Here is a 57,671-nt window from a genome sequence, read left to right as displayed (position 1 = left end):
GCATCTGTTTGGGAGCTGGTATTTCATCGACAATCAAGCCATCTTCAATAATGCTATAAGACGCTGCCTCTCCGTCATCATGGTAGAAATAAACTCGAGAATCAGTGGTATTGATAACGTGTGAAATATCAGAGCTACAGTAGTCATACCCCTTACTAGCTGTCGCAGCACTCGAAAGTGCCTCGTTCAATTTCCCATCTATGCAGCTATTCTTATCCCAAAAATTTGAGGGAGTAAGCTCTCCAGTTTCTAAATTGATTAGAAAGCTTTCGTCTTTGGTACGTACAGCAAACCCAAAATCCTCACTGCTCCCAAAAGATTTGATATTTCTCCTTAATACTTGTTCTTTTTGATGAATAAGGTTTATAGATTCATGGGACCGAGTGATAGACACCAACCCTAATTGCGAAGAGGCGAGTAGTAACTCTCCTGAAAGTAATTCTGCAATTTTGACAATGCTCTTTATTCCCTCTGACGTTATTAGAGGCAACATAAAGTCAGGCTTAATTATTTTTCCTGCCTTTACTTCGAATAGACCGCCTGATGCGACAAATAGTCTACCTTCTTGTGTGACATGTATATCAGAGACGGGCCCAAAAGATTCTTGGGATTCAAATGGATAAAAGGATTTATTCTGAGTTGACTTATCCCAAGCATAAACCCCCTCTTTACCGCCGATATAAACAATTGAGTCGTGTGTTGAAACGGACTCAACAGAGGAGAGACGGCTTAACGAACTATTGATAGTTATTATTTCACTAACTTTTTTTTCCGAATCAACTATTATCAGCCCGTCTCTCGATGCTAAATATACTATTCCGTGATTTGAAACTGAGAGCGACAAAACGTCTTCTACATTTCCAACGCCAATATTGGATGCCCATTTCTGTAGTTGCCCCGATTCTTTATCAACAACAATAATTCCCTTTATAAGAGACACTACAACGTGTTGATCTAGAACCCCTATTTTCCAGGCGTATTTGGGCCATTTGCTTTCTCTGTGAAAACTTTCTGCTATGCCAGTTTCCACGTTCAGCTTGTAAACTCCCACTCCAAATTCAACAATCCATAGCGTAACCTCGCCATCAAAATAAAGGTCTGAAACTGTACCTCTGTCACTTAGAGATGAGCCATAGCTTACTTTTTCAGACTGCCCGCCAAGATACTTAAAAACACCATTTTCAGATGCGATATAGACTGCGTCGCCCACAACTTCAATATCCCTAATAATCCCGGCGGGAACACCTGCAAACTTGGTTTTACCATTTAGCGTAACGCCGAGAGCTTTGGCGTTATTTGAGAAAATGAGACAGAAAAATATCAATATTGCGCCAAGTACCAAAAATTCTTCATTGAATCTATTTTTTGTCTTCAACTGCAAATCCATATGTCAGTAGCCTTGTTAATCTTTCAGCGCTTTTAGGCAATATCAATCTAATTTAAAGGGAACTGACTATGATTATCGAACAAAATATAAACATGCAAGAGTTGAGCGAGGTAGAATATACTAAAGTATATGGCGGAACTGGATATTCCTATTTTAGAGAAGAGGATTTAGTGATGATCTTACCTGAAATACCAACCCCACCGTCAGGACATAAGGTCGATATCTAAACCAAAAACCACCTCATCCCAGCATTCTCGGCGGCTTGCTGGTCATAAATAAAGTCGCCTACATACAGGCAGTCTTCCGGTTGAAGCTGCCATGTGTTCGCCACCATCAATAATGCGGTTGGGTCGGGCTTGGCTGGGGCATCTTCGCGGGTAAGTACGTAATCGATAGGTATGCCGTTATTGGCTACCTTAATGGCGGTGGCTTGGCGGCAGTTGCGGGTAACTATCGCCATGGGGAGTTTGTGTGCCTGCACCTTTTCTACCATGGCTTTGCCAATGGGTAACCACTTGGCATTTTGCGCGTCGTCCAGTTCGTGCTGCAAAATAGCGCGGTGAGCATTGGCTTTGGTTTTAGCGCAGCTTAGGGCATTTACAAAGGTAAGAATGTCTTCTTGCTGTGGGCAGCCTACATCTGCGCGCATTTGTGTAAAGTTAAGGCTAGACTCTACCAAGGTGCCGTCTAAATCGAATATTACACCTTTAACGCCGGTTAAGTTCATCTGCTCAATACTCACGCTTTTTTAGCCCTTTTACTTCGCTGTTGTTACTGGATTTAGTAAGCCCCTGCTCATAATAATGCAGTGCTATTCTTACTCATTAACCTTATCGCCAACATAATGCCACGAATGCCTTTAGCCTTCAGTTACGTTTGCTTAAGGCTTCAATATATTTAATTAAAAACTACTGATGTGATTTAAGTTTACCCTGCCCACACCTTGCATTAGCATAGCCGCTCTTTTTGACAGGCTACTTATTTGCCCCAGCGTTTTTGGGCAAAGTTTTAACAGGTAATTTATGGGTGTTTTTGCTGCGCTAGGTACAGCGCTTTGTTGGGCAATTGCTGCACGTTTATTCCGTGGAACAGGTAATGCTTTTTCGCCGCTTACCATGAACTTTTGGAAGGGGCTTATTTCTATTGCCATTTTGGCAGTGGTTTTAGTGGTAGTTCAGCCTACGGGGCTTAGCACTCATGCTGTTTTTTGGTTATTGCTTAGCGGGCTTATTGGTATAGGCATTGGCGACACTTGCTTTTTTAAAGCCTTACAAAGTATTGGCGATAGCCAAGCAGTGTTGGTAGCCGAAACCCTTGCGCCTTTATTCACTGCCCTTTTTGCTATGGCGTTTATTGGCGAATGGATTACCTGGCAGCAGTGGGTTGGCGTTGCTGTGGTGCTATTCTCGGTGGATATGGTTATAAAGGTACGCAAACGCAGCACTACACACGTGTTTGCAACCAGTGGCTATTTGTATGGTGTGGGCGCGGCGTTATGTCAGGCGGTTGGTGCCGTAGTTAGCCGCGACATTTTAAGTGCCGGTGAAATTGACGCGGCCAGCGCTGCGTTCTTGCGCCTTGTGGGCGGTATGGTATTTGTGGTGCCGCTTATAGCCCTAACCAAAACACGTTACATGCCCGTTATTAACTATGAAAACGACAGCGGAAAACGGGTATGGCCCGCTTTTGTGTTAGCCACGTTACTTGGCACTACTGCTGCTATTTACCTACAAATGTTTGCGTTTGCCTATGCAAAAGCGGCCGTGGTTCAAACCCTTATTGCTACAAGCGCATTAATGTCGCTAGGGGTTGCGTGGGTACTTGGAGAACGTGCTACCAAGGCAACTATTGTATGGTCTGCGGTTGCCTTGGTTGGAGTGGCAATTTTGGTTAGTTTTGGGTCGCCTGCCCACTAGCAGGCATTGCAAATACATACACGTGCTTACCTAGCTTAACGATTAGAAAACAGTAGACGCATTAAGATACAAAAAATAGCTAACTTTTAGGTGCTCCGTGTAGTAGTTCGGGGTTCAAATCGATATTATGAAGAAAAAACAAAAACGTTATTTCTCATGGTTCAAAGGTTATCCTTAACAGTATTCTCTTTCTTGAGCGTTGCGCTAGCTTCTTTTGCTGCATTGGCAAACGACAATATCGATGCCGTTATCGAAAAGGTACGCACACCTTCTTATGACTGTCCTAACCAGTCTCTATTTCCTGAACTTGAAGACACACTCGCGCTAGAGTCGCTTACTTCGCAACAGCGTTTCGCGTTAACCGTAGCCAAAGGGCAGTTTTTAATTTGCCGGGGGAAATACGAAGAAGCTGAAACCATGCTGCTTAAAGCGATCATGCAAAATGACATTGATGAAAGCTCTTATGCGTTTGCGTCTGCTATTTATCAAATTGGCTTTTCATACGACGCCAGAGAAAATCCAGCCCGCTGTAAGTACTACCAGCAAGCCCAAGAACTCTCATCGCCAGAGCGCCACAGCGATATCTTTACCAGCTCTTCTTTAGGACTTATTAGCTATTGCTCGGAAACTACGTCTCCTGAAATAAGATTAGGCAAGATGTTTGGTGTGCTTAAGCGTTACTCCAACAATGGAAGCCCTGGCGAATTAGCACATATCCATAATTCTATTGGCTTGCTTTATGCCGGTTTGGAGCAACACGCATTAGCCGCCGAACAATATTTAAAAGCTCATGAAATGGGGCTGCAAGTATATGAAGGCAGTAATAAGGTAAGTATTCTTATTAGCGCCATTGTGTCATTGCTAAGCAGCGGCCAAACCGAGCGCGCCTACCAAAGCATTCTAGAACTAGGCTCGCTTAATAATGAAATAGACACACCACTTACTAACTTTCTCTATCAGTATGCACTGTCTATTTATTATCGAAAAACGCAAGACTACAACAAGTTAGCCTATACGCTCCCCGATTTGGAAAAGGCCTCTTCAAATATATCAAGTTCATTAGGCGAGCTACTTGTAAACTGGCATAAAGCCGAAATTTGTCTGGTCGAGAACGATCTAGCCTGTATTAAGCAATATATTTCAGGTATCGAAGCACTAAGTGACGACGCCATACCTCCAGTGTTTCATTCAAACTTAGACTACCTGAGCTTTAATGTGTCTATGTATATAGCGCTACAGGATCTAGAGAAGGCGAAAGAGGCGCACGACATTTATTCTAAAGAAGTGACTAAACGCCGTGAAGTTACTCAAGACTCGTCACTGGTTATAGGGGCCGCAAACTTATATACCCGCATTTATGACTTGGAATCGGCTATTGAACAAGCGGAAGATCAGCGTAAAAACACCCTTTATGCCGCTATCATTATTTTCTTGCTGGTAAGCGGTATTACTGGCTATGTGCTTCGCAGAAAGCACCTAGCGCGCAAAGCGATTGACCCTGTGACATTGCTACTTAATGCAGACTCAGCCATTGCTCGAATAAATAAACTTGATGCGCCGAAAAAAGGCCGAGCCATCGCCATTGCCATATTCGACATTAGTAACCTTCGTGAAATAACGCGCAAAATGGGTTCTACAAAAGGCGACTTGGTGTTGCGACAAATTGCGCAAACCCTTCAAAATGTTACTCGAGGCAACGATATTTTAGGGCGGTTTGGTACCGAGCAATTTATTTTGTGTCTGCACAATATTGAAGAACGAAGTGCAAGGCAGTTCTTCGACCGCGTACAGAATGCACTAGACAATACCTTTGAAAATGAAGCGTCTTCTGACCATATTGTGGTTGAGTCCCAAATGAGCGTATTCATTGCTAACGAAAAAATTACGGGGCTAAACGAGATACTTGATGATATTGCCATGTCGATTGATATGGGTAACCGAACCGACAGCAATTAGTGCTTACGCAATAAAAAACGCGCGGCCCGTTTATACGGTACCGCGCGTTTTTGTTTTAGCCGTAGCATTACTATTGGTTCAAATACGATTGAAAGCGGGTATACACGCCGTTGGTCCAACCGAAACCTAGCTGAACGTCGTATTCACCGCCGCCTGCTTTTATTTCTGGGTCACATACATTGTACTTTTCTAGCAACACGCCGCTTGTTGCGAAGTGGTTTTCTATGGTTTTGCAAAAACGCAACATAATGGTTTGTGCCTGCATATCAAACCCGTAATTACGCAACCCTTCGACGGCGAAAAGTTGAAGTGGTGCCCAGCCATTTGGTGCATCCCACTGTTGCGATGTAGTGTTGGAAGTGGTTACCACTCCGCCTTCTTTCAGCAAGGTATTCATTACTATTGCGCGTACCCCTTCCGCTTGTTGGTCATTGGCGATACCAACAAACAACGGCACACACATAGCCGCTGACACGACATTGGTTTGAGTCTGTGTGGGGAAGTGATAGTCAAAATAGCCTGCCTTTTCAGCGTTAAACAAATAGGTGTTTATTGCATTAATTCGCGTCGTAGCGGCTGTGTTAAAGCGAGCTTGCTCGGCTCCTTTAGTCACGCTTGCCAGGGTTTGCTCAAGCGTGACCAGTAGAGCATTTAAATCGACTGGGATAATTTCGGTAGTACGAATACTTGCCAGTGAATCTGGATTGGCAAGCCAGCGAGAGCTGAAGTCCCAACCCGACTCGCAAGCCGCGCGAACGTGCTGGTAGAACTGACTTTTATCTGCGCCAATGTGCTCTGCTGTTTCGATGTCTTCTCGATAAGACTCAGGGCGAGGCGTTGGCTCGGTATCAAAGTAACGGTTGAGTATTGCGCCACATGGCATGGTGACGGTACGAAGTTGCGCCGCACTTTTCTGTGATGCGCTCTCGCCCGCTCCATTCATCCAAAACTGGTATTCTTTCTTCAAGCCCCAAATAACGTACTCTTTTTGCTGGTCGCTTAGTGCGTCTTTAAGCAAGTTATAAAATAACGCCAAAATAGGAGGCTGACTGCGAGAATAATAATAAGCGCGATTGCCGTTAGGAATGCAGCCTACTTCATTTAAAATATCTACAAAATTCACCAACATGTTAATTGCCATGTCGGTGCGCCCCGCGTCAATTAAGCCAAGCGCGGTAAAATATGTATCCCAGTAGTAGATTTCACGAAAACGTCCGCCCGGTACTATGTAAGGGCGAGTTAGGGCTATCAAGCTATCTTTCTGCTCAGTGTCGGGAGTGCGCGTTAGCACCTGCCACATGTGCTCGATATAGTCGGCTACGTTTGCAAACTTGGTTTGCGAGGTTGCACTGATCATTTCTGGAATATCGAAATGGGTATTTACAAAAGTGGCTAAATCGACAGCTTCACCACTTTCTTGTGCCTCTAAACACGCCTTATCGTATGCACCTAATACGGTGTTAAGATCTGTTTTAACAATAGCATCAGCAAAAGTTTTGCTGTCAGGAAAAAGCTGTGCCATTTGCACTTGCTTAAACAGGTCGCTGGCGAAAAACGACAAGCTGTCTCGCCAGTTGTGTGAAGAAGAACTCATAATTACTGCGCACCTTTAGGCGATAGAGAAGAAGACGCTTTTTTAAAGAAGAATAGGGTTACTACTAATGCGCCTATCGGAATAAGAGATAGATAAAATGCTTGCTGCCCGCCCACTGCGTCGAAGATAAACCCCGTTACAATTGAGCCTGTGGTTCCACCTAATGCAGAAAATACAACAATTAGCCCTGTCATCGGTGCATGTTGATGTTGAGGCAACGCACTTAGCATTACCGAGTTTAATACAGGGTAGATAGGCGCCATCATCAAACCAATTAACGGAATGAGAAACGCAGCTATTGGGGCATCAGCCCAGCTGGCAATGGTGCTATCCGACACATTTTCGGCAAGTGGTAGGCTTAGCAGCATAACCGTAGCCATACCTGCCAAACAGATATTTAAGAAGGGATACCAATTCATTCGCGTAAGTACCGCGCCAGCGGTTAAGCGCCCAACGGCTAATGCGATAGCAAAAATACTGGTTATTTGAATGCTAACTTGAGTAGGTAAGCCTAGCACCTCTTTGTTAAAGGTTGGCAGCCACGAACCTATGCCCTGCTCTATTAACACGTACAAGAAGATAGAGAATATAAACACTAACACCAGAGGCTTGTAGGCTAGCTTTAACATACTGAAGAACTCACTTGCCAGACCGTCTGATTGTGCTTTCTCTACTGGTTTTATAGGTGCTAGTGCCACAACAATTAAGGTAAAGCCAACCAATGCGGCAAGTAAGTAGTAGACGTTTAGCCAAGATAATGAGGCGTCGTTATTGGGGTCGATAAACCCGGCGAACACCCAGTAGCCAGACAGCACGCCCAACATAAAAATACCTTCAATAGTGTTCATTAACGATGAGTGCGCTTTAGTAGTTGATGACAACTGACCAATGATGGCGTAAACCGACACTTTCACTAGCGCAAATGCGGTACCTATACAGGCAAACAACACTTTAATGAACCAAAAGCTTGCGATAGAAGGTGTAAGCGCACAGGCAACGGCTACTAATGCTAATCCAAGTAGCATTGAAAGTTTGTAGCCAACCCTTGGGATGAAACTCGCCACTAGGAACGAGACAATTGCGATAGAGAGGTCTTTAAAACCTTCTAGTGTACTCGCCTCTGGCTTACTGATGTCGAAGCTATTGATCGATTGCAGGATAACGGTGCCCACACTGTTTAGCAGTATGGCAAATACGTAATAGCTTATGGCAATGGCTGCAATGACCATGAATCGAGACATGTGTAAACACTCTGTTAACTGAATTATGCAGGAGTGTAGTCGCATGAAAATAAAAATGCAAACGTTTGCAAAGCTCCGAATAGCATTAACGAATGCTTACAATCGACCGACACTTCCCGTTAAATAATAGCGTGTGTGAGTAAAAAGCTGATAAAAAAGCAGAATATTAGTCGCTGTGCTGTGTAGAACGACGGGCTATTAATGTGGTTTCAACTACCTGACTTTCTGTCGGTTTATTTTCAAACTGATTTAAAAGCTGAGTCACCATTTCTTTTGCCGCTTGCTGGGTGTTTTGACGCACTGTTGTTAACGAAGGGTGCATGAGCTCAGCAAGTGAAATATCGTCGTACCCCACTATGCCAACATCGCTTGGAATACCAACGTAGCGCTCTTTAAGCGCTTTCAATGCGCCCAACGCTACCATGTCGCTTACGCATACGATTCCGTCGAAGTCTAAGCCATTCGCTTTTATGCGCTCGTTAATATATTGGTAAGCCGCTTTAGAGGTAATGTCTATAGCGCAAGTGCACTGCGCATCTATTGGCACGTTAGCGTCTTTATGTGCCTGCGCATACCCTTTGTGGCGCTCTTGCATTTCAGCGTGCTCAGAGTCACCTAAGAACAAGATGCGTTTAGCGCCGTGGCTTAGCAAATGCTGGGTTGCCGTGTAGCCGCCAAGATAGTTGTCGCCGCCAATGATAGGATACGGCGCTTCTGTTTTCGCATCGCCCCACACAACAATGGGAATCCCCGATTGTGCCGCTCTGTCAATCTTGGCAGTAGATTTACCTTGTCCTATAACAATAATGCCGTCGGCTCGCTGGCTGCGAATAAAATAATTCGCCCAGTCATCCGACGCCATAAAAGAATTAGACAGCAGTAGCTCATAACCTTCGGCGTTTAGTGCCTGATTTAACTCACCCACCAGCTTAAGTAAGAAAGGGTCTGTGGTGCTTTGCTCGGTGTTATCGATTAGATTTAAGATCACCGCAATTACATGCGTTTTCTGTGTTCTTAAACGGCTAGCAGCCGCGTTAATACTGAAGTTATGCTCTTTAGCAAGTGCCTGAATTCTGCTTCGGGTTTCCTGTTTGATAAGCGGATTATCTTTTAATGCCCGAGATGCCGTAGATGTTGATACACCTGCAATATCAGCCAACTTCGCTAAGGTGAGTTTTGTTTCAGAAACCAATGTGACCATTCTCTAATAATATTTTTTGTACCTTGTTATCCGCGACAGCCGCTTTGAAATAAAAGCATAAAGCAGTGGCTAAAACCGGATAAATCGTCAGCACTGTAGCCGAAAAAACAATATAGCGCGAATCGCCTTAGCGTAAAACCATGTTAACAACAATAAACAAAAAATTTGCAAACGATTGCATTTTATCCTTGCAATCGTTTGCAAACAGATCTATTTTGTTTCGCAATCGTGATGCGTATAACAATTTTTAAACCTGTTTAACGCATTCAGTTAACAACGCAATAGAACATTTTCGGGAGCACACACCATGAAAACGTTGTTTACAAAAGGAATGCTGGCGAGTGCAGTAGCGGTAGCACTAACGCAGCCTGCCATGGCACAAGAAGACGTCAAGCAAAAAGCGAAAGACAACGCAGAAGTTATTGTTGTCAGTGGTACGCCGGGCGGCGCAGGGATTAGAAAAATTGACGCAAGCTTCGCGGTAACGAATATCGATGCAAGCGACATTGAAAAACTCGCACCTAAGTCTACGGCCGATCTGTTTAAGGCTATTCCAGGTGTTTGGGTTGAAAGCTCAGGCGGTGAGTCTGGCGCGAACGTTTTTGTTCGTGGTTTCCCAGGTGGTGGCGATGCCCCGTTCTTAACTATTGCGCTTGAGAACTCTCCTATTTACCCTGCACCTACGCTGTCTTTCCTTGAGAACTCTCAGCTGTTTCGCATCGACGACACAATTGAAATGGTTGAAGGTTTACGCGGTGGTCCGAACCCTGTAGTGAGCAACGGCCAACCAGGTCTTACAACTAACTTCCGTCTTAAGCGCGGTGGTGAGTCAACAGAAGCATCAGCCAAGTACACTATTTCTGACTACGGTCTTAACCGCGTAGATGTTGTCGCAAGCGGCGCGCTAGACGACGACTTGTACTACATGGTTGGTGGTTACATTAAGAGCTCAGAAGGCATTCGTGATGCGGGCTTCAACTCTGAACAAGGCAACCAGTTCACCGTTAACATCACTAAAGTTTTCGAAAAAGGCGAGCTTAACCTTTATACCCGTCAAACTGACGATCGCGGTACTTGGTACTTACCTACACCTTTAAACGTTGAAGGTATTGATGCTAACTACACGCAAATAGGCCCATTGAATCGCCAAGGCACCATTACTTACGGCCCTAACGACACAGCTGAGTCTTTCGACTTTGGCGAAGGTCGTGGATGGGACGGACACGTTAGTGGCGGTAGCATTAAGCTTGACTTAGGCAACGACTGGCAGCTAGTTGACCGCTTTAACCTAACCAAGGGTAAAGCAAATACCTTTGGTCTTGTACCAAATGGTTCTGCAACGACCGTTGCAAGCGTTGCCGACAATGGCGAGTCAGCCACCGGCGCTGTAACTGGTACAGTGTATGACGGCGACACTCCAATTCAACAAATTGGACGCTGGGTTGTGCTAAAAGACATTGAAGCTTTCACTAACGACCTTGCTGTGTCGAAAAGCTGGGAAGACTTCGATACGTCATTTGGTATTTACAGTGCAACGACAAAAGCCGAAGACTGGTGGAGCATTGGTAACACGGCTTACCACGTATTACAGCCAGGCGGTGAATTGCTAGACGGTATCGAATGTAACACTGACGCACAAGGCTGTGATTGGAACTACGACATCAGCTCAGTAGGCGATGCAAGCACGTTCGCAATTTATGCAACCGGTACATGGTACGCCACCACAGACTTGAGCATCGACTTAGGGCTACGCCGTGAAAATCACGAAGTCAGCTACTCGGTAGATGAAGGCCTTGACGGCGAAATTACCAAGGCGCTTGAGTACGATGAAACCAAAACGTCGTGGACAGTAGGTGCAAACTACGCGCTAAATGACACTAGCGGTGTATTCGTTCGCATGAACCGAGGCTATAAAATGCCATACTTCGACGATTTCAGAGACAACTGGGGTGCTTACACTGGTGGTAACGACCTAATTAAAGAAGTTACTCAGGGTGAACTTGGTTATAAGTTCATGAATGACAGCATTCAGTTCTTTGCAACTGCATTCGCTAACGAAGTGAAAGGCGATACGTTTGTACGCCGTCCGGGTGCACCGGCTGAAATTCTTACTAACGAGGCGTACGGTTTAGAACTTGATGGTCGCTATAGCCACGATTCAGGCTTCTCATTAAGCGTTAATGCGACTATCCAAGAAACTGAAATTACTGCCAGCGCCAATAACGAAGGCAATGAATCTCAGCGCCAGCCGGGTTGGCAGGTACGTGTAACGCCCAGCTATGGCTTCGATATCGGCGATATGTATGCCACGGTATACGGTACACTATCAGCCGTTGATGATCGCTTTGGTAACAACGAAAACACGGTTGTACTAGAGGGCTACGAGAAAGTTGATGTAGGTCTAACGCTAGAGCCAACTGAGTCACTTCGCCTTCAGTTCTCTGTTGATAACCTGACTGACGAACAAGGTATTACCGAGGGTGACCCGCGTAATCCAGATTCGCCAAACGGCCGCTACATTATGCCTCGCAGCATGAAGCTAAGCGTTTCTTACTTGTTCTTCTAAGAACGAACACGCAATACCTTAAAGATAGAGCCGGCCTTAGTGCCGGCTTTTTATTATTCACGGCTCTCCGCGTATTCTTGTGGTTTAGTTTTGTAACGATCTCGTTACCCTACTTTTTAGCAACATCCTCTGCTCTTATTCTGTCAGCGTTAATTCATCGACATTAGTCGTAATGTGCTTCTGTAAAACCAATTCTGTTTTACAGTGGTATAAGCATCGAACAAGGGAAAACAAAGCATACCGTTTTCTGCTATCTACAAAAGGAAGGTGAAGTGTGACGCCAAGGGTAATTTTCTTCGACATTAATGAAACACTCTTAGACATGCAGGCCATTAAAACTGGCTTAGCAGCGGTATTAAATGGCGATGAGACTCTAGTAGACTTGTGGTTCGCTAATTTGTTGCATCACAGCTTGGTGGATACCATGTCAGCGCAGTTTCACGATTTCATTGATATCGGGGCGGCAGCACTGACTATGGTTGCGCACGGAAAAGGGATCGCGCTTGATAAAGCAAAGGCGAAAGACACAATCAAACAGCACATCACCCGGCTGCCCGCGCACGAGGATGTTATTCCTACATTAAAGACGCTTCAAAGTGCGGGCGTAACCTTGGTCGCGCTTTCAAACTCATCTAAGGCTGGATTAGACGCGCAGCTTGAATACGCCAATATACGATCGTACTTTTCCCATGTATTGAGTGTGGAAAGCATACGCACTTACAAACCCCATGCAGCTGTTTACCACTGGGCCTGCCAGCAGGCTAACGTAAAGAACAAAGACGCCATGATGGTGGCTGCACACGGATGGGATGTGAGTGGCGCTAAAGCGACAGGTATGCAAACCACATTTGTTGAGCGCCCGGGCAAAATGATGTACCCGTTGGGACTTGCACCTGATCACAGTATTGGTTCGCTTACCGAACTTATCGCAGTAATAAGTTCGCAATGAATCAGCTTGATGAAAGCATGAACGGCGGTTACTGCCGCGCCACTTTTTAAATTGCAACGTAGTAAAAGTTATTCAAGCACAAACAAAAAAGTCTTACCGTAGTAAGACTTTTCTCATGCGAAGTACAAAATGTTTAAACTTTTGCTAGCTCTGGCTGGTTTGGTTTAAAACCTTGAGTGCTACAAGAATTGCGCTTTGTTTCCAATGCACTTAATTGACGCTTAAGCCATGACTTCTGAATACCTGACTTAGCCGTATCCATTTCAGTACTTACGCGAGTGATTTCTTTTCCGACGTTAACGCATGCTTTCTTATTCGGTTCAAAACCGCCATTTGCTAAAACAGAAGAAGAAAACATTAAGGCCGATAGCGCAATAAGCGTTTGCTGTTTCATAAGAGTCCCCAACTACTCGTTATAATCCCGGGTTAGTGTCATACCGTAAGAATGAGCATATATTTGCTCTAAAATCTGTAAGAAATATAGCAGGCCTTTTATTCTAGTTAGGTACTACAAAACATACTCAGTAATAAAACTTCGCCTACCTTGCTTTTGCTAACGCACATAAGCCATTGTCTTTTATATTATTATGTCGACAATGATTTACCTTACCATTTCACTTACGTATCGATTTTTATATTTTTACGCACTAAATAGTAAGCCTATCCATAGTATCGGCTACAGCAACAGCATTCTGTAGCAGCATTACTCACTATTAAGCGTTGCTATTAAAACACCTTAGCTTTGCTGGAACAAGAAAAGTTATAACAAACCTTTTACAGGTTTTAGGACAGAAATTGCATTTTGTAAGTATTTACTCACTACACTTACAAACGACTACCAGCCGAAAGCTTCTCTACCGTTTGCATAACGCTTCTGCCCATATCATCTAAGCTTACTACGCGCTTCGCTGCCCCTTTTTCAATGGCAACTTTGGGCATACCAAAAACAATGCAGCTTGCTTCATCTTGGCAAAATGTTTCACAGCCGGCGTTAAACATTTCGTGTAGACCACTAGCGCCATCACTGCCCATACCGGTAAGCAAAACCCCCAATGCATTGCTGCCAGCACTTTTGCATATAGAATTGAATAACACGTCCACTGAAGGCTTATGTCCCGACACACGAGCACCGTCGGTCAATCTAATACGGTAGTCAGCACCGCTTCTTTCAATTTCCATGTGCTTATCACCCGGTGCCAAATACGCTTGGCCTGGTAATAAACGCTCTCCGCCCTTCGCTTCTTTAACCTGCATTTGGCACACGGCATCTAGTCGTTTAGCGTAAGTCGAGGTAAATCCTGCTGGCATGTGCTGTGTGATCACCGTAGCTGGCGCGTTCGCCGGAAAGGTGCGCAGCACCTCTTTAATAGCTTCGGTGCCGCCCGTTGACGCTCCAATCGCAATAATCTTCTCCGTACCAGAATAATTGACTTTGCTCACGGCCGAGACTTTGGAGGGCGTAGACTTTTTCACTTTTGAGCGCGCTGCCGTGCGTATCTTTTCAACAATTAACTGGTGGTAGTCTGCCATGCCCTGCGCCACGCCTATCTTAGGCTTCGCAACAAAATCGATAGCCCCTAACTCAAGTGACCTCAATGTGGCATCGGCGCCTTTTTCGGTTAGCGTAGAAATCATGACTACGGGCGTAGGCCTTGCATTCATAAGCACTTCGAGAAAACGTAACCCGTCCACTTTTGGCATTTCTATATCAAGCGTAATAACATCAGGAGACTTCTCTAAAACCAGTTTTTTTGCTACAAAGGCATCGGGAGCGGCCCCCACTAACGCCATATCTGGTTCACTTTTAATAATCTCGCTTAGAATTTGCCGAATTAGTGCCGAGTCGTCTACCACCAAAACTTTTATCGTCATTGTTAGTCCTCGAAAATATCTACGCTACCGCTGGGCGCTCGCCTTGAAAGCTCCCACCTATGCTGACTTTCTCTTTCAATAATAGTGGCGTTGTTAAGCTCGTGGATCCGCTTCATGAAGACGTTACCGTTACTAGGAAAGAAATAAACCTTGCGCGCATATACGTCACATAAATCACTTGCCAATATCGGAATGCCTTCCGTATTTAAAAAGGCTGTCACAAACTCTGCGTTGAACATGCCAACGTCGTGCTGCACAAATGAAGGTACAACTTTTCCGCCACCAAATACTTTTGCTTTTATTCTGGTTTTGTTGGCTCCCGCTTTAACTAAATCATTAATGAGAATTTCCATGGCATGCACCCCGTATTTTGCAGCCATGCCTTGTGTCTTTTCGAATTCACTGGCGGTTTTATTTACAGTGGGCAACATAAAGTGATTCATGCCGCCTATTCCCGTATCGGGGTCGTACAGGCATGCCGCCACGCAAGACCCCAGTACAGTCACCAGCATTTTATCTTGCGTGGTTACGAAATATTGACCGGGTAATAACTTTACGGCGTCGGTGGAAAACCGCTTGTCGTAATAGCTAATTGGCACTTCGAAATTACAAGATTCCACACATGCTCCTAATTAACCGGGCGATATATGGTTTTACCTACCGGTCTCACAAGATTAGTACACATATTGAAGTTTTCAGAATGCCCTGCCATATAAAGCCCTGTTGGTTTCAGCATTCCCACCATTTTTTGCAATACCTTTAATTGGGTAGGCTTGTCGAAGTAAATCATCACGTTGCGACAAAATATGACATCTAGTGGGCCTTTTACGTCCCACGTTGCATCAGTAAGGTTAAGCTTCTTAAATTGCACCATACGTCTTAGCTCATCCACTACTTTTACTTTCCCGTCGTTGGCACCTTTACCTTTGTGAAAAAACTGCTTCTGACGATGGGAGGAAATTTTCGCGATAGACGCTAAAGGGTATATACCTGCTTGAGCTTTCTGTAACACCTTACTGTCAATGTCCGACGCAATGATTTTCACCGGTGTTTTAAAGCTTCCAAACGCTTCTGCCACAACCATGGCAATAGAGTATGGCTCTTCTCCGGTTGAACTGGCTGCACACCAAATAGTGGTGACTTCAGGATGTTGCTTTAAATGGTCTGCCAGCGCAGTAAAATGATGTGGCTCACGAAAAAACGACGTAAGGTTAGTAGTTAACGCATTAATAAACTGCTCTAACTCAGGTTCAGATTTATCAACCACACCTAAATAGTCGTTAAAGCTTCTGAGATTAAGGGCTCTAATACGTCGAGCTAACCTGCTGTATACCATCGCTTCTTTCGCGTCAGACAACTTTATGCCCGCTTTTTTAAAGAGCATGTTCTGCACTTTGTGGAAGTCCGCCTTTTCAAAGGCGAACTCCCGTGTGCTATCTAATGATGAAGCAACCGTTGTCATTAGAATGACTCCCACTCAGCTTCATCAGGCATCGCAGGCTTTAGCGCTTGTGCTCGTGACGTGTGGTTTATTACTGATGCTACACGCGGTTGCTTAATATTATTGTGAGAAAGTGCAGCGATATGCTTTTGTTCCATCGACAACCCTTTTCCCACCTCGAACACCGACACACGCTCATTCAATTGCAACGACTGCTGCTTCAAGCTGTCTGCGGCGGCCGCCGCTTCTTCTACAAGCGCTGCATTTTGCTGAGTCATTTCGTCCATCTGAATGACGGCTTTGCTCACCTCTTCAATACCCGCCGCTTGCTCGGCTGACGCAGCGGCAATTTCCGACATAATGTCGTTTACTCGCTTAATTGAAGTTACGACTTCTGCCATGGTGTCACCAGACTTCACCACCAGCTCGTTGCCACTGGCAATTTTATTCACCGAATCAGAAATTAGTTCTTTAATGTCTTTCGCAGCTTCGGCTGAACGCTGAGCCAGGTTTCTTACTTCTGATGCGACGACCGCAAAGCCTCGACCCTGCTCGCCCGCGCGAGCAGCCTCTACCGCTGCGTTTAGAGCAAGGATGTTGGTTTGAAAAGCGATGCCGTCTATAACGCCGATAATGTCGGAAATCTCTTGTGCCGAGTCGTTAATCTGGGTCATGGTTTTCACCACTTCACCTATTACCTGCCCCCCTTCTGTAGCTATTTTACTTGCCTGTGCGGCTAGGCCATTAGCTTGCTCAGCATTCTCTGCGTTGAGTTTTACGGTTCCCGTTAGCTCTTCCATGCTCGATGCCGTTTCTTCAAGGCTTGAAGCCTGCTGCTCGGTGCGGCTTGATAGGTCAGCATTGCCCGTTGCAATCTCACCAGACGCCACATTTATGGTTTCTACTGCTTCGTTAATACTTGTAATGGTGCTGCGCATCTCGTTGATGAAACGATTGATAGCTTCGCCCAGCACCGCAAAGTCACCGTCTAGGGCATGTTCAATATTGACGGTTAAGTCGCCCTCAGTCAGCTTGGTCATTACGTGTTTAATTTCATCAACGGCTTGGGTTCTGCCCGTGATGTCGGTGGCAAACTTAACTACACGGAAAGGCTTACCGTTATGATCTAATATGGGGTTGTACGTGGCCTGAATAAATATCTCTTTGCCGTTTTTACCCAGTCGACGATATTCACCTGAAGAAAAAGTGCCGCTGCGTAGCGCATCCCAAAACGCCGCGTATTCAGGGCTAGCTCGGTGAGCAGGGTCGACAAACATGCTGTGGTGCTTACCTTTGATTTCATCTAAGGTGTAACCCACCGTAGTTAGAAAGTTTTCATTGGCGTGCTGAATAATGCCATCCATATTGAACTCTATGACGGCCTGGGACTTTCCTATTGCCGCTAACTGCCCTTCAAAGTAAGCGTTTTTAACTTTTTGTTCGGTGATGTTACTGGCGTATTTCACCACTTTAACCACATTGCCACTCAAGTCTAAGATAGGATTGTAGGTCGCTTGAATCCAAATATCTGAGCCGTCTTTCGCAATTCTATGAAATTCACCTGAGTAAAATTGGCCTTCTGCCAGTTTTTTCCAAAACGATTGGTACTGTTCAGATTCTCGCTCTTGTTTAGTCACAAAAATGCGGTGGTGTTTGCCTTCAATTTCGTCAAGGGAATAACCAACTGTTGCCAGAAAATTGTCGTTGGCGACGAGAATATTGCCTTTTGTATCAAACTCGATCACTGCTTGTGATTTACTTATGGCATCTATCTGCCCTGTGTTAAACGCGTTTTTTAGCTTTTGTTCGGTGACATCAGACGCGTATTTTACTACTTTAGTTGGTTGCCCGAATTCGTCGAAGATGGGGTTATAGGATGCTTGGATCCACAGCTCGCTACCGTCCTTTCTCACACGTTTAAATTCACCCGACTTGAATTCGCCTTTTTTCAAATCTCGCCAAAATGCAGCATACTCAGGGCTCATCTTGTAATTGGGTTCAACAAACATACTATGATGCTGACCTTTGATTTCATTCAGCTCATAGCCCGTTGTAGCGCAGAAATTTGCGTTGGCATTTTGAATAACGCCTTCAAGGTCGAACTCAATAACAGCAAGAGACTTGTCGATGGCGTTAATTTGGCCTTCATAGTCGGCATTTTTGCGCTTTTGCTCCGTTACATCGGTGGCAAATTTCACTACCCGAACAATATTACCGAGTTTGTCATAGATTGGATTGTAAGAGGCTTGGATCCATACTTTATCGCCGTTTTTCGCTACGCGGCAATATTCACCGCTGCTGTGCTCACCGTTTCGCAGCGATTCCCAGAATGATTTGTATTCTTCAGACACACCGTAGTCTGGCAGTACAAAAAGGCGATGATGCTTACCGACAATGTCTTCTTTCGAATAGCCGGTTACTTTTAAAAAGTTTTCGTTCGCGTCTTCCACTATCCCTTCTGGTGTAAAGGAAATAACAGCTTGGCAACGATCTAACCCTGTTAGCAAACCTGTCTTGTATTGCAGATCCTGATCGTTAAGCCACTCCACCATAGTACCGAGCTTTTCGCCTTCTACGCTTTTTATGGTAGATAGCTTAAGAGTAAAGAGCAGATTGCCCACTGGTAGCAAAAAGGCATCGCTACTTTCACAGTTTTTGTAACGCAAATTCAGGTCACTATTGTTAGCAAAGAACGCAGAGATAGTGGAGCCCGTCAGACCTTGAAAGTTGATACCTGGCAAAGCGCGCTCAAACTGAGCTTGGTGCTCGTTGGCCAATGCGTAAAATGCTTTATTGGCAAAGGTGATTGCTCCTTCAGAATCAATCAACATCAAACATGCGGTACTCTCGCTTAGCGCTTGTTCTTGAAAGCGTGAAAGACGCTGTGCCGCTATTAACTCTTCATTATGAAATATATTAAATACGCCCATAATTTCATCCACCTGATTTGCGACGCTCTGCTTTAAAAGCGCCAAACTAAATGCTGTGTAATAAAAAAGGCGAGTTCCATTTCAAGAACTCGCCTTCGTTTTTAGAATGATTCCCAATCGTCACTGTTTGGCACTTTGGGAGCCAGTTTCTTTTGCGTTTTGATTGCTGTAACCGGTGCAACGTGTTTGTTCTTATTCGACGGCGCAACGTTAGTGCGTTGCACCTCATTAACTGCTGCCTTATCACCAATGTTAAAGGCCGACACGCGCTCAGATAAACTTCCCGCTTGCTGCTGCAAACTTTCTGCGGCAGCCGCAGCCTCTTCCACTAGCGCGGCATTCTGTTGCGTCATCTCATCCATTTGCACAACCGCTTTGCTTACTTCTTCAATTCCCGAAGCTTGTTCAGAACTCGCCGCTGCTATTTCAGACATAATGTCGTTGACTCGCTTGATAGAGGTCACCACTTCTTCCATGGTGTCGCCAGATTGATTAACCAGCTTATTCCCACCGTCAATTTTGCTTACTGAATCTGAGATAAGTTCTTTGATTTCTTTCGCTGCTTCAGCAGACCGTTGAGCAAGGCTTCGTACTTCTGAGGCTACTACCGCAAAACCACGACCCTGTTCGCCTGCTCGTGCCGCCTCTACCGCAGCGTTTAAAGCAAGTATGTTGGTTTGGAATGCAATGCCGTCGATAACGCCGATGATGTCTGAGATTTCTTGTGCAGACTCGTTGATAGACGACATGGTATCGACTACCTGACGAATTAACTCTCCACCCCGCGACGCGATTTCACAGCTCTGTGAGGCTAAGCTATTGGCTTGCTCGGCATTTTCAGCGTTGAGTTTTACTGTGCCGGTAAGCTCTTCCATACTCGACGCGGTTTCTTCAAGACTAGATGCTTGTTGTTCAGTACGACTTGATAAATCTGCGTTACCTGTAGCTATTTCCGACGATGCCGTGTTAATGGTTTCTACGGCTTGATAGATTGAGCCAATAGTGCCTGACATTTCGCTAACGAATTGGTTAATAGCATCGCCAAGAACTTGGAATTCACCTTCAAATTGTTCATCAAGTTCTGCTGTCAAATCACCCGCTGATAAACGGGTCATGACATCACTGATAGAACCAATGATACGGCGCATATCTTCAATGAAGCGATTGATTGACGTGCCAAGCTCTTTGAATTCACCTTCAAACTCGTGTTCTATGCGACAATCTAAATTGCCTTGAACAAGCTCTTGCATGGCAGTTTTAATATCGCTGATGGCTTGCTTTCTGCCCGTGATATCAATGGCATATTTCACTACACGGTGGGGTCTGCCGTTTTGGTCCAAAATGGGGTTATAAGATGCTTGGATCCAAACTACTTTCCCGCCTTTGCCCACGCGCTTGAATTCGTCAGTGAACTGCACGCCTTGACGCAGCTGTTCCCAGAACTGACTGTACTCAACACTGCGTTTATATTCATCATCAACAAACATGCTGTGATGCTTGCCTTTAATTTCATCTAGGCTGTAGCCAACAGTATTTATGAAGTTTTCGTTGGCATTTAAGATTTTACCTTCAAGGTCGAATTCGATAACCGCTTGAGCTTTGTTGATTGCGTTTATTTGTCCTTCGAAATAGGCATTACGTAGCTTAGTCGCTGTAATATCAGTGGCGAATTTAACAACGCGAATAACCTTACCTTCACCGTCAAAGACTGGGTTGTAGGTGGCTTGGATCCATATTTCTTTACCCATTTTGTCGAAGCGACAAAACTCGCCATTTTTCGACATGCCGGCTTTGAGATCGCGCCAAAATTGGGCGTATTCCTCTGAGCGAATGTATTGCGCATCACAAAACATTTTATGGTGATTGCCAACAATTTCGTTCAAGCCATACCCCAATGCGTTAAGGAAGTTATCGTTGGCGTTTTGAATAACGCCTTCTGCATTAAATTCGATGACAGCCTGAGCTTTGTTTAACGCATCTAGCATGGCACTTTTAGTCAGCAACTCAGATTGGTCAACCCACTCAACCATGGTGCCTATATTGCGGTTGTCTTGGTCGAAAAATGGGGTTAGCGTTAGTTTGAAGTTCAGGTCCCCAATGCTAATCGTAGAGGTAGTTGTAGATTTCAATTCAGCAAGCATGCTGCGTTGGTGAGACGGGTTACGATGGAACTGATCGATGTTCTGCCCTTCTAAATCGTCAGCTGAAAAATTAGGGAGAACTGCCTGCAATTTCTTTTCATTCTCTTTTAGCAGCGACTTAACAGACTCATTTGCATAGATAATATTTCTGTCGGCATCGGCCATCATGATGCAGCAGGTAGTTGCGTCAAGTGCCTGTTTGTTTCTTAATGCTTGGTTAACATCCGTTGCTTTTGTAAAGTCCTCTAACCACGTCATAATTCCCATTTTCTCAGCCCTCGACCGCTTGCGCTTTTGTTTCAACTAAACCCAATTCATTACTTGTAATTAAGCTTTCTATATTGACTAAAATAACCATGTGTTCATCGACATCCGCCAGACCGTGAAGGTATTTGCTATCAAACGCCACACCGAATTCAGGTGGCGGCAGCATGTCTTCTTCGGAAAGGCGAATAACGTCAGATACACCGTCTACCACAATGCCAACGATCCTCTCGTGAACGTTAAGCATAATGACGATCGTAAAATCGTTATAAGTGGCTTCACCCACCTTGAACTTAATGCGCAAATCCACGATGGGTACGATGTCGCCTCGAAGGTTAATTACGCCTTTAATGAAGCTTGGCGCGTTGGCTATTTTGGTTACTTGCTCATAACCGCGAATTTCTTTTACCGTGGTGATATCAAGGGCATAATGCTCCTCGCCCAAGACGAAGCTTAAAAATTCGTTCTCTTTCGACGCACTAACGGCTTGCTGTAGGACTGCTTCGCTCATAGTGAAACCTCTTCATTTGGAACATGAGTACAGGTGGAAGCCACTGAGTCTGCATCCAAAATCATGGCAACCTTGCCATCCCCCATGATGGTGGCGCCTGCAATCCCTGCTACTTTTTTGTAATGTTGCTCAAGGCTCTTAATTACGACTTGTTGTTGGCCCACAAGAGAATCTACCAGCACGCCGTAGCGCTTTTTACTGCTCTCTAGTAGCACGACAATGCCTTTAGTTGGTTCGGTTATACCGCCGTCTACCTGCATAAGCTGAGTAAGCGAAACCAGTGGCCAATACTGATCCCTAATCCACAATACTTTGTCGTTGCCTAGGGTTTTCAGTTGAGATGATGTGGGCTGAAATGACTCGATGACGTTAAGCAGTGGGATGACAAAAATCTGGTCGCCAACCGAGACGCACATGCCATCAACAATTGCCAGCGTGAGTGGTAAGTGGATATAAAAGGCAGAGCCCTCACCTTGCGAGGATTCTATTTCAATACGCCCGCCAATAGACTCTATGTTTCTGCGAACCACATCCATCCCAACGCCTCGACCTGACACATCGGTAACTTCTGCGGCGGTGGAAAAGCCCGCCTGGAATATTAGCTGCCAAATTTCACTATCTGGCATGTCAGGCGATACGGGTAGCCCGTTCTGGGTCGCCTTTTCTAGAATGCGTTCTTTGTTCAAGCCAGCGCCGTCATCAATAATGCCAATGATGATGCTACTGCCCTTTTGCTCGGCACTTAAGATAACAGTACCGTTCTCGGCTTTGCCACATGCTCTGCGCTTTTCAGGGCTTTCGATACCGTGGTCGATACTATTTCTGACTAAGTGCGTAAGTGGGTCGACCAGTTTTTCGATAAGGCTCTTATCAATTTCTGTGTTGCCACCTTGAATAACCAAATCGACTTTCTTGCCTAGCTTCGAAGACAGGTCGCGTACAACACGGGGAAAGCGATTGAACGTCATGTTTACCGGTAGCATACGCATAGACATGACAGACTCTTGAATTTCACGGGTATTGCGCTGCAACTCGTCTATGGCAAGCTGTAGGCGCTCTCCTACTTGCCCTTCAACTTCTTGGCCTACGTTGGAAAGCATAGATTGTGTGATTACCAGTTCACCAACCAAATTAACCATTGCATCAATTTTGGTAATGTCTACACGAATTGACGCGGCCTCTTTCGTCGCGGCTTTCGGTTTCGTTTTAACCGGTTTAACAATAGGTTGTTTGGGTGTGGCTTGTTGTGAAGTAGACTGAGTAACTTCTGGTTTTATGGGAAGTACGTCTGGTTCGAAGAAACCAAAACCCTCATCAACTTTGCCAGCGTCAGTATCCGCTTCACGTTGAGCTTGCGTCTCTGTTGATAGCGTTTCATCTTCGAACAGTCCAAAGCCTTCGATTTCATCTGCGCTATTTTGGCTTTGAGGAGTATCTAATGTGGTTTCATGGGATTCAGCCTCGTCTTCATCAAAGAATCCAAAACCTTCAATCTCATCACCTGCGTTAGCTTCACCTTGCACGCTTTGCTCACACTCCTCCTGCGCGTTTTGTGGCATTTGACCTGACGCACTTGCCAGAGTGTCTTCAAGTACCTTAATACTAGCGTCGATTTGTTCTTGGGGAAGGTCTGTTTGTTCTTTATAAGCTGATAACGTGTCCTTCAGCACATCTAGGGTTTGCAGAAAAACATCAACGATTTCCGCCGTAACCTGAATTTCCTGGTTTCGGGCTTTGTCGAGCAAATTCTCCATTACGTGAGTCAGATTCATCAACGCATCAAAACCGAAAATCCCACTGCCGCCTTTTATGGAGTGCGCCGCTCTAAAGATACTGTTCAGCTCTTCAGGGTCTGGCGCATCCACATCCAAAGTCATGAGCAACTGCTCCATATCTTGGAGATGCTCATCACTCTCATCAAAAAACACACCGTGAAATTGGTTTACATCAATGGTCATGACTGACTCCCATTTACCCTATTCGAATCGACTCTTAACTAGCCTAAAACGCGCTTCATCACATCGAGTAGCTTGTTGGGATCAAAAGGTTTCACCATCCAACCCGTTGCTCCCGCTGCTTTGCCTTTAGCTTTCATGTCATCACCTGCTTCTGTGGTAAGCATGACAATTGGCGTAGACTTAAAGTTAGCTAAACCTCGAAGTGATTTAATGAGCGTAAGTCCGTCCATTCGAGGCATGTTTTGATCGGTAAGCACGAAGTCAAAACGTGCGCCTTGGCATTTGTCCAACGCATCTTGACCATCTTGTGCCGTTGTAACGTTATAGTTCGCCGACTTAAGGGTCATCTCTACCATCTGGCGAATAGACACAGAGTCGTCCACAATCAGTATGCTTTTGCTCATAACTCAATCACCTATAAAAATGTCAGGGTTAATCACACAAGGTTGTGTAACTATTTATTCTTGCTGTTAAAAAAGTTCTACGTCACCCGCGTCCATCGACGTCGCCGAAACAGGGTTGTGGTCGGCTTGTCCTTTCTCGGTTAGCGAAGTCTGATAGTTGGCTAGGTTTTCTTTTACTTTCGCCGCCGTATCGGGGCTGAGTTCTGAAAGCTGTAACACTATGAAATCGATGATTTCGCGGGTGTATGTGAGGTTCTGGCCGTTTATGTCACCAAACTGCAAGCCGCGAATGGCCGCCGCTGTTGCATCTGCCAACTGCTGACGAATTGCTTCAAGTTCGCTTGCGCCTTGAATATCCGCTTCGGCTTTTTTGATAATGCCTTTAAGTTGCTCGCTTATCGCATCTTTTGCATTCACCACGTGAGAAATGTCCTGTGACGCCACAACTTCTGCGGTCTCAGTCAATTTATCGATAAGCGATTTTATGTTCTCTATTTGCGTTTTGATTACGTCGCTAAACTGGGTAGAGCGAGTAGATAACGCACGTACTTCGTCGGCAACTACAGCAAAACCGCGACCCGCTTCACCGGCTCGCGCGGCTTCAATGGCTGCGTTTAGCGCCAACAGATTGGTCTGAGAAGAAATATCATCAATACCACTTAAGGCTTCGATAACAGTAGGCATAGCCTGCTGAATGGTTTGCACTTGAGTCTCTAACGCTCTTGTAGAGTTGGTCATTTCAGTTGTTGAGGCGATAAACTGCGTTAGTGTGGTATCGGTATCAGAAGCAAAAGTGCGCATTTTGTCGGCATAGGCACAATCACTATTATCGTCATCTTTTATCAGATTATTGATACTCGTTTCTTGCTGCCCCAGAAGGGTTTGGAGCGAAATAAACGAGTCGCTTAATGTGGCAACCGCGTCATTTTGTGTTGAGAATATATCCGCAAGATTTAATGAGGTAACGGTGAGTATGCTGCTGGCCTCAGACACTGCTACATCCATTGATTCATTAGCTAATGAAGCGTGGTCTGGGTATGAAACCTGTTGATTTGATTGGCTTGCACTACTACCTGCATGAGCCTGATTACCATGAGTCACTTTGAGAAGGACAAAGAGCAAAAATAGGACGCAAACAGAACTGACAGCAAGGCCGAGGTGCGCTATAGACGTAAAAGCCAGACTCCAACTCGCCAACATCATAAGAAACGCGATAATAAAAGCGTTGCTCTTGTTAGAGAAAAAATTATCCAAGTAACTTGCTGCTATGGCGACCACAATCGTACCTCAATTGTTACTACCGCGTTAACGGATGTACAAAACACGATCAAATTATGGCCAAGATTCCAGCTTCAACAATTATACTTTTGAATATTTTTGTTAACTTATTACATTGGTGACATTTGCGACACATCAATATTACTAGAGCGCTAAGATAGAACCATACAATAGTTCGGCACTTTGGTTTTTTGTATCAATGTTAAAGGCGCGAGCCCGCTCCCAGTTCTTCAAGCGTATCCAAAATTGCATCTGAAATATCTTCTAACGGCTTGATAAAACTAGCGGCTTTCATTTCTACAGCCACTTTGGGCATACCATAAACAACGCAGGTTTTCTCATCCTGACAAAAGGTAACGGAACCTTTGGTGTGCATATTCTTAAGGCCTTGCGCCCCATCGCGCCCCATACCGGTAAGCAGCACACCCACCGCGTTTGCGCCAGCATGCTCAGCCAATGAATCAAACATAACGTCAACAGAGGGCTTGTGCCCAGATACCTTGGGCCCATCATCAAGGGTTAAACGGTAATCTGCGCCACTGCGTTCTACTTTCAAATGCTTATTACCTGGCGCTAAATACGCAAAACCCGGCAACAAACGTTCACCTCCATGGGCTTCTCTAACGGTTATCTCACAAAGGCTATCGAGCCGCTTGGCATAGGTGGTGGTAAAGCCCGGCGGCATGTGTTGGGAAATAATGGTAGCTGGTGCATTGCGAGGAAAATGCATGATCACGTCTTTTATTGCTTCGGTTCCCCCAGTTGATGCGCCTATACCAATTAGTTTTTCGGTGCCGGTATAGCGCATGGAAGCATGTTTTGTGCAACGTGTTTGGGTTGGTTGGCCCAGTCTTGAGTGAGCGGCGGCCTTTATCTTTTCAACGATAACCGCTGCATATTCCGCCATGCCTTGCGCCACACCTAGCTTTGGCTTTGCCATAAAATCTACCGCGCCAAGCTCCAACGCACGCAATGTTGCATCGGCACCTCGTTCAGTCAGCGTAGATATCATTACAACTGGGGTTGGCATCGCCTTCATCATTACTTCTAAAAAACGTAGCCCGTCTACCTTCGGCATCTCTATGTCTAGAGTAATAACATCCGGCCTGAACTCTTGTACCATTCGCTTTGCAACATAGGCGTCTGGCGCCGCCCCCACCAGTGATAAGTTAGGATCACGCGTGATAATTTCTGACAGGATTTGGCGTATTAACGCAGAGTCATCAACTACGAGGACTTTTATAGGCATGTGACTGTTCCGAAAAAGAAATAACACCAGTTTTGGCTTGTTCAGAGAGTAACACCCGATGGGTTGATTCACGCTCGTAAAGCGTGGCATTGTTAAACTCACGAATTCGCTTCATGTAAACATTGCCGTCGGCCGGAAAGTAATAAATTTTGCGTGCATAGGTAGACATTAAGTCGCTACTAATTAGCGGTATATTTGCGTTATCCAGATATTCCAAAACGAATTCAGCGTTGACTCGACCAATGTCCTGCTGCACAAATCCAGGCAGTACCTTCCCCCCTCCAAACGCTTTAGCCACGAGCTTATTGCGACGAGCGCCAAGGTGAACAAGCTGATCGATTAACATGTTCATGGCATGTACACCGTACTTTGTGGCTAAGCAAGCGTCGAGGTTCGTGGTGAAGTTGAGATCGGGCAACATAAAGTGATTCATACCGCCAATCTTCTTTTCCTGGTCGAAAATACACGCAGCCACACAAGAGCCCAAGATGGTTACTAACGCTTTATCTGAAGCGGTGGCGTAATACTGTCCCGGCAAGAGTTTCACGGCCTCTTTTTGAAGGCGGTTGTCAAAATAACGAATGGGATTTTCATCCTGACTCATACTGCAAATTCCTTTTAACCGACTGGCCGATAAATGGTTTTCCCCATGGGTGCGACCAGTTCAGGATACATCGTGAAGTTTTCAGAATGTCCTGCTACATACATACCGTCACTACACATCAATTTCACCATGCGCGCTAAAATTTTACGCTGCGTAGGGCGATCGAAATAAATCATGACATTACGGCAAAAAATCACATCTACCGGCGCATCCACACACCAGTTTGGTGACATTAAATTTAGTGGTTCGAACTGCACCATTTTTCTCAGTTCATCCACTACCCTTACTCTTCCTGTTTGTGCGCCTTTCCCCCTGTAGAAAAATTGTGTTTTATAGTCATAAGACAACTGACTAATACTGTTTTGGGCGTACACACCGTCACGGGCTTTTTGTAATACTTTGCTGTCGATATCTGTGGCAAGAATATGTATATCGGGAGTAAAGGTGCCAAACACCGATGCCACTGTCATTGCAATGCTGTAAGGCTCTTCTCCTGTACTGCTTGCAGCGCACCAGATGCGCTTAGTTTGAGGCCGCTTTCTCAGGTAGTTGGCAAGTGCGTCAAAGTGATGAGGCTCTCTGAAAAACGCTGTAAGGTTTGTAGTGAGCGCATTGATAAAGTGCTCCATCTCATCTTTACAGCTGCCTACGTACGTTAGGTATTCCTTGAAGCTGTTTATCTCAAGGGTGCGCAGCCGCCTGGCAAGGCGGCTGTATACCATCGCATCTTTAGAATCAGATAAGTTAATTCCAGCTTGTTTAAACAGCAGGCTTTTTACCCGTTCAAAGTCTCTTCGGCTATATGAAAATTCCCTTTGAGCGTCCGTGCTTGGTATAGCGGTCATACACTAAAACGCCTCCCAATCTGACTCGTCGGGCGCAGCTGGATTCAGCGCTTTCATTCGCTGTTTAGGCACTTCACGTTCTTTAGGTAATGCTTTGCTGCCATTGAGCGACTGCATCTCAGCGGCTTGGCTAGGTTTACGGTTACTTCCTACCTTAAACACCGACACCCTTTGCGCTAATTCGCCCGATTGCTGTCTCATGCTATCCGCAGCCGCCGCAGCCTGTTCCACCAGCGCAGCGTTCTGCTGCGTCATTTCGTCCATCTGAACCACTGCATTACTGACTTCTTGAATTCCGGTGGCTTGCTCAGACGATGCCGCAGCAATTTCTGACATGATGTCGTTAACACGTTTAATTGCCGTGACAATGTTAGCCATGGTTTCCCCAGACTTGTTTACTAACACATTGCCATCACCAATTTTGTCCACTGAAGCAGAAATTAACGCCTTAATATCTTTTGCTGCCTCTGCAGAACGCTGCGCTAGCGTTCTCACCTCAGAGGCGACGACAGCAAATCCACGGCCTTGCTCGCCAGCTCGTGCGGCTTCAACCGCCGCGTTAAGGGCAAGTATATTGGTTTGAAAGGCAATGCCGTCTATAACACCGATAATGTCTGAAATGCGCTGAGCAGAGTCGTTAATTTCACCCATGGTGTGCACGACTTGCTCTATAACCTTACCGCCCTCCGACGCCACTTCCGAAGCTTGGCTTGCCAAACCTTTGGCTTGGTCGGCATTTTCTGCGTTTAACTTCACCGTACCGGTTAGCTCTTCCATTGCGGACGCCGTTTCTTCTAAACTTGAAGCTTGCTGTTCAGTACGACTAGACAAGTCTGCATTACCCGTAGCTATTTCATTTGAAGCGGTATCTATAGTTTCAACGGCAGTGTGTATTTGAATTATTGTGTCGCGCAACTCACCGATGAAGTTGTTGATAGATTCGCCGAGCACTTTGAAATCACCTTCCAAAGGCTCTTCTATCGTTTTCAGTAAATCGCCGTCTGTTAGGCTGGCCATAATAGACTTAATACTTTCTACTGCTAACGTTCTTCCCGTTACGTCTGTAGCGTATTTCACTACTCTAAATGGCTTGCCATTTTGGTCTAAAATTGGGTTGTAAGAGGCTTGAATGTAAACTGGTTTACCTGACTTATTGAAGCGCTTATATTCTCCGCTAGCATACACACCATGACGCAGCTGTTCCCAGAATGCGGCATACTCTGGGCTGTTTTTGAAAGCGGGGTCCACAAAAATACTGTGATGCTTACCTTTCACTTCATCAAGGGTATAACCCATCGCGGCGAGGAAGTTGCTGTTGGCGTTTAAGATCACTCCCTCAAGATCAAATTCGATGACAGCTTGAGACTTACTAATAGCGTTCAACTGGCCTTCAAAGTAAGCATTTTTCAATTTGTCTTCGGTGATATTGGTCGCGTATTTCACCACTCTAAAAGGATTGCCATTCATGTCTTCTATAGGGTTGTAAGAAGCCTGTATCCAAACGGCTTTGCCTGCTTTGCTTATACGCTTAAACTCTCCAGAGAAGAAGTTTCCTGCTTTAAGTTCAGACCAAAAGCGCTGGTACGACTCAGACTGTCTGGTTTCCTCATCTACAAATATTTGGTGATGCTTCCCTTTGATTTCATCTAGTCGATAACCCATGGTATTGAGGAAGTTATCGTTGGCGCTAATGATGGTGCCATCCACGTCAAACTCTATAACCGCCTGCGATTTACTGATTGCGTTGATTTGACCTTCGAAATACGCATTTTTCAATTTATCTTGCGTTATATCGGTGGCGAACTTCACCACTTTGAATGGCTTGCCCGAGCTGTCAATTATGGGGTTGTAAGACGCGCGGATCCATACTTCTCTTCCGCCTTTTGCAATGCGCTTATATTCACCCTCACTGTGCTCCCCTGCTTTTAAGCTTTGCCAAAAAGCTGCATATTCAGCACTTAACTTATAGCTTGGGTCGACAAACATACTATGATGCTGCCCTTTGATTTCCGATAAGCTGTAACCCATTGCAGCGAGGAAGTTTTCATTGGCATCAAGAATGTGCCCCTCAAGGTCAAACTCAATGACAGCCTGGGATTTATTAATGGCGGTAATCTGCCCTTCGTAATCTGCATTTTTCTGCTTTTGCGCAGTAATGTCAGAGGCAAATTTAATGATGTAGTCTACCTCACCGTTGTCATCAAACACTGGGTTATAGGTTGCTTGAATCCACACCTCTTCGCCTTGCTTGTTTATTCTGCAAAACTCTCCGCTGTGTACATCGCCCCTTTTAAGCTTTTGCCAAAACTGTTTGTATTCGTCGCTTTGTGCATAGTTACTGTCGACAAAAATACGATGATGCTTTCCCACCACCTCACTTTCGCTGTAACCCATAGCAGATAAAAAGTTGTCGTTGGCTGACAAGATTTCACCATCTGTAGTAAAGGAAATCACTGCTTGGCTTCGCATAATGGCATCGACCATACCTTTATTGCGTTTATTTTCAGTGTTGTCCTGCCACTCGGTGACATAAAGCTGAGTGCCGTTTTCATCTACCGTTATGACTGATGACGTGACACAAAAACCATGTTCGGCGAGAGAAACAAGTTGCTTGTGACCTCCAGAAGCATGAGCAAGCGAATAAGACACATTTTCTGATGGGTTGGATCCATTAGTAATGTCGTCTATGTGCTTGCCTGAAAGTGATGATTCACCATCACTGACGGAAAAATCCTTTGGATAGGCTTTTGCCATGCTCAAAAAAGCGGGAGTGTAAAAGTGAATAACTCCAGACTTGTCGATAACCAACAAATTTGAAGCACTGGCCTTAAGAATGCTCGACTTCAAAAGCGCGTCGTGCTTCGCTACTTTTAACTCTTCGCCGTTAAGAAAATTAAATACGCCCATAACTAATATTTCCCAATGTCAGGTGTTTCCGTTTAGTGAAGGACCTTGTTACTACGCGTCGTCTTTTACGCTTTCAGGTGCGACTAAACCCAGCTCTTCGCTGGTAATTAAGCTTTCTATGTTCACCAGAATGACCATATTTTCATCCACATCGGCCAAGCCATGTAGATACCTGCTGTCAAAAGCCACGCCAAACTCTGGTGGCGGTAGTACTTGTTCTTCAGACAAGCGAATAACATCGGATACGCCATCTACCACGATGCCAACGATGCGCTCTTGAATATTCAGCATTATCACTATTGTGAAATCGTTATACGTGGCTTCGCCTACATTAAACTTAATGCGCAAATCCACGATGGGAACAATGTCACCACGCAAATTAATCACGCCTTTTATGAAGGCGGGTGCGTTCGCAATTTTGGTAACTTGTTCATACCCTCTAATCTCCTTAACTGTAGTTATGTCCAAAGCGTAATGCTCATCGCCAAGTACAAAACTTAAGTATTCCTTGTCTTGTCCACCGGTAACCGCTTGATGCAAGGCAGTTTCACTCATGAAAGTAACTCCTCTATTTGACTGGAGGTATACGTTGTAGCGATGGAGTCTGCATCGATGATGAGTGCGACTTTACCGTCACCCATAATGGTTGCTCCCGCTATTCCAGCCACTTTTCGGTAATGCTCTTCTAAGCTCTTAATCACTACCTGTTGCTGGCCAACTAGTGCATCAACCAGAATACCGAAACGCTTCTTGCTGCTTTCAAGCAACACCACAATACCTTCTGTAGGAGAAAGTGCTGCTCCCTCTACTTCCATAAAGTCGTAAAGAGGAACCAACGGCCAGTATTGGTCACGGATGTACAGCACGGTATCGTTACCCAATGTTTTCAGTTGCTGCTTGGTGGGCTGGAAGGATTCAATAATATTTAAAAGTGGGATCACGAAGATTTGCTTACCCACCGACACACACATGCCATCAACGATGGCTAGTGTAAGCGGCAAGTGAATGAAAAAGGCTGAGCCTTCTCCAGCGCTCGACTCGATATCGATGCGCCCGCCAATTGACTCGATATTACGACGCACCACGTCCATACCAACTCCTCTTCCTGACACATCGGTAATGGCTTCAGCAGTTGAAAACCCAGGTTGGAATATAAGCTGCCATACTTCTGAATCAGGCATATCATCAGATACGGCAAGCCCGTTACTTCGCGCTTTATCAAGAATTTTGTCGCGGTGTAAACCGCCGCCATCATCAATAATGCTAATAATAATGCTGCCGCCTTTCTGCTCGGCACTTAGAATAACCGTGCCCTTCTCTGGCTTGCCGGCAGCAGCGCGTTTTTCAGGTGTTTCAATTCCGTGATCAATACTGTTGCGCACCAAGTGAGTAAGGGGGTCGACAATTTTTTCAATCAAGCTTTTATCAATCTCGGTACTTCCACCCTGAAGCACCAGCTCAACCTGTTTGCCCAACTTGCCTGCCAAGTCTCTTACTAAACGAGGGAAGCGATTAAAGGTTGCGGTTAGTGGAAGCATGCGCATCGACATGACCGATTCTTGAATTTCCCGCGTGTTTCGCTGCAGTTCATCGATAGCAAGCTGAAGTCGCTCGCCAACTTGCCCTTCAACGTCTTGCCCTATCATGGAAAGCATTGACTGGGTGATAACCAGTTCGCCAACTAAATTGACCATGGCATCAATTTTAGTGGTGTCTACCCGGATAGAGGCCGATTCACGGGCGGTGCTTTTTTTCGCTGGCGGCTTTGATGGCGTTTTGGCTTGTGTTGACGTGGGGGCAGCGCCACTTGTTGGTGCTTTAATACTGCTAGATGTTGTCGCTGTATTCGATGGAGTATTGGCGCTTTGTGCGTTGTTACCACTCGCAGATTCTAGAGAAGTATTAATATTGCTAGCTGAAGGTGCGTCTTCAAAAAAGCCAAAACCCTGATGTTCTTCGGCCTTTGTAGTGCCCGCCACAGGAGAACCAGACTTATCCGTTTGGGACATGTCGGTAGTATTTAGTGTCTCCTCATCATCGAAGAACCCAAAACCCTCATCCTCTTTTACTGACTTTTGAGTAGACGTCTCTTGAGTGAGGTTGCTCTCATCCAGTGCGTCGTCAAAGAAACCGAAGCCTTCATCGTCTTCACTATTGCTTTGGATTGTTTCCTCTTGGCTAACTTCGTTAAGCGGCTCGTCGTCGAAAAAGCCGAAACTATCGTCAGAGTCTGAAGCAGGATCACCGGGCTCATCATCGAAAAATCCGAAGCTATCATCTTGTAGACTTTCGTTTTGCGTATTCTCACTTTGGACAGATGGAGCACCACTAGAGTCAGAGGCAGTATCAGTGGTTTGCCCGTTAATTACCTCATTAAGTATTTTGATTCGCTGCGCAATGCTGTCTTCTGGAACCGGCGTTTCATCGCGATAAGCATTGAGCGTGTCTTTCAACACATCGAGGGTTTCTAAAAGCACGTTTACAATATCAGCGGTAATGCTGAGTTCATTGTTACGCGCTTTATCTAGCAAATTCTCCATCACATGCGTTAAGTTCATCAACGCATCAAAGCCGAAAATGCCACTGCCACCTTTAATAGAATGGGCAGCACGGAAAATGCTATTTAGCTCCTCAGGATCAGGTGACTCAATATCTAAGCTCATCAATAGCTGTTCCATATCGTCGAGATGCTCGTCGCTCTCGTCGAAAAACACGCCATGAAACTGTTCTATATCGATGCTCATTCCGAATCCTTCCAGATTTTAGGAGTGGGAGGGCGACTTAGCCTAACACGCGCTTCGTTACATCAAGAAGCTTGTTGGGATCGAAAGGTTTTACCATCCAGCCTGTAGCGCCTGCGGCTTTTCCCTTCGCTTTCATATCGTCGCCTGCTTCAGTGGTAAGCATTACGACTGGCGTTCTGCTGTAAGCCCCAAGGTCTCGCAAATTTTTGATAAGCGTAAGGCCGTCCATTCGAGGCATATTTTGGTCGGTTAATACGAAATTGAATTGCTGACTTTTACATTTATCTAACGCTTCCTGACCATCTTGGGCCGTCGTTACGGTATAGCCCGCCCCTTTGAGGGTCATCTCTACCATCTGACGAATAGATACTGAATCGTCTACCACTAAAATGTGTTTGCTCATATGCTCACTTCTCCAAAGTATGTCATTACTGACGGTGCTTCCTATTCCTTTCTTAGCTTAGAACAATTCCACTTCCCCTGCGTCCATTGACGTTGCAGACACTGGGTTGTGATCATTTTTTCCTTTCGCAGCGAGCCCTTTTTGGTACTCGTTTAATGCGCTTATAAAATTCTCGATATTGTTGGCATCTAACGTGGCCAACTGCTCTAAAATGAACTTGATCATTTCTTGGGTGTACTGAATGTGTTGGCCGTTAATGTCACCGAATTGCATACCCCGAATGGCCGCGTTTATCGACTCATCAAGTTGCAAACCTATGTCTTCAATTTGCTTTGTAGTTACAAGGTCAGCCTCTGCCTTTTTGATAATTTCTGAAAGCTGCTCGCTGATATGTGACTTCGCATTTACCACCTGAGATATATCTTGCGACGCAACAAACTCTGCAGTATCGGTAAGCTTATCTACCAAGCTTCTTATATTTTCGACCTGAGTTTTGATGACATCGCTGAACTGAGTAGATCGAGTCGATAGCGCTCTCACTTCATCTGCGACTACAGCAAAGCCTCGGCCTGCCTCTCCTGCTCGCGCCGCCTCTATAGCTGCGTTCAAGGCAAGTAAATTTGTTTGAGCTGCAATGTCATCAATACCACTTAGGGCTTCAATTACCGTTGGCATGGCTTGCTGAATGGTTTGAACTTGCTCCATTAAATGCTTCGTCGATGACGACATTTGCTCTGTGGATTCTATAAATTGCGTTAGCGTTCCATCGGTTTCGCGAGCGAAGTTGCGCATTCGATCCGAATACGACTGCGTATGCGCTTCATCCACGCTAAGTAAGTCTTCAATGCACTCAGTTTGCTGAGAAACTAGACCTTTTAAGCTACTAAAAGCGTGGGAAAGTGTTTCTACTGCATCATCCTGCGTCGATTTAATATCCGATAAATTGCCGTCGCAGGTGCTCAGCGATATGCTTAGCCCCTGACTAACGGCCTCCAAATCTGCGCTGCCTTTTCCAGCTCCATCTTCCGCGCCGTCGTCTGCCGGATATATCTCTTCACTTTCACTGTTACTTTTTGCATGAATAAGTGCACAAACAACAATGGCGCCGGTTAGGACGGCTAGGGCAGCAAGTGCCGAGACTAAAAAATACAGCGCCCAGGAAGCGATAACCCCAATGCCAGAAATAGCGAAAATGCTTTTCACAGCGCTTTGCTGATTTGAAGATGTGTTGTTAGCTGACAAAAAACTCTCCTTGAGAATTACACACGGCTAAGCACCACCTCAAATGTCACGCTACCCAAAATCAACGAGGGCAACGAATGAAGCAACACGCTTCTCGCCATTATTAGCCACCGGAAAACTTCACTGAATTCCGCGCCAAAGGTGATAGGCCGAAAACTATCTCTTACAAACACAATGTCACAACGCGTTCTCCTTCAAAGAGTAACAACGTTATATTTCGCTGTGTTTTTACATATGAAGTAAGCGTAGTACCCATTTTGAAAAGTAGGCAAGAACATGCATAAGTTTTTTATTAAAAAAGCGTTTTTGGGCTTTAATTGCGCCTAAAAAGCGCTAACTTGAACTTATCGCGCTTATTTTCAGAGTATTTGGCGTAATTCAACTATGCGACAAGTACGCGACTATGCAGGTTGCTCTTTCTGAAATCGAAACATTCATGTGCGACTATGGTGCACATCACTCCCTAGTAATTTATCCACACATGCCATTAATTATTTTTGATTTCGACAACTGCTTAGCACCGGGCAATAGTGTAGGTGAAGACATATTGCTACCTCTATTCGATGTCATCGAGTCAGATAAGAGTAACGATTTAACTCCCTCTATGAGACAAGAAATGCGTCTGGATTTTTGGCGTAAACCTTTGGACTATATTGTTGAAAAATATAAGTTATCTGAGCATTCAAAATCTGCGAGTTATGCGTACTTTTCGCAGTTGAGTATTGCGCACCCTATTGAAGGCTATAAAGACACTCATTTAGTTAATGCATTTGAAGGGGTGAAGCTACTTGTAACTTCTGGATTCCAAAAATTTCAACATTCGAAAATTCGCCAATTGGGCGTTGAAGGTGCTTTTGAACACATTTACTACGATGACCCAGGTAACCCGCCTAGAAAAGGCAAAGCATTCTACTTCGACATCATAGTCAAAAAATATAATACAGCTCCGAGTGAGGTATGGGTTATTGGAGACAGTGAGGAGTCAGAAATTAGTGCGGGTAATAGTTTAGGTATGAAAACGGTTCAGATACTTCGACCGGGCGTTAAAAAGTCAACAAAGGCACAATTCCATGTGTCTTCGCTTCAAGAGTTTTTAAGTTTGGTACAGATGTCTTAGCGCTTGTGTGTTCGTCATCATCAATGACTTGAGGTGTTAATTGGCCTTTCAGCCCCGCTTCATGCTGCTTAATATTGGAAGCTATCTGTTCATTTCGATTTCATCGATAAGCCCCACTAGGGGGCATTATCATGCCCAAATTCATCTATATCGTGAATCCATTTATTTGAGGCCGGTCAATTACGGATCCAAACTATCAGCATCAGGCAAAGGGGTGTATTTGTATCCAGTCAATACCCAAACTCCATTCAAATAAGTGTAAGTCCACTCCCTGGTTCCATCAGCTCTAGTCTGTTTGACTGTTTGCTTATCACCTTCTTTCGGTGCTGGATCAGGATTTGGGACACTGTTAAAGGTTTCAAAAGCACTTTCGGCTCCTTTATTGGACTTTCCGACACCCGTACAGAAATGTTTCTTACTTATCAAAGTATAAGGTTCGTTAAGGTCGAAAGTGTTAGTGCTAATTGCTTCATACATTGCATCAATCAGTTCAGAACTGAGAGTAGGGTTGCCTTTTTCCTCTACTACTTCAGTACTACAAACCGTTTTTGCTAAGGTAGAACCGGAAAATACAATAGATGAAACCACGAAGAATGTTAAATAAGCACCTAATTTAAATACAATTGGCGACTTCACACGTACTCGATGGCTTTTATTCGATAACAGAAAACTATGAATATACTTAAGCATTGTAATTAAACTCCCTTTTAATTTAAATTGTGAATGTCCACAACTAAAGCCTAGTCGTACCCCATGCAAAACGCAAAACGCAAAACGCAAAACGCAAAACGCATTAAATCAAACCTCGACGATTAAGTGCATGAAATTACTTAGATTAAAAGTCAATAAGTGCACCGCTCGCTAAATTAAGTACCCTTTCGTATGCATTAACGCAGAATTTGGCATAACTGGATGGTTAGAGCACTAAAGAAAGAACTTTTATCAGAATAGTTTTTGGAAAAACCGGATTTGATTGAAAATTTGGGACTGGTTGGCCGAGATCAAAAAAGCCCTCGCATTTCTGCAAGGGCTTAAATGATGGTGCCTCGACCCGGGATTGTAACGCGCGGCGCAGCCGCAGGGGCACGTTAGCGTGTGCCTGTGTTTTTCAACCGCCGAGATCAAAAAAGCCCTCGCATTTCTGCAAGGGCTTAAATGATGGTGCCTCGACCCGGGATCGAACCAGGGACACGCGGATTTTCAATCCCTACAAGCCTTGTAGCAATGATGCCACCTATTGATTTTAGCGGCCTGTAGCGCCGCTTCCCTGTGACAAAATGCTGTAACAAAGCGAAAAATCGTCACACCTATTCTTAGTCGGATAGTGCAAAAATCCTTGTTAACTATGAGCTTTGACTGTTAAGCCAAAGCATAACAGAAATGTAATTTCCAAAGTTCAGTAAGATGCAATAACTCATATCTAGGCTACAGTTGAAAAAAGCAAGTTGAAGTAAAGTTACGTCTGGCACACTATTGTCAATTCCAGCCATACTAAAGCTAATATAGACGAATGGCTGCGCTCTCTCCTCATTCTCTAATTTAAATCAACGGAATGATAACCGCTATGGGATATGAGTTTGACCTAAAGTATGTAAAACTGTTTTTTATAAAAGGACATAGAAGCAAAACCTGCTCCCCTACAATGAGCAACTTAAGTGACAATATGTCAAAAAGTTTAAGGAAAAATGGCATTGTGTGACAAGAATGCTATGAAGGTTTTGATTAAGGTGAAGCTTTGAGTAAAAGAAAAAAATCAGCTAACTCAGGTATAGATGCTTTATTGGGATTCGAGTTTCAGCGCAATTGTGCGTTGTACTTGCTCCTAGACCAATATCATCGATTCAGTGGGAGAGAGTTCTTTCTGAGTATAGAGCATCATGACGATTTCCTATTTTGCTATAGAACAGATTGTCGCAGCAATATTGAAGAAGTGCATTCCTATCAAGCCAAAAAACTCTCCGGCAAGGTATGGGCTATAGATAAACGTTTCTCTGAGATAATAGCTAAGATGCTAGAAGTTGGAAACGATCTGCGAAACGACCCAGCACCTAAATGCCAAAACTATACTCATGAGCTTACGTTTATATCCAATTCCGACATTGAACTTAAATTCACGCCTAATCAGCAAGAAAAAGATGACGGAAAAAAGGAAATAACAATCCTGCTTAACGAGCAAAACTGTAAGCGTAAATACGACTCTTTCCCTCACGAAATTAAGGAAAAAATTACCAAGAAAGTAAACGGTTTATGCGACAAGGAAGAAATTACTTTTCATAAACATGAACTCGACAACCTGCATATTCAGTGGGTAGATTTTCCACGAACAAAGAGGGCACAAAAAGATTGCCTGGTCGGGCTAATGAGGAGGAAATTTCCACATGTATCAGATTCTTTTGCGGCCGTTGAATTACTTCTTAGTCTGTTTAGGGAAGTTGAAGCCATTTACAACCAAGGCAAAGTTATTACTTTACTTGACAGTTCAAAGAGGGTTGAGGGCGATGAAATCAGGAAAGCGATTGATGTTATTGAAACGGAACAAAAGACATTCAAGCTGTGGAGAGATCACTCAACAGAACTAGCGCGTAGGTTTCGAGTTCCTATAGGTATCCAAAATAATTACGAAAACTATATTAAGAACACATTTGAACTTCTCAAGGACATGATGAATAACGAACATCAGATAATAAAAAGCTTTGTTAGGGACAATGACTACTCTATGAGTTATTACAGCCATGAGGAAATGTTTGAAGCGTACGTTTCGGATATTAAAAGTAAAAATAGCATCAATCTAAACGATATTGATATTTTCTTCTCTACTTTATGCGCATTTGTAGAGCACCACGGAAAGGCCTTGTAATGAACCATACAATTACGTTTAAAAAATTATTTGTAAGCTCGAAATCGCATAATTGTTGCTTCAGTAATGAATTTTCACCTGGTGTAAATATAATCAGTGGACGCAACACATCAGGTAAAAGCTCTTTGATCCTGAGTCTTATGTTCACGTTTGGAGTTAATGACGTCAGAGAAAGTTTAGAAGAAATTCTGTTATATGAACCGACGTTCAGAGTAGATTTTACGAAGAAAGTAGGTGATATTGAGGAATATTACGCTATTGTCAGGGACTCAAAATCCATCTATGTCAAAGAGCCAAGCGGAAAGGTAGTTTCTTTCCATGGAATAGATGCAGATAACAGTGTTGAGCACATCAGACTGAAGGATTACATAAGAAAATTGGTTGGATTTTCGCTTATTCTTGAGCAAAAAGGAGAGCTAAAATCGGCTCCGCTTGAAAGCATGTTTTTACCATATTATATTTCTCAATCTGTAGGCTGGGTATATTTGCGTGAGTCATTCTCTAATCTCCAATATTACAAGGGATTTAAAGACGACTATTTAGATTATTACCTAGGTATAAGTAATAGATTTGATCGCTTGGAGCATAGAAGGTTAACGAAGGAAAAAGATCGACTAACTGCTGAATTAAATAATCTCAAACGATACACTAAGAAAGCAGAATTTCAGTTTTCTAATTTGGTTGACGAAGCGTTTGGCGAGCAAGCAGAAGCCTATATTGAAAACTACGTTTTAAAGGCAAATTTATTAGAGGAAGAAAGGAACAAGTACATAAAGCTTTGTAATGAATTTTCTCTATTACAAAATCATCATAGAATTCTGAAAAGAACTAAAAGTAATATCAAAAAACAGAGTTACAACGATGTTGATCGTTGCCCAGCCTGCACGCAGGTTCTGTCATACTCACTTGAAGGCTTGTACAGCTACTATCAAAAATATAATGACACTTTAGAACTTGAGTCGCACATTACAGATAAGCTAATAGATAAAAAGTCTAAGATAAATTCGTCTAAGAAAAAAGCGACGGCAATCGAGAACGAAATTTTTAATGATTATGGCGTACTTCTGGACAAAAACGTCGAAGGAGTAACGTTTCAACAGTGGGTAGAAAATAAAGCAAATATTACACTATATAAAAGGATGCAAGCCGATATTGAGCAATTAGAAAGAGATTTAGAAGACGTTAAACTTTCTCTTGGCTCTATGGTTACTGAACAAGAAACCATGTTTTCACGAAGAAGTAAGGAAAAGGCATTCAAGAAGATATTCACAGAGTATACATCACAGTTAAACCTTAGGCCTTTGACTGATTCTCGATATTTAGATTTGTACAAAATACATTCTTTCCCACGTCAAGGTGTTGAACTTCACAAAACCGTTATGGCTTATCATTTTGCTTTAAATGCCATGATAGCGAAATCGAAAACAGCCCATAGACTACCATTCTTGCTTGACGCCATTCTCAAGGAGGATATAGATGAGACTAACTTGGAGACTATTCTGTCATTTATTGCGAATAATCTGCCAAGTGATACTCAGACGTTTCTGTCTATATCTGAGCATGTTAAAGAGCCTAGTGATGAAGAAAGTGAAGAAATAAAACCTATCGAAAAAGTCAGAGTTAAAGACGTTCAAAACGCTTACTTTCCGACTAATTCAAAGCTGTTTTACGTAGGAGCAGGAAAATTTGAGCGTAGCTTTTTATCTCAACCATTAGAAAATTATCAAGAACTTTATGAAGAAACCATTGATATAACTATAATCTAAATGAAGAACTGAAGTGTACTAGCTCAGACCTGAGCTGACAGTTGCCATTTTTTAGTGCCCATGTCAGATTAGATTTGAGCTAAGTTTTTCCCATCTGTCCACATAAATAACAAAAACTAACCGCCAGCCTTCATATACTTCTCTACTAACCTTTCAAAAGAAGGTGTTAGCCAGATAGCCAAAGCCGCTAGCATCAATAACACTAGTAAGGCTAATTGAAATACAGTCATCTACCAGTCTCCGTCAAATCCTGACAGGTCATTAATTCCAAAATCGTCAAAACCATTATCAATAGACGTTGTGTCTGTCATCCAGTCGGTGTCAGAATGGATATCACATCCGACTAACACATCAGTATCTATAAAACTAATATCGAGAGTGGTATCCACACCTAGGTAGTCTGACATATCAGTGCCGCGTGGATTTCCTTCTACGTCGATAACACCAGGACAACCTTTTACTCCACTAGGTAAAAGCGGTAACCCTGTTGCCTCATTGATTCCAGGTGCGTCACACCCGCTCTCATCGAGAGCTGAAGAATTAGCCTCTTCACTACTATATGAGCAGTGTTCGAATAATTGATAACTTAGTAATGACATTGTGCTGTCCTCTTGTTTATTAATCAGCACAAAATTACGTTAATGAAAAATAACCCTAATGCAAACCCTTTCCTTTTAACGTCCATCAGCATAGCTGTGGTATAGCAATTCATTGGTAAATTAAAGATGTCGAGTCTTCGTTCTAAGAGCGTTAGTCGCTACGCAAAACTAGTCAGCTCTCAGTTGCTGAAACCCTGGTACATTTTTAATTCATATCACTTGCCTATTCATTTTTTTACTGATTAAAGTTTGCGGCTTCTACTTAAGAAGTCGGACTCGACATGAATATTCTCACTCAAAAAAGTTTTTTAAATAAAATCTGATTATGCTTGGAAAGCATGAATTACTAGCTGCAAAGCAAAGTGATAGCACCAAACTAAAAGTTTGTGTGCAAAAAAGCAGTTGTGAAACAACTCAATAGCTCGCGCAGAAAGACAATTGCGAAGCACATTTTCTTTTGAAGCTGGCGCATGTTCGCAGTTGCGAACTACCCCCTATTTTGTTTTGCCCTAGCAAAATTTGATGAATAGGGCGAAAGCGCTATGAATCAAACCCCTTGCCGCAAGCAACGCTAGCGCAACGAATAGCCGTGTATGAAATACATAGATATGAGAGGAAAAATGGGGGGTAGTGCGCAGCACGGGAACATGCGCCTCAAGCGTTGGTGCTAGACGCGAATGCGTCGTAGAGTCGCTGCGTTGACGAACGTCAACATCAGCAGCGGCGGGCACTATAAGCGCTTCTCTCACAACGAACGTTGTGAGCTTCTCTTTTTCTGGTGGGTTGAAAACAAGGAACAGCGGTGGGTGTTTGAGAGTTTAAGAAACTCCCAGTTAAAAACCCGAAAAAGATCCTTAAACACTTAAACTTTGCGTTTGCTGTTCCTTTGTAGTTTCTCAATTAATAAATAAGGAACACAATGATGAATACTAATACACCTTCCCTAGACACCGAACACCAAAAATACTTCAACCTTGATATGAGATTTCACAAAAGTACGAATCCCGTTCTTAGAGGACGGCAAAAAAAGTATTTAGCGTTACTGCTCGCCGCTAGGCATAGTTTTGTATCTGCCATTACATGTGAAGCAATATGGCAGATTAAGCGGCACAAAGTTTTGGAGTCTCTAAATAGAATAGTGAAAGAAGGATTTCTATCAATTGCAGAAACAGACAGGGCAGCAGATGGGCGCATATATGTACTAACTCATTCAGGTGCTAGGTTTGCGTCAGACTTGATGCGGATAGACATCCCTTTCCGCTCTGCACAAGAACCCATCACCCAAGTGAATCAAAATGCAATTATGCACGACTCTATTATGAGTTTTGTACTAAGCCTAGGATTGCAAAATCAAACAAAGGATGGCACCCCAAAACCTCTTTGGGATGGCTATTTAACTGAACTTGAATTTAAGCGTATTCACAGTTTATCAAACATAAAAAATGTCGATGCGCTGGTACAGCTAGCCAATGGCGAGGTGGCGGCTGTTGAACTAGAAGCGTCATTTAAGCGGAAGCAGCAACACGAAAAAACGTTACTGAAATTGCGTGATGCAATGCTAGGTGAAAATAGACTTTACGATAAAGTCTTCATTATTCCCTGCTCTCAAAAGATTAATAACGACACACAACGCTTTCACAAACAACTGTTTGAGGAGATGCCTCATCGTTATGATCGTAAAACGAAACAGCCTCTACTAAGTGAAACTGATGCCAATAAACTCCAAGAAAAAATCATCTATAGAACAAAATTTATTGACCCAATAGAACAGACATTTTATCGATAATCTATTGTCGGAAAAAAAAGAGCACCTAGCGGTGCTCTCAATATTTTTTTAATGATACTTTTTACGAAGCCGTACCTCTTGAAGGTATATCGCGAGAGCGAACAGATATATTAGAAATATATATAGCGCTCCATCAATACCCACGAACGGGTAAGAGCTATGCGCTTCAAACCCAGTGATTATTTGAACTATCCAAATTACAAAAATTACGTCCCCTATACTCATCAAAAATTTAGTCATCATGTCTAATACCATGACGACGATTTGTTGCTTAGTCATTTGTCCTCCTAAGTTGCTTATGACCCGCATAAATAACTAAGAACGACTCATGGTAACTTTCGTGGAACGAGAAAACGGGCATAGAATGCCCGTTAGTAAAAAGTCGCTTTAATCGTCTGCCATAAACCGCAGTACAATAACTGCTGACAGTGAGAAAAATAACGACGCAGCAATACACACCCAGTTGTAGTAAAAATACTCATTTAACTCAAAATCTGCTTCAGCAGCAGGCTTCCAATCTAGTAATACAGCGACTATCTCATGCCAAAAAGGAAACAGTGCAAACGCGAGGAATATATATCCTAGCGACATGCTATTTTTTGAGAATTTAATAAGTGTGTTAAAAGCTATTTCTTTCGTGATCTTCATGTTGATACCCTTAGTTAGTCCTAAAGATATCTAGGCTCGTAAGGGGGAAATTTTTTGCACAAAAGAAAAAAGCAGGCATTAAAACGCCTGCTTTCTATTTTTTAGCTCTGCTAGTATCAACCATGATTATAGGCAGCGCATTCGTGACTATAACCAAACCAGAGTGCCTAGCGCTGGCTCTTCTACACAGTTAATCTCACGTTAAGTGATTTACAGCAACTGCTGGATTTCCTAATGTGGGCTTCCAATCATTGTTCCAGCCGCTAGGACGGCTAGTGATAGCATTTAGCGAAGTGGTCGTGAGCATTCCTCGTCAGTATAATTTAGGCTTCAGTATTCAATAGCGTCTAGCCAAGGAAAATATAAAAGTTCGTTTTTCAGAACCATTGCCATTGACTAAAATGGTTACAAATACCATACTATGCAGTAAGTGGATTGAGCATTCTCGGTCGGCGTCAAAACCTCGGTGGATTCATCGGGGTTTTTCGCTTTTTGGGCTAGGGTAAATTCTCATCCCAACGCCCTCAAAAGCAGTTCCTAAGCTGTCCCTTCCTCCTTCGCAGTAAAACTTTTCTCGAAGAATATCGAAAGCTCTGTTGTTCTGTTCAGGACGAAGTGTATGAAGCCCTATAGGTCGCGCAACCAGGTCTGCTAGTTGTAACCCTGACGACATAACTTTTTTGTCAGAGAAGATTATTTCATAGGGAAGTTGCAGATTTTGTTTATTGTTGCCATCACAGATACGACGAAATTCTAGCTCTAAGTCTCGATCCTCTTTATCACCTCTGCATTCAACAACGATGTGTGTTTTCTTTTCGCTCTGGCCTTTCTCCGCAAGAAAACCATTTAGCGCTTCCATACACATACCCAGAGCTATGTGGTAAGCATTATCGTCAGGGTTCGAGCGCAACTCTCGTTTATCAATGGTGGCGCTTATCAAGATGAAATTACCGACCTCGATTATTTCAGTCAGCTCGTTCAAAAAGTGCTGATGGTGCTCTTTACCTTTAAATATATTGAATGCGCCCTTTCGTCGCCTAATTTCGTTTTCGTGAAGCACCACTTGGTCATGGCCGAAGTGGTTGAACTTAAATTTCTCTAACGCAGGAACAATCACTTCACTGTAGTGGCGTTTGTGAAATACACAAAATGCTAGAACGAAGATGGGATAGTTTTCATCAATACTCTGGAGGCTGTGATCACCACTTTCATCCACGTACACGATATATTTGGAAAAGTCACTTTCATCTAACGATTGGGGGTTGTGACTTTTTAGCTTCTTGAGGTTTTCTTCATCAATCTCAAAAAGCGGCAACTCATGCTGGACGGGTTGTTTTTCATCTGTCATTACCGAGCATCCAGTTCAGTCAACACAAACCATAGACAATTCAGAGCAAGATTGGCATCTTCTTCGTCTATTGGTCTGGTACTGTGTTTATGGCTTTCATTTGGTTTGCCACGCGAGTGCAGTACGCGAACAATATCAGCATTTTTAGAAATTAAATCCTGACCATCACGTTTTGGGTCTTTTACTTTATTGCGTTCGAGGTATTTACTAATTCCTTGACCTAATTCTAGCGTTAAGTTGTCGGCTAAATCACCAAACACAATACTCAAAGCATCTCGGCACCTATCTACGGTATCCTTTGGCGATAGTTTATTGGCGCTAACTACAACTTGCTCCAGAGCACGCTTTAACTCTCTTCTTGCAGGCGCAGAGTATTTATTGAAGTTTATGTCTGGTACAACACCTAAGCTTCTGACTGCTTTAAGCGTTAGCAGTAGCGCTCCATCGTATTGCTTTTCAATCGCAAGAATGCTCCAGATACTATGATGCGGAGCCTCACCAATTGTGACATTTGGAAACTTTGAAAGCCCTCTTAACTCGTTCAGTGGTGAACGCTGGTAGGTAATGAGTTCGGTTTCTTGCGCAGCGCCGCTTGCCCAACCAACTAACTTTAAGTCTTTTCTAATCTGGTCGTGTACTCGCCAGACCTTTGGCTGCGTTTCAGTGGACAGCTTAACCACTCGGCCGCGCCGAATTTTAGTAATAGGGTCGAAGCTGTCTTCTCGAAAAAGTAGAGGAGGAAAACCGTCAACACTGTAAGTTGGTGCATCAATATTTAGTTCGTGAAAGGTTATCGGGAACAGGTTTGAGCGACCTTCAATAGGAATCCCTGAACCCGAACTTCCTTCATAAACTCTGCCTGTCTGTTTACAGATTCCAAGCTCACGCATGGATTGCCTCAACAGAGTTTTCAATTTCTGTGACTTCTGACTCAACAGAGCTTGAAAGCAATTCGCCTTTGAAAGCTTTTGCAAGTAATGACTGAGTTAGTTTGTCTAACCGAGCTTTGGCGTCGTAATACTGTTTTTCAACAGCTTTAGCTTGTTCAGACAACTCATCAACTTTGCTAACAATCCTTAACTGTTCTTCAGTAGAAGGTATAGGAATTATTAACTGCTTCATTGTGCTCAGCAAAAGATTATTGACAGCTGTACCTGTAGAACTTTTCAACAACCTTTTGTTTGCTTCTTCAAATACTATCGCTACATACTGGGGAACTATAAATGGTTTTATGACCTTTACCACCGCCACACTTTTTTGAAAAGTTGTCTTCTGAGTCTTTGCTGAAAATGGTGCCAAGGCAAGTTTCCCGACAGTCGCTCCTGTGTTAACAATGCAGATATCGAGAGGTTCTAAATTAGTTCTATTGTGAACTTCTTGAAATTCATATTTGTTAATTTGCCTCGAATTTTCATAAATTAATTCACCTCCCTTTATATCTTTTGCTGATAGAAAGTAATAACCAGAATTTGACTCATCCTTACAGTTTCCGTGCTTGCCATCTGTAATCAAAGAACAAATAGATATCAACCTAGAGTATTTCCACGAATAGTGCACAGAAGTGTTTTCGTTTTCTATTGGCTCAGCAGAGTTTTGTTTGGAAGGCTTTATTGTTCCGTCTGCTAACAGTCTATTTCGTTTATCTTCAACCAATGCTAAAGGGCTAATCAAATTAGATTGTCTCTCTCTCCATTCCTTCGTCAACTCCCCCGAAATAGCAGCAGCAAGAACAGACTGGCGGAAGCGTTTTAAGATGGTGGGGATTTTGTCGAGACGGGCTTGTGCGGCCTCAACTTTCGCAAACACGCTATCGAGTTTGTCTGCGATACGTTTTTGTTCATCCAAATCTGGATGAGGAACAGGAACGTTTTCCACATCTCCTTTTCTGATAGACGGGACTGTTGTAGACCTTGATAGTGATGCAATATCGTAATACTGAAGAAATCTAAACAGGTAATTATTGTCAACACAGTCTTTCGGAACTACCGCCATTACATTATTGTCGGCTAACCCTTCTCTAACCACCTTAACTCTTCGATTAAGACGCAGCGCTTCCCCTATTTTTGCAAAGAGTATTGCGCCTTCTTTAAATATTTTACCCTTTAATTCCGCTGCAACTTCCTCAGAAACATAGTTCTCAGCCTTTTCAACTAATGCTTTATCATTCAAGTATGCCCTTGATAAATCTCCCACTTTATAAACTGGATATTTCGCTGAAGTTACGCCTTGGAATCTCTTTGGGAAACCAATGCCCGCCTGTACGTCAGCCAACTCGCTTATCGGAGATAACTTCCACCCCTTAGGCAACTCACTCATAGCACAACCTCTTCCGAAGCCTCTGCTACATCCAGCTCAACCAAAATCGACTGTAAATCGGTAATCGCACCCGCCAACTCTTCAATGGCTTCGTTAATCAGCACATCTGGCTCAGGCAGTTTAGACGCATCTTCTACGCTATCATCACGAATCCAAGCCAAATCTAAAGAGTCTTCTTTCGCTGCAATTTCTTCACGAGTGAATTTACGTAGGCGACAGGTGTCGACATCCCCCACATCACTACCGTTTTGATGATTATCGATAAAAGCTTGGCGCTGCGCTTCATCAACCTGAGTAAGGTCGCTGCCTACAGCCTCATAAAACTCATCGAAATGAGCTTTGGTTAACACTGTACGTTTGCCGAATTGCGGCATGTTTGCTCGCATATCGTAAACCCACACATTTTGAGTGTTGCCTGTGTCTTGATTCACATCTTTTGGCTTGTCGAAAAACAGCACATTTGTTTTTACACCCGCCGCGTAGAAGATACCTGTCGGCAAGCGAAGGATGGTGTGCAGGTTACATTTTTCCATCAAATCGTTACGTATCTTGCGGCCTGTAGAGCCTTCGAACAATACGTTATCAGGTAGCACTACTGCTACTCGCCCACCAGGCTTAAGCATGGTTTGGTACATAGCGTGAAGAAAGGCCAATTGCTTATTACTGGTGTAATGTACTAGGTCATCACGGGTAGGCACGCCACCACCCTGCTTCGTGCCAAAAGGCGGGTTGGCTAAAATAAGCGAGGCTTTTGGCAATGCTTTACCTTCGTTTGATAAGGTATCTCCATAAAGTACACCTGCGTTGTCATCGTCAATCGCTAAGTCGTGCAGCATTAGGTTCATCATAGCTAGGCGGCGCGTATCGGGTACTAATTCCATGCCGAAAAAAGTTTTATGCTGGTACTTGTCGTATGCAGTTTCCGAAAGGCTTGAGATGTCGTTGTGTTCTTCTAAATATTTATGCGCGGCGATGATAAACCCGCCTGTGCCAGCTGTTGGGTCTACTACAACGTCGTCTAGCGTTGGGCGCATTAGCTCTACCATGGCATCGATAAGTACCCTTGGCGTGAAATATTGGCCTGCGCCCGACTTCTTCTCACTCGCATTGATTTCCAGCAAGCCTTCGTACATATCGCCCAAGCCTTCTACTTTGGCTGAGTACCAGTCTAGCTTGTCGATTTCAGTTACCAGCTTATTTAATGTTGCAGGTTTGCGAATACATGTTGCTGCATCAGCAAAAATCGCTTTTGTAATTAGCGAGCCATGTGAACCAAGGTGAATAAGTAGCTTTTTGTATTCTTCTAAACGTGTCGCTGCATTGAAGTTTTCAATATCGCTCCAGCGATAATTTTCAGGAATAAGATTATCCTGTCCTGTCTCTTCAACCATTTTCAGGAAAATTAGGTAAGTTAGTTCGTTCAGGTACTCGTGGTAAGTTACGCCGTCGTCACGCAATACGTGACAAAGGTTCCATAACTTGCTGATTAAATCTTGTGTACTCATACTACTGTCTCTTATTTGATTCTTTGCACAGCCTAAAATCAGGCTGTTGCTTTATCATCTGTGTAACCGCCGTCATCATCGTTCACCCACAATGCACGATTAAACTGGGCGAGGATTTCGGTAATAGGCTGGTCGAAGAGTTTGTTGGCGCGATTGATGCCACCTAACCGCTGCTTGAAAATACCTTCATTCAAGTTCGCTTCATCAACAATAATGTTAGCTTTCATTTGTTTAGCGATGGTGCTTAACCAGTCCCGCTGCGGTGTTTTCCAGGGCTGGCTTGCAAGTATTCTATCTAATGCTCTATCTACTCTTTCTTCGTATGGGATAAGGGCTTCACCTATTGCGGCCTGGCGAATGTAACCAATGATTCTGGCAGCGATATCTTCGTTTCGTACTTCTTTCCATGCCGCCTTGAGATCTTCTTCTCTAAACTCGTTTTTTTCAAGTTCTAATGCTAATTGTTTCAAGCTTTCACGGGTTAATTCCCACGGACGTTGAATGACTGTTTGAATAGCAACCATTCTATTGCTATTGGCATTAACGAAGTCGTTGAAGGCGGTTAGGTAGTCTTCTGGTTTCTGGCCGCTGCCATAACCTGTTGAGGTATCGAGCACCTCGTCTTCATGCTCAGAAACCACAATTCGATTAAAACCACCCGTGCCTTTTACTTTCATATCGAGCAGCTCGCCTAAGCCTGGGTTATTCAAGAACCAGTCTGCAACTTCCTGTACTGGCTTTGCTTTTAACTCTTGAGCAAACTCCTGAGGCGGCTTTCCAACAATGCGTTCGAATTCGCTTTGCTGGGTTTCAGTAAGGTAGCGCTTCTTACTTTGAAGCTTACTCAAAAACTGGTCTTTCGCGAGTTCCTGAAGTTTGCTGTCTTTACCCTCTTTAATCTCGCTTTCTAGCTTGCTAAAAGTAATGTCTACGTTCGTGACCACGGGCTTCATGGTGTTCACTTTTTCGAGCTGTTTGTAAATGTCTACAGCATCGTAAATACGAAACCGCTCTTTAGCGATGTCGTCACAGCGACGCGTAGCACGGCCTAACATCTGTTCGTAAAGAATTCGGCTGTTCACGCGGCGCATAAATACAAGGTTACAGATAGAGGGTACGTCCACACCAGTGGTCAGCAGGTCTACCGTGACTACAATATTGGGAAGACGGTCATTTTTATAACGCCTGATGAGCTGGAGCGGCTTATCAGATGCACCCGTTATTTTCATAATAGCGTCATCGTCAACGGCCCCATGATAATGTTCACAGGCGTCTTTAAGCGCCTCTACCATCTCATCAGCGTGTTTGTCAGTTACACAAAAGATGAGTGTTTTTTCTTGAGAGTATGGGTCAATTGAATCACTTTCTATCAGCCAATTCGCTATCGCTTTGGTAAATTCTGGCGCTATTACTTTTCTGTTGAACTGCGCAACATCAAAGTCGAGTTCATCGGGTGTATGAATGAGTTCAAGTTGATTGGTTTGTGGGTCGTAAACTTGCACTTCTTCATTCACATTGTAGTGAATACCATCGGTGTTGAGTTTCGTATGAATTCTTACAGGAGGTAGATGGTCAACCAGGTAACCATCAATTACTGCTTCGGTATAGCTGTAAGAGAATACTGGGTCGCCAAAGATATCGGTGGTATGTATGGCTGGCGTTGCCGTTAACCCAATTTTGAATGCATCGAAGTAGTCTATTACTGCGCGATATTTTGAAACATAATCTTGCTGATCTCTAAACTTTACCTCGGTTTCACTTAGCTCTCGGTCTAACAGGTAACCACGGTGGCACTCATCCACTACGATGCAGTCATACTGCCCTACCCCTGGCCTAGAGGCATCTTCTGATGGGTACATGATACGCTTAACCAACCCCTGTACTGTAGCCACGTGTACTTTTGTGTCGTCATCAGGCGTGGGTTTTGGATTTTTTTCTGGCTCCATGCCCAATACGTCAAAAGTATCTGCAAACGTATTAAGGTTTTCCATACGCACTTCACCAAAATCGACAGTGGCCTGCACGCCCAGGGCACTGCGGTCTACTAGAAACAGGATTCGGCGAAAGCGTTCTGCTTTCAAAAGGCGGTAAACCAACGCAATACAGGTTTTTGTTTTACCCGTTCCGGTTGCCATCGCTACAAGCGCACGCTCTTTTTCATCTTTAATGGCTTGCTCAACGCTGAGAATGGCTTGCTTCTGATAATCACGTAACTGAAGTTCGTACTCAAAACCCATGTCATCTAGTTGCGCGTTGGCTTTTTGGGGTGTTTGGCGTAAATACGTTTTGATTTCTTGAGGGGAGTACCAGCCTTTCAACGCTTTGCGGCGATTAGTGGTATCACGAACGTCTAAGAACCATATCCCGCTTTCTTGCTCCAATTGTTTTAAATACGCGCGGCCATTGGTTGCGAATGTAAGCGGCACTTTAAACTCGCCGTACTCTGTCACTTCAATATCATCAGTTAACGATGCGATACCTTTTGCATAACGTTTGGCTTGGTCGATAGCGCCATATACATTCTTTGCATTTTTCTTTGCTTCGACAACGGCCACCAGCGTTGTACCGATAAAGAGCGCGTAATCAGCTGGCCCAGAATCTGTGGGCCACTCTGCAATAGCACGGTTTTTATTGGGTTCTGGGCGAGCGCCTTTAGAATAGCGTAAGTTCTCTGTATCAGCTTCCCAACCTGCATCAATAAGTTGCTGGTCAATGATGACACGGGTTTCCGCCTCATCCATTTCAAAGTGAGATTTTTCTATGCGCTGAAGCTCAGCGGCCTGCTGCTCTTTTGGTTGCGCTTTAAAATGGTCAAAGTTGTCTTTATTTTCACGCTCAACTTCAGCGCGATAGTTGGCAAGCGCTTCTTCTTGTTCTTGAGCCAACTGTTCCCATATCTCACGCTCTTCCGCCATTCGCTCTGCACGAAGGCGTTCAGCCTCGGCTTTTTCATGCTCAATTTGGCTTAGTTTTTCAGCAACTTTTATGCGGTCTGATGTGCGTTGAGATTCAATCTTGAGTTGTTCTAATTGCTCTTCTATTTCTCTAACGTAAGCGGAGGGATCTTCAGGTTTTACAAACTTGGAAACTTTAAAACCTTTGGCCTTGTCTCCTCCAAATGTGGTGTGAAACCACATGGAAAGCGCGTGACCTACCATCATCGACTTCAGGGCGTCGCGGTGGCTGCTACTATCAAACTCGTGGGTTGCTGTATTCCCTAACTTTCTTAAAGTATGAAAAGCGTCTCGAACGTTGTCATCTAATCTAAGTGAGTAATCTATATCGCGAAGTAAATCTACTTGCTTGATATCGTTGCCATACTCAACGCCCACACGGGCTGCAATATTCTGAGCAATGGCTTCGCCGAGTTGGCGCATTTTGATAAGTGTTGTATTAGGATCAGAGGAGAAGTTGCGCTCAGCACTTGCTGCAAGGTTATAAAACCAAACTGCGTGTGCTTTAAGAAACTCAAAATTGCTTGTGAATACCATACAACTTTCCTTGTCTACTCATCTACTGCTCACACTATATACTAAAGTTTAATCATGATTAAGATTTGTCTTAATGCCGTTATTGCTAAAAAATTAGGCATCCTCTAGCTTTAGCTTGCAGTTGGGTGAGTGTAGAGCACACTACACCTGTTGATTCTGCTAGGGAAAGCGCAGCCTTCCCGAATCCATCTCGACCAATAACCATTGCTTTCTCACATTGATAGTGCATTTTTCCAGCGAATACCTCTTGAATGGCGCTTACGCCCACCTCACCTTTGAAATCCTTGCACTGCACAGCTGTACGACTCCCATTTTCGGGACTGAGCAGAATCAGATCAACACCGAAATCTCCACTGGTGGGTGTTGTCTCTGTCTCGAATCCAAGTGTTTGTAGGAAGATATTTACTTCGTTTTCAAAAGCTATGCCTTTAGCATATGTTGTTGAGGGTAAGATTTCGCGTTGTTTAAAAAGTTGTTCCAGATAAAAACCGTATCGCCTACTGGTCTGTGCAAGAGGGATTGAGGATAAATAGAGACAAGGTAATTCTTCCTCTAAACGTGTTTCCTTTTTGAGTAGAGAAAATAATTTTTTGCAGTCTAGTTCGCCTGTCGCGAGGTGTATCTTACGGTTTTTTGCCAAATCGAGGATCTGAACCTTGCGCTTAATAAGCCAATGCCACAAATGTTGTTCTTTCTTCGACTTTGAACAATCGAAATGGTAGAGAAGTTCTCTTTCAAGAATGTACAGTACGTCTTCAGGCAGTGTTATGTTTTTCAACTCACTTATGGTGGTCTTGCGTCCAATCAGCACAGAGAAGAGGCGACGTGGAGAAACGTTGGTGACTGGACGAAATAGTTTCTGTCCCTTTTTTAAGGATTCTACCCATCTGGCATCCGTTATAGTGAAGCGAAGATCTGGCGCAATATTTTCTAAGAAAAGTACAAGGTCGGCAGCAAAGCCTTTATAGCCAATCACTGTCAGATCCGGTTCGTCACTTGCATAGAGGCGATCCATCCACGAACAACCGTTGTCAAAATCGGCAGTAAACTGCTGAGTGAGTTTTCCTTCAAGCTCATGATGTGAATGTGTATCGATCGTAATACCAAATTCTGAATATTTCACTCGTAAGTCCCTTTAAAATGTCTTTTTATCTAAATTTCCAAAGCTTTTATTGACACTAGTAATCTAGTTATTACCCCAGAAACTCTCCATGCTTAGTAGCCACAGTTTCTATAGCGACATCATAACCATACCTAGAGCGAATAACTATCGGTGATTCACGAATAGTACACTTCACACCTGATAACAACCCGTCAATAGAGGTTCAAGCCTACTAATTAAAACTGTAAAGAAGATTAAACGTAGACTACTACCAATAAACAAAAAATGGCCTCTCCTGAGGCCATTAGTCTATTTGAGCAACTTTCTCCATCGAGCTTTACATGCAATCATCCACGTTTCGGCGTCGATACCAAAAATTGACTCTATTTCATCCGAAAAATGTTTTAGAAAGTTACGAATCTCTTCGTGGTATCTCAGTAACACAGTCAATGCTTCTCTGTGGTTCCGGTATTTGCCTTTGCCATCAGATAATTCATCAATTAACGAAGAACTTAGCGATATCCCCAGCCATTGACCTGTTTCACTGCGATGTAAGTAGATATATCGCTGATAATCCAGCCGTAAGCTCTCACCTTCAATTTCTAAATTCGCTAACAGCAATATGGTTGAGTCATCTCCTGTGAAAGGTGACTTTGACTGCCGCTTATATTTTCGAATGATACTAGTTTTTTTGTCTTGCATGTTGTTACTCCTGTTTGTACTCAGAAGTAACTAAGCCCCTAGTCGGGAAAATCTTCGCTGATGTCGTCGAAGTCAAACTTCATTTGTTCTGAAAAGAATTCAAAATCGTCCTCTGTCCACTCTGCATATAACAAAGGTTCACTCACTACTACACCAACAAGCTCTCGAATCAGAGGCAAATACGAAGGGTCAGTAATCACCTGATTTTGCAATACTACGTTCATTATCGAATCTTCGATGTGTTGGCTATTTCTATACTGCGCACCGTCTATTTCATCTCTATACAACAGAAATGCATTAGCTAGTGAGCTAAAAATGTCAGAGATAACAGCGGTGCACAGGTAGGTACTATTGGTTGTCATAAAATTCCTTAATTTAATGGGTTTCATGACTAAGTAGTTCGCGTAAACGAAAAATTTCCGTCCGTGTGGCTTATTTCACTATAAGACTTAAATAATGGAGATAAGACATGACAAACTTGAAAGTGGTTGAAAGGTCTACACACTTTTTCTCAGATGACGAAGACTGTATTGCACTATACGAACATAATGACTCATATATCTACTATGTTCGAAATTACGTATCACAAACTGAGTTTATCATCATAAGCCATGCCCTTATGGATACACTCCCAGAGCAGGCCAGAACTTTAACTGGTGTGTACGTAACAATGCATTTTGGCGTGTTGAAGTATTTTCAAGACGAAGTAACGCACCACGTGATGACAAAAGGCTTGCTAGCGCACTTTCACTATCTTTTTAACTGCACAGTTTCACGTTTTATTGAGCAGCTGTAGCAATACTGAGCCAACTGAAATGTTGGCTCTTTTTTTCGCCTAGAGCTACAGACAAAAAATTTACGTGCTTTTGGAAATTCTACATCGATTAAACTGCTACCAAACTATGAACTAGGTAGATACATTGTTTCAATCGCAACAGTCTCACAAGCCGGAAACACTTGGGTATATCCCGAGTGTTGCTGCTGGTGCTGTTCGACAAGAAATACCTAAGACAACAGTCGCAGATGCTTCAATTCGTCCAATGGGCCTCAAAGAGGCTGCGCAGTTTCTCTTACTTTCAGAACATGAAGTCATTGCGTTAGCTAACGATGGTTTAATAGCTCATAAATATTCAAAGACCCTCAACAAATACTTCTTTAACTTGCGTGGCTTATCTTCGTTTTGCGAATCTCTCGCCAATTTTGGGCATCTTCAGGAAAGTAAACGTGATTATCACGTACCTGAGAATTCACCAGTTGATTGTATTTCCAGCGCAGATAATAGCTCACACAACAAAATAGACGACTCAAATAAGGCAGCGGATTTATCAGAATTAACTTTTGAACAAAAAGAAGAGTCTCAACAACCTGCTCCTCAACCAGAACTTGAAAAGCAATTTCAGTTTATTGATACCAACAATGAACGCGCTCTGTCACGCTTGAATCATTTACTTACACGTAATAGAGAGGAGCTATCACCTCTTTTAGATGAATGGACTTTGTCAGATAAAGAATATTGCTTGGCGAGAAGTTTCATCGAATATTTCAAAGTGAAAGTGGTCAACGTAGACAATAAAAATCCTTTAGAAAAAAGAATGGATGTGAGGAGTGCGAATGAGTTAACTAACTTGTTTAGAGAAAACAAGTTCAACTTAAGAGAAAGACTGAACACTAGCGACTACAAAGAAGCAGTAAAAATCGCAGCAGCCAGTTTGAAGGACAAACTATCTCAGATCGGTATAAATTTCTCTTACCTCATACACTTTCAAGAGCAGAATTTTGATTTGTGGAATGAGGTTTATCGAAAGGCCGAAAGGTTGGTGCGAGATAAAAAGTCTTCTGCTAAACAAGTTGAGCAACGTTCAAGAAAAATTGCGTTTTTCAATTATATGTTCGCTACCACCGATCTCCGAAACTTTTCCCAAGAATTAGTCGAAGAAATTAACGATGCTATTGTTTTAAACGGTAAGAAAGACAGTACCAGAAACAAGTACCTAATCGAATTAAGAGCTATATATGACGAACTATTTGCAAAGCGTCTTATAAATGAAAATATCAAAGTGTGCTCTTTCCAATCAGGTAAACGAGAATTAATTGAATTGTCTACTAAGCAATTTACTAAATTCCGCGACGAATATGCTCGATGCGCTACTGAAGCAAACCTACTATCTTTTGCTTTCTACTCTGGTGCAAGAAAAGGCAATACACTCAACCATATATGTACTTCCAGTATGAAGCTCAGCGATATTGAAGATTTAACAATAAGGAACAGCAGTTTCATAAAAATCCCTGCTCGTCACGCCAAAGGAAGCAGGCTCATCACGATTCATGTAACGAAAGCCCTTAGGGAAGTTATAGAGCGCCAGTTGGAATATCGTAGAAAAAATAATATTACGCATGACAATTTGTTTGCGCTGGATGATACAGGAACAACAATTGAGTTTGATATGACGAAATGGGTGGAAGCGTTGGAAAAGGCAGGGATTGATACGACCTTCAGATTTCATCACTTCCGTCACAATCGAGCATATCAAATTTTACTTGAGGGCGGAACATTTGAAGATATTCAGCAGCTTTTTGGCTTGGCGAGTAATAAAATGGTCGCTACAGTTTATGGGCACCTAGACATAACTCAAGGTGCGCTGAATGTGAACGAAAAGGCGGCAGCGAACTAGTTCTATTATTTAGCTTTTAAATCATTAATGTTGTTATTTTTAGAGGAGCAATATTGATGGTTTATAAAAAGAGTAATTCCAAATTCTGGTTTACGAAGTTTCAGGTTTCATTTGCTGACAAGGTTAAACGTGTTCATTGCAGCACCAAGGAAACTGTGA

At 43.6% G+C, this 57,671-nt stretch carries 46 protein-coding genes and 2 pseudogenes (2 of these 48 only partly in view); 12 read left to right on the top strand and 36 right to left on the bottom strand.

The genetic code is table 11. From position 1 onward, the window contains the following. On the bottom strand, positions 1-1,387 hold the 5' end (the start) of the coding sequence (locus BGK61_RS11540) for a hybrid sensor histidine kinase/response regulator transcription factor (RefSeq protein ID WP_076012822.1). Its footprint begins 2,495 nt before the window's first position; only the first 1,387 of its 3,882 coding nucleotides appear in the window; the start codon lies at positions 1,385-1,387; its stop codon lies beyond the left edge, outside the window. Positions 1,388-1,455: 68 nt separating this feature from the next. Here BGK61_RS11540 and BGK61_RS19605 point away from each other — a divergent pair, with 68 nt between their 5' ends. Then, a complete protein-coding gene (locus BGK61_RS19605; RefSeq protein ID WP_167369498.1) occupies positions 1,456-1,614 on the top strand; it encodes a hypothetical protein in 159 nt (52 codons plus the stop codon). On the opposite strand, the gene BGK61_RS11535 is transcribed toward BGK61_RS19605, so the two are convergent. Continuing rightward, on the bottom strand, positions 1,611-2,129 hold the full coding sequence (locus tag BGK61_RS11535) for an HAD family hydrolase (RefSeq protein ID WP_076026073.1): 519 nt from the start codon (positions 2,127-2,129) through the stop codon (positions 1,611-1,613). The two genes, BGK61_RS19605 and BGK61_RS11535, sit on opposite strands and share 4 nt — an antisense overlap. A gap of 280 nt (positions 2,130-2,409) precedes the next feature. On the opposite strand from BGK61_RS11535, the gene BGK61_RS11530 reads away from it, so the two are divergent. Together BGK61_RS11530 and BGK61_RS11525 are read left to right on the top strand one after the other, a co-directional pair. Further along, positions 2,410-3,303: a DMT family transporter gene (locus BGK61_RS11530; RefSeq protein ID WP_076026072.1), complete on the top strand. Its 894-nt coding sequence runs from the start codon at positions 2,410-2,412 to the stop codon at positions 3,301-3,303. Between the two features lie 156 nt (positions 3,304-3,459). Beyond that, positions 3,460-5,259, top strand: coding sequence for a GGDEF domain-containing protein (locus tag BGK61_RS11525; protein WP_076012598.1), 1,800 nt, complete (start codon positions 3,460-3,462; stop codon positions 5,257-5,259). A gap of 70 nt (positions 5,260-5,329) precedes the next feature. Here BGK61_RS11525 and BGK61_RS11520 read toward each other — a convergent pair whose 3' ends face one another. The 3 genes from BGK61_RS11520 to BGK61_RS11510 form a co-directional block, all read right to left on the bottom strand. Continuing rightward, positions 5,330-6,853, bottom strand: a complete 1,524-nt coding sequence (locus tag BGK61_RS11520) for a trehalase family glycosidase (RefSeq protein ID WP_076012599.1) — start codon at positions 6,851-6,853, stop codon at positions 5,330-5,332. 2 nt (positions 6,854-6,855) lie between these two features. After that, the gene (locus BGK61_RS11515) at positions 6,856-8,094 is read right to left on the bottom strand and encodes an MFS transporter (protein ID WP_014997042.1); all 1,239 of its coding nucleotides are present in this window, start codon (positions 8,092-8,094) and stop codon (positions 6,856-6,858) included. Positions 8,095-8,260: 166 nt separating this feature from the next. Further along, entirely contained in the window at positions 8,261-9,295 is a 1,035-nt protein-coding gene (locus BGK61_RS11510; protein WP_076012600.1) for a LacI family DNA-binding transcriptional regulator, read from the bottom strand. A gap of 307 nt (positions 9,296-9,602) precedes the next feature. Here BGK61_RS11510 and BGK61_RS11505 point away from each other — a divergent pair, with 307 nt between their 5' ends. Both BGK61_RS11505 and BGK61_RS11500 read left to right on the top strand, forming a co-directional pair. Continuing rightward, a complete protein-coding gene (locus BGK61_RS11505; RefSeq protein WP_076012601.1) occupies positions 9,603-11,861 on the top strand; it encodes a TonB-dependent receptor in 2,259 nt (752 codons plus the stop codon). Positions 11,862-12,135: 274 nt separating this feature from the next. Continuing rightward, positions 12,136-12,810 (top strand): haloacid dehalogenase type II, encoded by a 675-nt coding sequence (locus BGK61_RS11500; protein WP_076012602.1) that lies wholly within the window; start codon positions 12,136-12,138, stop codon positions 12,808-12,810. 133 nt (positions 12,811-12,943) lie between these two features. Here the strand turns inward: BGK61_RS11500 and BGK61_RS11495 are convergent, their stop codons facing one another. The 19 genes and pseudogenes from BGK61_RS11495 to BGK61_RS19865 all read right to left on the bottom strand — a co-directional run bounded on the left by BGK61_RS11495 (position 12,944) and on the right by BGK61_RS19865 (position 35,090). Then, positions 12,944-13,204 (bottom strand): hypothetical protein, encoded by a 261-nt coding sequence (locus BGK61_RS11495; protein ID WP_014997038.1) that lies wholly within the window; start codon positions 13,202-13,204, stop codon positions 12,944-12,946. Positions 13,205-13,635: 431 nt separating this feature from the next. After that, positions 13,636-14,682 (bottom strand): protein-glutamate methylesterase/protein-glutamine glutaminase, encoded by a 1,047-nt coding sequence (locus BGK61_RS11490; protein WP_014997037.1) that lies wholly within the window; start codon positions 14,680-14,682, stop codon positions 13,636-13,638. Between the two features lie 2 nt (positions 14,683-14,684). After that, positions 14,685-15,302 (bottom strand): chemoreceptor glutamine deamidase CheD, encoded by a 618-nt coding sequence (gene cheD, locus BGK61_RS11485; protein ID WP_014997036.1) that lies wholly within the window; start codon positions 15,300-15,302, stop codon positions 14,685-14,687. Between the two features lie 8 nt (positions 15,303-15,310). Continuing rightward, positions 15,311-16,144: a CheR family methyltransferase gene (locus BGK61_RS11480; protein ID WP_076012603.1), complete on the bottom strand. Its 834-nt coding sequence runs from the start codon at positions 16,142-16,144 to the stop codon at positions 15,311-15,313. Beyond that, complete coding sequence (locus tag BGK61_RS19825) at positions 16,144-19,053, bottom strand: methyl-accepting chemotaxis protein (protein WP_076026076.1); 2,910 nt, start codon at positions 19,051-19,053, stop codon at positions 16,144-16,146. Before BGK61_RS19825 ends, BGK61_RS11480 begins: the two co-directional genes overlap by 1 nt. Positions 19,054-19,154: 101 nt before the next feature. After that, a complete protein-coding gene (locus tag BGK61_RS11470) occupies positions 19,155-21,461 on the bottom strand; it encodes a methyl-accepting chemotaxis protein (protein WP_076012689.1) in 2,307 nt (768 codons plus the stop codon). A gap of 4 nt (positions 21,462-21,465) precedes the next feature. Further along, positions 21,466-21,969, bottom strand: a complete 504-nt coding sequence (locus BGK61_RS11465) for a chemotaxis protein CheW (protein WP_076012688.1) — start codon at positions 21,967-21,969, stop codon at positions 21,466-21,468. Then, a complete protein-coding gene (locus BGK61_RS11460; protein ID WP_076012687.1) occupies positions 21,966-23,927 on the bottom strand; it encodes a chemotaxis protein CheA in 1,962 nt (653 codons plus the stop codon). The genes BGK61_RS11465 and BGK61_RS11460 overlap by 4 nt, the downstream gene beginning before the upstream one ends. A 38-nt stretch (positions 23,928-23,965) precedes the next feature. Then, complete coding sequence (locus BGK61_RS11455; RefSeq protein ID WP_014947941.1) at positions 23,966-24,331, bottom strand: response regulator; 366 nt, start codon at positions 24,329-24,331, stop codon at positions 23,966-23,968. Positions 24,332-24,397: 66 nt separating this feature from the next. Beyond that, complete coding sequence (locus BGK61_RS11450; RefSeq protein ID WP_076012686.1) at positions 24,398-25,609, bottom strand: methyl-accepting chemotaxis protein; 1,212 nt, start codon at positions 25,607-25,609, stop codon at positions 24,398-24,400. Between the two features lie 202 nt (positions 25,610-25,811). Further along, positions 25,812-26,858: a protein-glutamate methylesterase/protein-glutamine glutaminase gene (locus BGK61_RS11445; protein ID WP_076012685.1), complete on the bottom strand. Its 1,047-nt coding sequence runs from the start codon at positions 26,856-26,858 to the stop codon at positions 25,812-25,814. Then, on the bottom strand, positions 26,833-27,462 hold the full coding sequence (gene cheD, locus BGK61_RS11440; protein WP_014997028.1) for a chemoreceptor glutamine deamidase CheD: 630 nt from the start codon (positions 27,460-27,462) through the stop codon (positions 26,833-26,835). The genes BGK61_RS11445 and cheD (BGK61_RS11440) overlap by 26 nt, the downstream gene beginning before the upstream one ends. 14 nt (positions 27,463-27,476) lie before the next feature. Next, positions 27,477-28,307 (bottom strand): CheR family methyltransferase, encoded by an 831-nt coding sequence (locus BGK61_RS11435; protein WP_076012684.1) that lies wholly within the window; start codon positions 28,305-28,307, stop codon positions 27,477-27,479. Between the two features lie 3 nt (positions 28,308-28,310). After that, positions 28,311-30,422 (bottom strand): methyl-accepting chemotaxis protein, encoded by a 2,112-nt coding sequence (locus tag BGK61_RS11430; protein ID WP_476692326.1) that lies wholly within the window; start codon positions 30,420-30,422, stop codon positions 28,311-28,313. A gap of 33 nt (positions 30,423-30,455) precedes the next feature. Next, positions 30,456-30,776: pseudogene (locus BGK61_RS19885) on the bottom strand (PAS domain-containing protein); the annotation flags it as partial. A 489-nt stretch (positions 30,777-31,265) separates the two neighbouring features. Beyond that, positions 31,266-31,769: a chemotaxis protein CheW gene (locus BGK61_RS11425; protein ID WP_014947935.1), complete on the bottom strand. Its 504-nt coding sequence runs from the start codon at positions 31,767-31,769 to the stop codon at positions 31,266-31,268. After that, on the bottom strand, positions 31,766-33,958 hold the full coding sequence (locus BGK61_RS11420) for a chemotaxis protein CheW (protein WP_076011034.1): 2,193 nt from the start codon (positions 33,956-33,958) through the stop codon (positions 31,766-31,768). Before BGK61_RS11420 ends, BGK61_RS11425 begins: the two co-directional genes overlap by 4 nt. A gap of 37 nt (positions 33,959-33,995) precedes the next feature. After that, on the bottom strand, positions 33,996-34,361 hold the full coding sequence (locus tag BGK61_RS11415; RefSeq protein ID WP_076011033.1) for a response regulator: 366 nt from the start codon (positions 34,359-34,361) through the stop codon (positions 33,996-33,998). Positions 34,362-34,418: 57 nt separating this feature from the next. Beyond that, positions 34,419-35,090: a methyl-accepting chemotaxis protein gene (locus BGK61_RS19865; RefSeq protein WP_411454176.1), complete on the bottom strand. Its 672-nt coding sequence runs from the start codon at positions 35,088-35,090 to the stop codon at positions 34,419-34,421. Between the two features lie 916 nt (positions 35,091-36,006). On the opposite strand from BGK61_RS19865, the gene BGK61_RS11405 reads away from it, so the two are divergent. Continuing rightward, positions 36,007-36,720 (top strand): HAD family hydrolase, encoded by a 714-nt coding sequence (locus BGK61_RS11405; protein WP_234349441.1) that lies wholly within the window; start codon positions 36,007-36,009, stop codon positions 36,718-36,720. A gap of 180 nt (positions 36,721-36,900) precedes the next feature. On the opposite strand, the gene BGK61_RS11400 is transcribed toward BGK61_RS11405, so the two are convergent. Continuing rightward, a complete protein-coding gene (locus BGK61_RS11400; RefSeq protein ID WP_234349440.1) occupies positions 36,901-37,356 on the bottom strand; it encodes a hypothetical protein in 456 nt (151 codons plus the stop codon). A 1,099-nt stretch (positions 37,357-38,455) separates the two neighbouring features. On the opposite strand from BGK61_RS11400, the gene BGK61_RS11395 reads away from it, so the two are divergent. Then, the gene (locus BGK61_RS11395) at positions 38,456-39,577 is read left to right on the top strand and encodes a hypothetical protein (RefSeq protein ID WP_076011030.1); all 1,122 of its coding nucleotides are present in this window, start codon (positions 38,456-38,458) and stop codon (positions 39,575-39,577) included. Continuing rightward, positions 39,577-41,343 carry a hypothetical protein gene (locus BGK61_RS11390; RefSeq protein WP_076011029.1) on the top strand — a complete coding sequence of 589 codons (1,767 nt, stop codon included), beginning with the start codon at positions 39,577-39,579 and terminating at the stop codon, positions 41,341-41,343. The genes BGK61_RS11395 and BGK61_RS11390 overlap by 1 nt, the downstream gene beginning before the upstream one ends. A 230-nt stretch (positions 41,344-41,573) precedes the next feature. On the opposite strand, the gene BGK61_RS11385 is transcribed toward BGK61_RS11390, so the two are convergent. Next, positions 41,574-41,942, bottom strand: coding sequence for a hypothetical protein (locus BGK61_RS11385; protein ID WP_076011028.1), 369 nt, complete (start codon positions 41,940-41,942; stop codon positions 41,574-41,576). A 919-nt stretch (positions 41,943-42,861) separates the two neighbouring features. Here BGK61_RS11385 and BGK61_RS11380 point away from each other — a divergent pair. Continuing rightward, on the top strand, positions 42,862-43,728 hold the full coding sequence (locus BGK61_RS11380) for a hypothetical protein (protein WP_076011027.1): 867 nt from the start codon (positions 42,862-42,864) through the stop codon (positions 43,726-43,728). 48 nt (positions 43,729-43,776) lie between these two features. On the opposite strand, the gene BGK61_RS11375 is transcribed toward BGK61_RS11380, so the two are convergent. The 10 genes from BGK61_RS11375 to BGK61_RS11330 all read right to left on the bottom strand — a co-directional run bounded on the left by BGK61_RS11375 (position 43,777) and on the right by BGK61_RS11330 (position 55,202). Then, entirely contained in the window at positions 43,777-44,007 is a 231-nt protein-coding gene (locus tag BGK61_RS11375) for a hypothetical protein (protein ID WP_076011026.1), read from the bottom strand. Positions 44,008-44,115: 108 nt separating this feature from the next. Beyond that, complete coding sequence (locus tag BGK61_RS11370; protein WP_076011025.1) at positions 44,116-44,376, bottom strand: hypothetical protein; 261 nt, start codon at positions 44,374-44,376, stop codon at positions 44,116-44,118. 472 nt (positions 44,377-44,848) lie between these two features. Next, positions 44,849-45,724 carry a DUF3800 domain-containing protein gene (locus tag BGK61_RS11365; protein ID WP_076011024.1) on the bottom strand — a complete coding sequence of 292 codons (876 nt, stop codon included), beginning with the start codon at positions 45,722-45,724 and terminating at the stop codon, positions 44,849-44,851. Then, a complete protein-coding gene (locus tag BGK61_RS11360) occupies positions 45,724-46,614 on the bottom strand; it encodes a hypothetical protein (RefSeq protein WP_076011023.1) in 891 nt (296 codons plus the stop codon). Before BGK61_RS11360 ends, BGK61_RS11365 begins: the two co-directional genes overlap by 1 nt. Next, positions 46,607-48,040 (bottom strand): restriction endonuclease subunit S, encoded by a 1,434-nt coding sequence (locus tag BGK61_RS11355; protein WP_076011022.1) that lies wholly within the window; start codon positions 48,038-48,040, stop codon positions 46,607-46,609. Before BGK61_RS11355 ends, BGK61_RS11360 begins: the two co-directional genes overlap by 8 nt. Continuing rightward, positions 48,037-49,545 (bottom strand): class I SAM-dependent DNA methyltransferase, encoded by a 1,509-nt coding sequence (locus tag BGK61_RS11350; protein WP_076011021.1) that lies wholly within the window; start codon positions 49,543-49,545, stop codon positions 48,037-48,039. Before BGK61_RS11350 ends, BGK61_RS11355 begins: the two co-directional genes overlap by 4 nt. Positions 49,546-49,583: 38 nt before the next feature. Continuing rightward, on the bottom strand, positions 49,584-53,036 hold the full coding sequence (gene hsdR, locus BGK61_RS11345) for a type I restriction-modification system endonuclease (RefSeq protein WP_076011020.1): 3,453 nt from the start codon (positions 53,034-53,036) through the stop codon (positions 49,584-49,586). Between the two features lie 85 nt (positions 53,037-53,121). After that, positions 53,122-54,159, bottom strand: a complete 1,038-nt coding sequence (locus BGK61_RS11340; RefSeq protein ID WP_076011019.1) for a restriction endonuclease — start codon at positions 54,157-54,159, stop codon at positions 53,122-53,124. 288 nt (positions 54,160-54,447) lie between these two features. Then, on the bottom strand, positions 54,448-54,840 hold the full coding sequence (locus tag BGK61_RS11335; RefSeq protein ID WP_076011018.1) for a hypothetical protein: 393 nt from the start codon (positions 54,838-54,840) through the stop codon (positions 54,448-54,450). Between the two features lie 38 nt (positions 54,841-54,878). Next, positions 54,879-55,202 carry a hypothetical protein gene (locus tag BGK61_RS11330; protein ID WP_076011017.1) on the bottom strand — a complete coding sequence of 108 codons (324 nt, stop codon included), beginning with the start codon at positions 55,200-55,202 and terminating at the stop codon, positions 54,879-54,881. A 107-nt stretch (positions 55,203-55,309) separates the two neighbouring features. Here BGK61_RS11330 and BGK61_RS11325 point away from each other — a divergent pair, with 107 nt between their 5' ends. From BGK61_RS11325 to BGK61_RS19860, 3 genes and pseudogenes are all read left to right on the top strand, one after another. After that, positions 55,310-55,636 (top strand): hypothetical protein, encoded by a 327-nt coding sequence (locus tag BGK61_RS11325; protein WP_013785820.1) that lies wholly within the window; start codon positions 55,310-55,312, stop codon positions 55,634-55,636. 124 nt (positions 55,637-55,760) lie between these two features. Further along, positions 55,761-57,512: a tyrosine-type recombinase/integrase gene (locus tag BGK61_RS11320; protein WP_076011016.1), complete on the top strand. Its 1,752-nt coding sequence runs from the start codon at positions 55,761-55,763 to the stop codon at positions 57,510-57,512. Between the two features lie 56 nt (positions 57,513-57,568). Then, positions 57,569-57,671: pseudogene (locus BGK61_RS19860) on the top strand (tyrosine-type recombinase/integrase) (its annotated part continues 836 nt past the right edge of the window); the annotation flags it as partial.

Source organism: Alteromonas abrolhosensis (genome assembly GCF_001953635.1).
GTDB lineage: Bacteria > Pseudomonadota > Gammaproteobacteria > Enterobacterales > Alteromonadaceae > Alteromonas > Alteromonas abrolhosensis.
This window is presented reverse-complemented; position numbering and strand designations above follow the sequence as displayed.

Excerpts from the sequence above, each read along its gene's own strand:
- BGK61_RS11375 (WP_076011026.1), bottom strand. The coding sequence starts at position 44,007 with ATGACTAAGCAACAAATCGTCGTCATGGTATTAGACATGATGACTAAA.
- BGK61_RS11455 (WP_014947941.1), bottom strand. The coding sequence starts at position 24,331 with ATGAGCAAAAGCATACTGATTGTGGACGACTCTGTGTCTATTCGCCAG.
- BGK61_RS11435 (WP_076012684.1), bottom strand. The coding sequence starts at position 28,307 with ATGACCGCTATACCAAGCACGGACGCTCAAAGGGAATTTTCATATAGC.
- BGK61_RS11420 (WP_076011034.1), bottom strand. The coding sequence starts at position 33,958 with ATGAGCATCGATATAGAACAGTTTCATGGCGTGTTTTTCGACGAGAGC.
- BGK61_RS11360 (WP_076011023.1), bottom strand. The coding sequence starts at position 46,614 with ATGCGTGAGCTTGGAATCTGTAAACAGACAGGCAGAGTTTATGAAGGA.
- BGK61_RS11530 (WP_076026072.1), top strand. The coding sequence starts at position 2,410 with ATGGGTGTTTTTGCTGCGCTAGGTACAGCGCTTTGTTGGGCAATTGCT.
- BGK61_RS11505 (WP_076012601.1), top strand. The coding sequence starts at position 9,603 with ATGAAAACGTTGTTTACAAAAGGAATGCTGGCGAGTGCAGTAGCGGTA.
- BGK61_RS11470 (WP_076012689.1), bottom strand. The coding sequence starts at position 21,461 with ATGGGAATTATGACGTGGTTAGAGGACTTTACAAAAGCAACGGATGTT.
- BGK61_RS11425 (WP_014947935.1), bottom strand. The coding sequence starts at position 31,769 with ATGAGTGAAACTGCCTTGCATCAAGCGGTTACCGGTGGACAAGACAAG.
- BGK61_RS11480 (WP_076012603.1), bottom strand. The coding sequence starts at position 16,144 with ATGACAACGGTTGCTTCATCATTAGATAGCACACGGGAGTTCGCCTTT.
- cheD (WP_014997028.1), bottom strand. The coding sequence starts at position 27,462 with ATGAGTCAGGATGAAAATCCCATTCGTTATTTTGACAACCGCCTTCAA.
- BGK61_RS11390 (WP_076011029.1), top strand. The coding sequence starts at position 39,577 with ATGAACCATACAATTACGTTTAAAAAATTATTTGTAAGCTCGAAATCG.
- BGK61_RS11515 (WP_014997042.1), bottom strand. The coding sequence starts at position 8,094 with ATGTCTCGATTCATGGTCATTGCAGCCATTGCCATAAGCTATTACGTA.
- BGK61_RS11465 (WP_076012688.1), bottom strand. The coding sequence starts at position 21,969 with ATGAGCGAAGCAGTCCTACAGCAAGCCGTTAGTGCGTCGAAAGAGAAC.
- BGK61_RS11370 (WP_076011025.1), bottom strand. The coding sequence starts at position 44,376 with ATGAAGATCACGAAAGAAATAGCTTTTAACACACTTATTAAATTCTCA.
- BGK61_RS11445 (WP_076012685.1), bottom strand. The coding sequence starts at position 26,858 with ATGCCTATAAAAGTCCTCGTAGTTGATGACTCTGCGTTAATACGCCAA.
- BGK61_RS19605 (WP_167369498.1), top strand. The coding sequence starts at position 1,456 with ATGATTATCGAACAAAATATAAACATGCAAGAGTTGAGCGAGGTAGAA.
- BGK61_RS11490 (WP_014997037.1), bottom strand. The coding sequence starts at position 14,682 with ATGACGATAAAAGTTTTGGTGGTAGACGACTCGGCACTAATTCGGCAA.
- BGK61_RS11330 (WP_076011017.1), bottom strand. The coding sequence starts at position 55,202 with ATGACAACCAATAGTACCTACCTGTGCACCGCTGTTATCTCTGACATT.
- BGK61_RS11335 (WP_076011018.1), bottom strand. The coding sequence starts at position 54,840 with ATGCAAGACAAAAAAACTAGTATCATTCGAAAATATAAGCGGCAGTCA.
- BGK61_RS11385 (WP_076011028.1), bottom strand. The coding sequence starts at position 41,942 with ATGTCATTACTAAGTTATCAATTATTCGAACACTGCTCATATAGTAGT.
- BGK61_RS11350 (WP_076011021.1), bottom strand. The coding sequence starts at position 49,545 with ATGAGTACACAAGATTTAATCAGCAAGTTATGGAACCTTTGTCACGTA.
- BGK61_RS11365 (WP_076011024.1), bottom strand. The coding sequence starts at position 45,724 with ATGACAGATGAAAAACAACCCGTCCAGCATGAGTTGCCGCTTTTTGAG.
- BGK61_RS11405 (WP_234349441.1), top strand. The coding sequence starts at position 36,007 with ATGCAGGTTGCTCTTTCTGAAATCGAAACATTCATGTGCGACTATGGT.
- BGK61_RS11380 (WP_076011027.1), top strand. The coding sequence starts at position 42,862 with ATGATGAATACTAATACACCTTCCCTAGACACCGAACACCAAAAATAC.
- hsdR (WP_076011020.1), bottom strand. The coding sequence starts at position 53,036 with ATGGTATTCACAAGCAATTTTGAGTTTCTTAAAGCACACGCAGTTTGG.
- BGK61_RS11325 (WP_013785820.1), top strand. The coding sequence starts at position 55,310 with ATGACAAACTTGAAAGTGGTTGAAAGGTCTACACACTTTTTCTCAGAT.
- BGK61_RS11415 (WP_076011033.1), bottom strand. The coding sequence starts at position 34,361 with ATGAGCAAACACATTTTAGTGGTAGACGATTCAGTATCTATTCGTCAG.
- BGK61_RS11355 (WP_076011022.1), bottom strand. The coding sequence starts at position 48,040 with ATGAGTGAGTTGCCTAAGGGGTGGAAGTTATCTCCGATAAGCGAGTTG.
- BGK61_RS19865 (WP_411454176.1), bottom strand. The coding sequence starts at position 35,090 with ATGTCGTCATCGACGAAGCATTTAATGGAGCAAGTTCAAACCATTCAG.
- BGK61_RS11495 (WP_014997038.1), bottom strand. The coding sequence starts at position 13,204 with ATGAAACAGCAAACGCTTATTGCGCTATCGGCCTTAATGTTTTCTTCT.
- BGK61_RS11510 (WP_076012600.1), bottom strand. The coding sequence starts at position 9,295 with ATGGTCACATTGGTTTCTGAAACAAAACTCACCTTAGCGAAGTTGGCT.
- BGK61_RS11520 (WP_076012599.1), bottom strand. The coding sequence starts at position 6,853 with ATGAGTTCTTCTTCACACAACTGGCGAGACAGCTTGTCGTTTTTCGCC.
- BGK61_RS11525 (WP_076012598.1), top strand. The coding sequence starts at position 3,460 with ATGGTTCAAAGGTTATCCTTAACAGTATTCTCTTTCTTGAGCGTTGCG.
- BGK61_RS11460 (WP_076012687.1), bottom strand. The coding sequence starts at position 23,927 with ATGACCATTGATGTAAACCAATTTCACGGTGTGTTTTTTGATGAGAGT.
- BGK61_RS19825 (WP_076026076.1), bottom strand. The coding sequence starts at position 19,053 with ATGGGCGTATTTAATATATTTCATAATGAAGAGTTAATAGCGGCACAG.